Here is a 57671-nt window from a genome sequence, read left to right as displayed (position 1 = left end):
CTACCCTCAGGTGGGTCGCAGGCGAACCCAAGGTTTTCCAGCTGGGTCAACTGATTTAGCACAACGCACGTGGTCACCTGACCAGGAGAAGACGATGACATTCAAGGCACTGCTCGCCAGCAAGACCGGTGACACCCTTTCAACCCGCTTGGTTGACTTTGAGGACGAGGATTTGATGCCGGGCGACGTCACCGTCGCGGTCGAATACTCAACGGTGAACTACAAGGACGCGATGGCGCTCACTGGCCGGTCACCGATCATCCGCAAGTTTCCGCTGATTCCGGGGATCGACTTTGCCGGGGTCGTAGAGTCGTCGACCTATCCCGGCATTGTGGCCGGCGACCGTGTGCTGGCCAACGGCTGGGGACTCAGCCAGACTCACCACGGCGGCTTCGCCCAAAGGGCACGGGTGAGCGGTGATTGGCTGGTCAAGGTTCCCGCAGCGTTTTCGGCCCGGGATGCCATGGCCATCGGCACAGCGGGGTACACCGCAATGCTGTCCGTGCTGGCACTGGAACATGGCGGTCTGACGCCTGCGCGCGGCGACATCCTGGTGACCGGCGCCAATGGCGGCTCTGGATCGGTGGCGATTGCCCTGCTGTCCAAACTGGGCTATCGCGTGATCGCGTCGACCGGGCGGCTTGAAGAAGCCGATTACCTGCGCGCGCTCGGCGCGAACGAAATCATCGACCGCCACACCCTGTCCGCACCGGGCGCACCGATTTCCGAAGAGCGCTGGGCGGGCGCCATTGACTCGGTCGGCAGCCATACGTTGGCTAACGTGCTGGCGCATACCCGGTATCGTGGCGTGGTCGCGGCCTTCGGACTTGCACAAGGCGCGGATCTGCCCGCCTCTGTGCTCCCCTTCATCCTGCGCAACATCACCCTTGCTGGCATTGATTCGGTCAATGCGCCTCAGCAGATACGGCTGCAGGCTTGGTCGCGCCTTGCCAGTGACTTGGATCTGGACAAGCTTGCCCGAACCTCAAAGGTGGTTGGCCTCGGCGATGTTCCTGACATCGCCAGCCGCGTGCTCGCAGGGAAAATTCAGGGGCGCACCATCGTTGACGTGAACGCGTGACGGGGCGGCGGGGTTTTCCAGTGCCACCACGCGCTGTTGTCCGAGGCGCTGCCTCTGCTGGCGAAAATCGATGATCAACCGAGGATCGACCGCTTGCTCTCTCGCACGCCCATGAAGCGCATCGGCAGGCGCGCTTGAGGTCTCCCGGACTATTGCTCGCTGCCTGGCGATACCGGCAAGGAAGCCGATATCCGGGCGTGGCAAACCTCGAGTATTTCATCGGCGAGCGGCGAATCATCCGGACACGCTCGCGACAACACCATCGCGCCAACGGCATGAGCCAGTACGTCGATCATCTTCGCTCTCGTCTCGCCCGGCGCAGCGTCTTCGACGGTCGGAGACTTTTGCACCAACGCTTGCAGCATGCGGTCTATGCCTTCGGCGAATGCACGCTTCAGCTCATCCGACTGACGCGCGGCGTCTCCACACAGGGCCGCCATGGTGCAGCCCTCGCCACGCCGGTCACGGTGATCCCTCGACACGTAGATATCGATGAACGTCTGAATATCAAGCGCCTCGGTGCCGGCGAGCGACCGGGAAAGACTGCTGGCTGCAGCCTCGGCCATCAGATCGGCCTTTGAGCCGAAATGTTTGTAGAAACCTCCGTGGGTGAACCCGGCGGCCCCCATGAGATCCACCAAACCTACGCCGTCAAACCCCCGCTCACGAAACAACACGGAGGCCGTCTCGACGATGTGCTCGCGATTTGCCTGCGCCTGCGCTTTGGTCACTTTCACCTGCGATACCTCGAACTTGCACAAAAAGCCTACGCCCATAGTACATAGATGTTGATTGCAATCAAAATAATTGACAGCTTTGATTATGATCACCATCATAAAGGCAAACCAAATCCCTCTTCCGCCACAGCCACAGAAGACACCTCACATGACCGATCAAAATCTGTTTACTGCCTATACCCTTGGCTCACTGACCCTCGCCAACCGCATCGTGCTCGCGCCCCTGACGCGCAATCGCGCCGGCACTGGACTGGTGCCCAGCGAGTTCGCCCCCACTTACTACAGCCAGCGCGCTTCGGCCGGACTGCTGATCACCGAGGCCACCCAGATTTCGGCGCAGGCCCAGGGTTACCAAGACACACCCGGTCTTTACACCCAGGCGCAGATCGACGGCTGGCGCCGGGTCACCGAAGCGGTGCATGCCAAGGGCGGCAAGATTTTTGTGCAGCTGTGGCACGTTGGCCGGGTTTCCCATGTGGACCTGCAACCGGGCGGTGCCGCCCCAGTAGCGCCTTCGGCCATCCGTGCCCAGACCAAGACCTTCGTCAATAACGGCTTTGCCGACGTGTCCGAGCCACGCGCGCTCGAACTCGACGAACTGCCAGGCATCGTCAACGATTTCCGCCAAGCGGCGGCAAACGCCATTGCGGCCGGCTTCGACGGCGTGGAACTCCACGGTGCAAACGGTTATTTACTCGATCAATTCATCAAGGACGGCGCCAACCAGCGTACCGATGCCTACGGCGGTTCGATCGAAAATCGTGCGCGCCTGTTGCTGGAAGTGACCGCTGCCGTGGTCGCCGAGATTGGCGCGGACCGCACGGGCATTCGCCTGTCGCCGGTCTCGCCCGCCAATGGTGTGTCGAGCAGTGAGCCGCAGGCTCAGTTCGATTACATCGTCGACCAACTCAATGCGCTCGACATCGTTTACCTGCACGTCGTCGAAGGCGCGACCGGTGGGCCACGCGACGTGGCGCCGTTTGATTTCGATGCGTTGCGCCAGCGCTTCCAGAACACCTACATCGCCAACAATGGCTACGACCAAAACCTGGCCAACTCGCGGCTTGCGCAGGACAAGGCTGACCTCATCGCCTTTGGCCGCCCGTTTATCGGCAACCCGGATCTGGTGGAGCGGCTCAAGGCCGGTGCGCCGCTGTCCGCCTTCGACCCCACCACCCTCTACGGCGGCGGTGCGACGGGCTACATCGACTACCCGACACTGGCCGAAGCCAGCGCTGCCGCCAACTAGGCAGTGCCCGACCGGGCCAGGTTTTATTTGTGCACCCCTCTCACTGAGTGACCGAAGCTTGTATCCGGGAAGGTCCAGGTAACTCCGTATAAATGGCGTGCTTGGTGTCGTTACCTGTGTTCTGGCACCAAACGAGCCAGCGTCGATTACAGAACGATCACGACTGGGGGCACAAGGGGTAAGGCAGGAGCGCGCAAAAGGCTGGAAAGATGAAGTTGAATAACGATAAGTGCGACATCAATGAGTGCGTTGAATCAACCGCAGCCGCACCACCCGATACAGGACACACAGGCCCACATCAGGATCAAGCGCCACAACGTGACGAAGCGACACCTGCGCAGTCACCGACCAGCAAAGTACCTGAAGACGCGGCTCAGCCTGTAATCGTCTGGCGTAGCTTGATGTTGCAGCAGTAACACTGCGAAGTCGCATTGCTCCGTCAACACCCGTCGCAGTGCAACCAGACATCGAGCCCGGTGCGGACAACCCGCGCGGGTGCAATCTGTACCCAAACAGCCATGGTTTGCTGCATCAGATGACAACACCTTGGAGGACTTCAAAATGAGCTATAGCCATCTAACCGCCCCTACCCTGTATATCGACGTCGATGGCGAGACATTTGCCTATCGCCGCTGGGGCAATGACAAGACAGATCAGCCTGCGCTGTTCCTCCTCCAGCATTTCCGTGGCGGCATGGATCATTGGGACCCCATCATGACGGATGGGCTGGCGGCAGGGCGCGAGGTCATCCTCTACAACGGTCGCGGCATTGCCTCTTCTTCCGGAGAGCCGCGTAACCGAATTGAGCTGATGGCCGACGACGCTGCCGCAGTGATCCGCGCACTCGGTCTATCAACAGTCGATGTGCTGGGTTTCTCGCTTGGCGGTTTTATCGCCCAGGACCTGACACGACGCCATCCCGACCTCGTGCGCAAACTGATGCTGCTGGGTACCGGGCCTCGTGGCGGTAATCCGGACTCAGACCCTGGCGTGCTGGAGGCCGCACCACAGCCCATTCCCACAGTGGACGATTTTCTGTTTCTGTTTTTCGGTCGCTCCGAGGCGGCGCGGCAGGCAGGGCTCGAGTTCTGGGAGCGCCGTCATCAGCGTGTCGACCAGGATCCACCCAGCTCGATGCAGGTGATGCAGGCACAGATCGAAGCCCACATGCACTTTATGCCCAAGCTGGACCCAAATGATCCCTTCAATCATCTGCGTGCTATCAAACAGCCAACGTTCATCCTGAACGGCATGAATGACGTCATGATTCCAACAGTCAACTCCTGGTACATGGCCCAGAACATCCCGAACGCCCAGTTATTCCTGTACCCGGATGCGGGCCACGGCGCCCAATTCCAATGCCCTGAGCGCTTTCTGAAACACGCCATCGCGTTCCTCAGCGAATGACAACTTACGGAGCCAGCACATCATGCTGAAGTTTAAATTTTTGTTGTGGGCGCTGACCAAGCTGTTTCAGCGGGCCATCAAGAAAAACCCCGGCTGCGCAAAATTTGTTAAAGGCAAGTCGTTGGTCTTTCAGATTCGAACAGAGGATGGCGTGGGTCGCTACTTCACCGTTGCGAACGGAAAGATAAAATCCGCCGCAGGTTTCACGCAAAAGCCGGCATTCACGCTGTCGTTTAGAAACACAGAAAGAGGCTTCGCCATTCTGTCGGCTAAAGACAGCAAGGATGAATTCCTGACGGGGTTGCATACAGGCGATCTGAAAATCAGCGGTGATTTTGTCGAGGTGATGTGGTTCCAGGGATTAACAGAATACTTGCAGCCGGCTAAAGACCCCGCGCAGGTCTTTTCACGACGCCTTGCATCGTGCGGCTGCCGGTCATCACGATTCGGGCGCCGGGGTGCAGCCTGGCGTGCAGGGTGTTGACCAAATGGCTCGCCGCCGCCACGTGAACCTGCCACATGGCTTGGCCATCCTGCGGCTGCAACTGCCCCAACGGGGCGGTACGCATGAAACCTGCCGCGTGGACGATGGCATCCACCGTTTCGATGGGCTGCAAGGCTTGATCCAAGGCCTGCAAGTCACTCAGATCGCATTCAGTCCAGTGAAAGCGCGGATGGTCGATACCGGCAGCGCGGCGACTCAGCCCCTGCACACGCCAGCCTTCTGCGAGCAGGCGTTGCGCGCTGGCCATTCCAGGCCCAGTCGCCAGCGAACGTATTCGCCAGCGCCTGGGCAGGCCATCGGTTTACAGCGCCGGGGGTTTAGGGAATACGCCACGGGCGTGTTCGTAGGCCTGGGCAACGCGCAGTGCGAGGGCGTCCTGGAAGCGCGGAGCAACGATCATCATGGCGACCGGCAAGCCGTCCGCAAGCCCCGCCGGGATCGATGTCGCGGGGTGCCCCGTGAGGTCAAACGGCGCGGTATTGGCAAGCATGTCCAGTGCACTGTGCACGTACTCCTCCACGGGTGCGTCCGCGGCGGTCAACGGCGTGGCTACGAAGGGCATGGTGGGCATCACCAACACGTCAAAATCCTTGAATGCCTCGTCGTACTGGCGCGTCAGCTCCGGTACCAGCATCCGCGCCTTGGCGTAGTAGGCGCCATGCAGGTTTTTCAGGCTGTAGTGACCGGTCAACGCAACCGCTCGCACGCTACTGGACAACGCATCGGCGTGTTCGCGGCGTTTTTCGCCGAAGTAACTCATGATGTCCGGGTCGTAATAACCGTCGACGTTCATGCCGTAACCATTGCCCTGCAACATCTGATACGCCGCGCCGTCAGTGGCAATCACGTTCCACAGATCCAACGCCACGCCCGTGTGCCACGGCGCGCTTGCTTCGCCGACGCTGGCGCCCAGGCTTTCAAGCTGGGCAACCGCCGCCTTGACCAGGGCATCCACCTGCGGCTCGGACATTCCCGGGATCGCAAAACCTTCTCGCAGCAAGCCGATTTTCAAGCCGGCCACGCCCTGCTCCAGCGTCGCGAGGCAGTTGACCGCTGGCGGATTTTTCTGCCGGGAATCAAGCCCATCGGCCCCCGCAATGACATCGAGCATCGCTGCCACATCGCGTACGTTATTGGCCATCGGGCCCACATGGTCGATGGTCCGCTCAATCGGAAAAGCGCCGGTGTAAGGCACCAGGCCGTAAGTCGGCTTGTGCCCGACGATGCCGCTCCAGGCCGACGGCATCCGGATCGAACCGCCCTGATCGCCGCCGATGGCCATGTCGACTTGGCCAAGCGCCACCAGCACCGTACTGCCGCTGGACGAACCGCCTGCGTTGCGCGTCAGGTCCCAGGGGTTTTTAACCGGGCCGCTGGCGGAGGTAAAACTTGCCCCGGAAAAACACAAGTCTTCACACACCGACTTGCCCACCACCGTGGCCCCGGCCGCCAGCAAGCGTTTGACCACAGTGGCGTCTTCGGACGGGATATAACCGTCCAGGCTCAATGAGCCGTTAGCCATGGGCACGCCAGCCACCGACACATTGTCCTTGATGACCACCGTCTTGCCGGCCAACGGGCCTTGCGCCGCGCCGACGATTCGGGTTTTCACGTACCAGGCGCCGTGCAGGTTGTCTGCCTCGGCGGCTTTGTTGTATTCGCGTTCAGGCGGTTGCTGCGCGACGTTGGCAGCGTAGAGCGCATCGATGGCTTCGTAGGAATTCAACGTTTCATCGGCCAGGTTGAGGAAGGCCTCCATCTGGCTATCTGTCAGGTGATAACCGTGGTCTTCGGCGGCAATCAGAAAGTCGGTTTTGCTGGGGCGTTTTACGGACATGGTGTTCTCCAAATGACGTTAAGAACCACCCGATCTCGGGCGATCATTGACGCGCGCCACCCGTGCCCACTGCACAGGTTACGGCTCGCTCCGGAGGACTCCATTGTCCACGCCGGTCGCCACGCGGTGATCCATACCTGCCAAGGGAGGCGTATGGCAAACGTCCACGCAGAAGAGGATCAAGCCCTCACAAGCTTGATGCTCAAAGGCTGTTCAGGAACAGGCTTGTCGGAACAACTCATGGGCCTTGACCAGCGCTTCGGCGATTTTTTCCACCGGTTCGCGTTTGGCCATGGCTTGATCTCGCAAGGCGTTGTAGGCATCGGTCTCCGACATGCCCTTGGTTTCGATAAGGATTATTTTCGCCTGCTGCACGGTGCGCATGACCGCCATGCGCCCTTCCAGGCGCTTGACGTGCCGTTCCCGTTCGCGGGCCTTGCGTGACTGACTCAGGGTGATCGCCAAAGCGGTCAGCAAACCGAACGACTTCACGGGCGAAGGGATGACAGCGCAAGCGTTCAGTTGCACCAATGCCTCGACGATGATCGGGTTCTCATAGGCAATCACCGGAATGATCGGCGGCGTGCTGGCGTGCAGCAGCCATGGCGTGTTGGTCGACAGGCTTTCCGGCGACACCGCCAATACGATCACGTCCGCCTCGGCGCTCAAGCGCTCCGGAATCGGCCATTGCACACGCACCTGACAACCGATGCGCTGCAACTGCTCGATCAGGTTGCGTCCATCCTCGTCATCCGGGTGGATCACCAATACGCTGACATCGCGCAGGTCCTTGATGCCTGTCGCGCTGTCGTTGCGCAGGCGTTTCTTGGCGGCGCGCAAGGTCATGGACGTCTCCCCACCGAGCCGGACCATTCATTGAAATTGGGTGCAATGGCATAAGGGTCAGGCTTGAGTGCACTCTGGCTTTCGTAAAGGATGTCGAATTGGCCCTCGACGTTGGCCCGGCCAATCCGCGAAAACAGGTACGTGTGGTGATTGTTGGCATCGACCCGAATGCGTCCTTGTGGCGCTTCGAATTCCAGCCCGCGCATGGCCTGCAGCACATCCTCCACTTGCGTGCTGCCAGCTCGAATGATCGCCTTGGCCAGCAAGTGCACCTGAAAGTACGCCGCCTCCCAGCAACGGTCAGTGACCTGGTGTTGACCAAACAACTCGCGGTATTGGGCGATGCATTGGCGGTTGGTCGGCGTGTCCACCGACTGAAAATACGTAGCCGCCGAGATATGCCCAGTGCCCAGGTGAACCCCCATTTGCTGGATGTCGGTTTCGCTGGTCGTCAGGCTGGCAATCGGCATCACCGAGGGGTCAAAGCCTGCGTCGGCGTAGGCCTGGTACAAATGCCCCATGGTTTCGCCGACGACCGTCGAGAAAATAAACGAGGGCTTGAGCTCCCTGGCCTTGACCATCAGTTTGGCAAAATCTTCCGGACGTGCGTTTTTCAGCGGCAGGTAATACTCGCCCAGCTTGGTACCGCCACGCTCGTACAACAGGTCGCTCATCAAGCGATTGGTTTCGTACGGGTAGACGTACTCGGAACCGATCATCAACACGCGATTGCCGAAGTTGTCGAGCATGTAATTGCCCAGGGGCAAGGCATTGTGATTCGGTGTGGCGCCGGTGTAGATAATGTTGCGCGAATACTCGAAACCTTCGTAATACACCGGGTACAGCAACAGGGCGTCGTAGCGCTCGACAATCGGCAGTGCCGCCTTGCGTGCAGCCGAGGTGTAGCAACCAAAGAAAAACCGCAGGTGTTCTTCGCGGATCAGCGATTCGATATGCATGGCGTACAGCGCAGGCGTTGAATCGGGGTTGCGGGTGATCAACTGCAGCGGGCGACCACCGACCCCGCCTGCCGCATTGATCTGCGCAATTGCAAACTGCGCGCCGCGCATCGTCGAGCCCTCGGCAGCCGCCGTGACACCGGTATCGGAAAACAGACCGCCTATGCGGATCGACTGGTCAACCATGCCTATCAACCTTGTTCAACGTGAGAAAAGACACCCGCTCGTGGATTGGGGGTCTGGAGGCCTGTGCAAATAATGATTGAGCGAGACGCCGTATAACAAAATGGCTGCTCTCAGGCGGGTTGTGCCTGGGGCTGGCGCGACAACACTGTCAGGGCCAGTCATGCGAGGGGCCTTCCACACCTGCCGAGAATGGGCGTGTGACAAGGGACCCTGCGAGGGTGTTGCCTGTCGCTCATGCAGATAGTGGGCCACACGCAATGGGCGAGCTGCACCCGCGGCGCCGGCCGGTTTCAATCCTTGCCGTGGAGCCCATCCATGCCGCCCACACGCTCACGGTATTGGTGCATTCAGGGTGCATTCGCGCCAAAGCAGCGCAGGCCAGTGACACGCGACAATAGATGCGGGCGTCACTCGCACGCCCCTTCGACTGCCCGGAAAACGCCCTGGTCGCAATTGGCACTGCCCTTGCTATAACTCTCCAGAGACATCGCGCCAGCTGTTTGCCCTACGCCCCCTTGGCAAGTAGGGAAGCACCTCGCGTACGACTGGATCGGACACAGCTGTCCCGCCAGATTCGGCACAAGAAGCCTGATTTCCCGACTATTGATTTAGCCGGGATGTCGGGCTTTTTTTATTCCTGGAGAGAAGTGAATGCACAACGACAAACGCCGTTTGATCAAGCATGCCCTGTTGCTGGGCGCCTTCAGCCTGTTGCCGTTTTCCCTGGTCAGCCAGGTGCAGGCAGCCGAGACCGTGAAGGTCGGCATCATCCACTCGCTGACCGGCACCATGGCCATCAGTGAGGCCTCGGTGGTGGATGCGGAAAAACTCGCCATCGACGAAATCAACGCCAGCGGTGGCGTGCTCGGCAAGACCATCGAACCGATCGTCGAGGACGGTGCCAGCGATTGGCCGACCTTCGCCGAGAAGGCGCGCAAGCTGTTGGAAAACGATCACGTTGTAGCTACGTTCGGCGCCTTCACCTCGGCGTCGCGTAAAGCGGTGTTGCCAGTGTTCGAACGCAACAAGGCGTTGCTGTATTACCCGACGTTCTATGAAGGCCTGGAAAAATCCCCGGCCATCATCTACACCGGCGCCGAAGCGTCGCAGCAAACCCTGGCAGCCGTCAGCTGGTTGATGGCCAACAAAGGCAAGACCGTCTACCTCGTGGGCTCGGACTACATCTGGCCGCGCACCACCAACAAGCTGGCACGGGCGTCGGTGACCAAGCAGGGCGGATCCATCGTCGGTGAGGATTACCTGCCCCTGGGCAACATCGAGTTCTCCTCGGTGATCAACAAAATCAAGGCCGCCAAGCCCGACATCGTACTGTCCACCATCGTCGGTGGCTCAAACGTGGCGTTCTACAAACAGCTCAAGGCCGCCGGCATCGACAGCAGCAACCAGACGCTGATGGCGCTGGCCGTCACCGAAGAAGAAGTCACCGGCATCGGCGCCGAAAACCTCACCGGCTTTCTCACCTGCATGAGCTACTTCCAGAGCCTGAAAAACCCGGTCAACGAGAAATTCGTCGCCGCCTTCAAGGCCCGCTATGGCGACAAACGCGTAGTCGGCGACCCGATGGCGGCCGCGTACACCGCCGTGTACCTGTGGAAGAAAGCCGTGGAAAAAGCCGGCAGTTTCGACGTCCCGGCCGTGATCGCCGCGTCCTCGGAGCTGACCCTCGACGCGCCTGAAGGCGAGGTCAAGGTCCACAAGGACAACCACCACCTGTGGAAGCGTGCGCGCATCGGCGCCCTCAACGCCCAGGGCCAGGTTGACGTGATCTACGAGTCCGCGCCCATCGAGCCTAACCCTTTCCCGAAACTGTGATGCAGGGTCGGGCGCGATCTGACTCGCGCCCTCTCCCGCCCACGGTCCGCCAACGTGCAGCGACAGGTAGCGACGCAATGACTTTCGATATTTTGGTGATGCAGGTCTTCAGCGGGTTTTCGCTGTTCTCGGTGTTGGTGCTGATGGCCCTGGGGCTGACCATCGTGTTCGGCCTGATGGGCGTAATCAACATGGCCCACGGCGAGTTGATGGCGATGGGGTCGTACATGACCTACGTCACGTCCGTGGTGTTTGCGCGCTACTTTCCCGACTACATGGGCTGGTATTTCGTGATCGGCATCGGCGTGGCCTTCGTCGTGACCTTCGCGTTCGGTTTCCTGCTCGAACGCTGCTTTATTCGCTTCATGTACAACCGCCCGCTCGACACGCTTCTGGCGACCTGGGGCCTGTCGCTGGTGCTGCAGCAGGTGTTCCGCCAGGTCTTCGGGCCCAAGGAAGTCAGCGTGCCCACGGTGCAATGGCTGCAAGGCGCGTGGAAGATCAGCGAAGGCCTGGAACTGCCGCTCAATCGGATTTTCATCATCGGCCTGACACTGGTGATCGCCGGCGCCGTGTTTCTGTTTTTGTACCGCAGCCGCTGGGGGCTGCGCATTCGCGCGGTGACCCAGAACCGCGCCATGGCGGGGGCAGCCGGCATTAACACCGCCCGTGTCGATGCGGTCACGTTTGCCCTGGGCTGCGGGCTGGCAGGGATCGCCGGCAGCTCGTTCACCATGCTGGCCTCGACCGGCCCGGTCAGCGGCCAGCAGTACCTGGTCGACACCTTCATCGTCGTGGTGTTTGGCGGGGTGGAGAGTTTGCTGGGCACCTTCCTGTCGGCCTTCGCCATCGGCCAGACGCAGATTTCGCTGGAATACCTCACCACCGGGTCCATGGCCAAAGCCATCACGCTGCTGGTGGTGATCGTGCTGCTGTTCTTCCGCCCCAACGGCTTGTTCGCCGCGAAAGTGAGACGCTGAGATGAACGATATGACTGAGACGCCCCTCACCCGCCCCAGCACCTCGACGCCGACCACGCGCCGGCTGCGCACCGGGTTGCTGCCGTTGCTCGAGCGCCACAGCCTGGTCTGGCTGTCGCTGCTGTTGCTGGTGATATTGCCCCTGAGCCTGGGCGACTTTCGTCTGGGCCTGGCCGGCAAATACCTGAGCCTGGCGTTCTGCGCCGTGGGCATGGTGATGATCTGGGGCTACGGCGGGATACTCAGCCTGGGCCAGGGCATCTTCTTTGGCCTTGGCAGCTACATGATGGCGATGTACCTGAAACTTGAAGCCACCGCCAACGACGAAGCGGCGAGCGCGCTCGCCGCCTTCTACGGCTCGGCGTTGCCGGACTTCATGATCTGGAACAGCGTCGACGCGCTGCCCTGGTGGTGGAAGCCTTTCGAGTCGGCGACATTCACCTTTGCGGCGATCCTCGTCCTCCCGGCATTGCTCGCGTTTGTGTTCAGCTACGCGTATTTCAAGAAGCGCGTGGGCGGCGTGTACTTCTCGATCATCACCCTGTCGTTGGCGGCGATCATGTCGATCATGATCATCGGCCAGCAAGGCTACACCGGCGGCGTCAACGGCCTGACCGACTTCAAGACCGCCTTTGGCCTGAGCCTGCAAACGCCTCAAACGCCCTGGATTCTGTACCTGATCACCACCCTGTTACTGCTGGGCTGCGTGGCGTTGTGCGGGTTCATCCTGCGCAGCCGGCTGGGCAAAGTGGTGGTGGCGATCCGTGACCGTGAGGACCGCGTACGGTTTTCCGGCTACAACACGGCGCTGTTCAAAGCGTTCATCTTTGCCGTCGCAGCACTGATCTCGGCGCTCGGCGGGGTGATGTTCACCCTGCAGGTCGGCCTCGCGTCGCCGTCGCTGGTGGGCATCATTCCTTCGACCGAAATCGTGATTTACGCAGCCCTTGGCGGGCGTCTGTCGCTGGTCGGTGCGGTGTACGGCACGCTGTTGATCGGCGTGGCCAAAACCTACCTGTCGGAAAACTTCGTCAACTTCTGGCAGTACTTCATCGGTTTCCTGTTCATGGGCGTGGTGCTGTTCTTGCCGACCGGGCTGGCCGGTTTGCTGCAACGCCTTGGCCACAACAAACAGGAGGTGCAGTCATGAGTGGCCTGTTGCTGAGTGTCGAAGACCTCACGGTGTCGTTCGACGGTTTCAAGGCAGTGGACAGCCTTAATTTCTATGTCGAAGAAAATCAGGTGCACGTGGTGATCGGGCCTAACGGCGCGGGCAAGACCACCCTGCTTGACATGATCTGCGGCAAAACCCGCCCGAGTGCCGGCAGCATTCGTTTCAAGGACCTGCAACTGGCCAACATGATCGAATACCAGATCACCCGCGCGGGCGTTGGGCGCAAGTTCCAGAACCCTTCGGTGTATGAAGACCTCACCGTGCGCGAGAACCTCGACATCTCATCGCCCGGCAAACGCGGCATTTTCAACTGCCTGTTCGCCCGCAAGGACCCGGCCCTGCAAGCAGAGATCGAGCAGACCGCCGAGATGATTTTCCTGCAGGACCAGCTGGGGCGCAAAGCCGGGCTGTTGTCCCACGGGCAAAAGCAGTGGCTGGAGATCGGCATGCTGCTGATGCAGCGCCCGGAACTGTTACTGCTGGACGAGCCGGTGGCCGGCATGAGTGCAGGCGAGCGGGAAAAGACCGCAGGCCTGCTCAAGCGCATCGCCAAGGGCCGCGCCATGGTGATCATCGAGCACGACATGGAGTTCGTGAAGTCAGTGGCTGACAAAGTCACCGTCCTGCACCAGGGCAAAACCCTGGCCTACGGCTCGATGGATCAGGTGCAAAACGATCCTCGCGTCATCGACGTCTACCTGGGGCACTGAGCATGCTGACCGTCAATAACCTGAACGTGTATTACGGCGACAGCCATGTGCTGCGCAATCTCGACCTGACCCTCGCACCGGCCGAGTCCCTGGCGATCATGGGTCGCAACGGCATGGGCAAGACCACCCTGCTCAGAAGCCTGGTGGGCATGCTGCCGGCGCGCAGCGGCAGCATCACGCTGGCGGGCCGGGAACTCACCGCCAGCAAGAGCTATGAGCGGGTCGCCGCCGGGGTGGGCTTCGTGCCGCAGGGGCGGATGATTTTTCCGTACCTGACGGTGGAGGAAAATATCCTGACGGGCATGCAGGGCGCCCCTGCCGCACCGATTCCCGACTACATCTACGAGTACTTCCCGGTGCTGTTCGAGATGCGTCGACGCAAGGGCGGCAACCTCTCCGGCGGCCAGCAACAACAGCTGGCGATTGCCCGCGCGCTGGTCTCCAACCCCAAAGTGTTGATCCTGGATGAGCCGACCGAGGGCATTCAGCCGTCGATCATCAAGGACATCGCCCGGGCCCTGAACCTGCTGAAAAAAGAACGGGGATTTTCGCTGATCGTCTCCGAACAGGTGCTGTCGTTTGCGATGGCGGTGGCCGACCGTTACCTGATCATCGAGAAAGGCGAGTTCGTGCACAGCGAGGTCCGCGAAACCGTCGACCGCGAGCGCATCCTGCGCTACCTGACCATCTGAAACCGGACCTGGGAGCACACACCATGTTGATCCTCGACCGCATTCTGGGCCAGGCCAGCGACCCTGCCCTCGCCGACCGCTTGCATGACCTCAGCCACGCAGGCCTGGTCGAAACCCTCAGCCTGTCGGCCAGCGACATTCAGCGTCATCGCCTGCGCCTGGCCAGTGATCGCGGCACCGACTGTGCGATTCGGCTGGAGCGCCATCAGCAGCTGCGTAACGGCTCGGTGCTGATGCTCGACGGTCAGCGCGCCATCGTCGTGCACATGCAGGACGTGCACTTTCTCGACCTGCAACCGCGGGACGCTGCCGCCGCGCTGGAGCTGGGGTATTTCGCCGGCAACATGCACTGGGCCGTGCGCTTTGCAGGCACTGCGTTACGGATCCCGCTGAATGGCCCGGAGGCCGACTACCTCGAGCGTCTGGCGCCGCTGCTCGCGGACGGCCGGGTGCTGCGCCTATGAACGCCGCACCGGCCGAGTTGCGCAGCAGCCTGTTGGCACTGCAACAGGCCGACAGTTTTTTCCCTGGTGGTGCGGTTGCCTGGTCATGGGGCCTGGAAACGCTGGTGGCCGATGCGCGCCTGGGGCAGAACGCCGCGATGACCGACCCCGTCCCTGTCAGGCGCCGTCAGCGCGGCCTGCAGAATGATCGCAGCGTTCAGGTGCGGGCCTTCGTCGAAGGTCAATTGCGCCATCGCTGGAACAGTTTTGACCGGGTGTTTTTATGCGCCGCCTGGCATGCAGCGGCTGACCTCGCCACCCTGATGGACCTGGACAGTCACATCGAGGCCCTGACCCTGGCCGAGGAACTGCGCCAAGGCTCACGTCGCGTCGGCCAATCGTTGCTGGGCGTGCATGTCGCGCTCGGTACCCCCGGCGCTGCCGCTTACCAGCAACACGTGCTCGCCCGGGCAACGCCGGGGCATTTGCCGGTGTTGCAAGGGCTGCTGTGGCAACAACTCGGCATGCAACTCGAGCACTGCCAACTCGCCGCCGCCCATGGGCTGTGCACCGGATTGGTCAGTGCCGCTGTGCGCCTGGGCGTAATGGGGCATGTGGATGCGCAGCGGGTGCTCACCGACATCCAGCCCTTGCTGCTGCAACTGCTGGCTCAGGCGCCGCTCGCCCTCGACGACGCCAGCGGCTTCACACCCATGGCCGAGATCGCCGTGATGCGGCACGAAACCCAGGACCTCCGTCTTTTCGCCAATTAGAGGTGGCGGGCACGAAAACGCCTGCTGCCGACACAGGAGCTTGAACATGCTGCTGACGCCCACCGAACTTGAGCGGCTGACGCTATACACCGCCGCCGAACTTGCGCGCAAACGCCGCACCAAAGGGCTGCGCCTGAACTTTCCGGAAGCCTCGGCGCTGATTGCCGATGAGATACTGGAAGGCGCCCGTGAGGGTCGCAGCGTGGCCGAGCTGATCGGTTTCGGCTCGACACTCCTCAACACTGACGACGTAATGCCCGGCGTGGCCGATCTGCTGCCGGTGCTGCAGGTGGAAGGTACGTTCCCCGATGGCACCAAACTGGTCACCGTGCATCAGCCGATTCGACCCGGGCAGTTGCCGTTGGCCGTCATGCCGACGCCTGGCGAGATCATCTCGCCCGAGGGCGATATACAACTCAACAGCGGTCGCCCCACGACCACCGTACGGGCCATCAATACCGGCGACCGGCCGGTGCAAATCGGCAGTCACTACCACTTTTTCGAAGTCAACAAGGCGCTGGATTTCCCGCGCGCCGCCGCCTTCGGCATGCACCTGGACATTCCCGCGGGCACTGCCGTGCGTTTTGAGCCGGGGGAGCTGCGCGAAGTGCAGCTGGTGCAATTCGGCGGCACGGGGGACATCCACGGTTTCAGCGGTTTGACCAATGGCAACCTGCACGATCCGGCCTGCAAAGCCATCGCGCTTGATCGAGCCCGCGCACAACAGTTCAAGGGGGCGTGACCCATGGCAACAATGACGCGCAAGGAATACGCCGCGATGTACGGCCCCACCACCGGCGACGCGGTGCGCCTGGGGGATACGTCGCTGCTGGCCGAGGTGGAATTCGACTACGCGGTGCCCGGCGATGAATGCCTGCACGGCGGCGGCAAGACCCTGCGCGACGGCATGGGCCTGATGCCGGGGCATGACAGCGCAGACGGCGCGCTGGACATGCTGATCTGCAACGCGCTGATCATCGACCCGGTGATCGGCATCGTCAAAGGCGACATCGGCATCAAGGACGGCAAGATCGTGGCCATCGGCAAGGCCGGCAATCCGCAGGTCATGGACGGTGTCCATCCGCAATTGATCTGCGGCGTCGCAACCACCGTGCGCGACGCAGAAGGCCTGATCGTCACGCCGGGCGGGATCGACGTGCACGTGCATTTCGACTCGGCGCAACTGTGCGATCACGCGCTGGCGGCGGGCCTGACGACGCTGATCGGCGGCTCGCTCGGGCCGATTACCGTGGGGATCGACTGCGGCGGCGAATGGAACGTCGGCAAGATGCTGCAGGCCTCTGAAGCCTGGCCAATCAATTTCGGCTTTCTCGGCAGGGGCAATTCCAGCAAGCCGGAATCGCTGCTCGGCCAACTGCGCGGTGGCTGCCTGGGATTGAAGATACACGAGGACTGGGGCGCGATGCCCGCCGTGATCGATACCTGCCTCAAGGTGGCCGATGAATACGACTTCCAGGTGCAGTTGCACACCGACACCCTGAATGAATCGGGTTTTCTCGAAGACACCCTGGCCGCCATCGGCGACCGCACAATCCACATGTACCACACCGAAGGCGCAGGCGGCGGCCACGCCCCGGACATCATCAGCGTGGCGGGAAAATCCAATTGCATCCCCTCCTCGACCAACCCGACCAACCCGTACACCGTCAACACCTTCGACGAGCACCTGGACATGATCATGGTCTGCCATCACCTCAATCCGGACGTGCCGGAAGACGTGGCGTTCGCCGAATCCAGAGTGCGTCCGCAGACCATCGCCGCCGAAGACATCCTGCACGACACCGGGGCGATTTCGATCCTGGGTTCCGACAGCCAGGGCATGGGGCGCATCAACGAGGTGATCTGCCGCACCTGGCAGCTGGCCTCGAAGATGAAAGACCAACGCGGCCGTCTACCGGAAGAAAAAACCGGATTGGGCGACAACGAACGCATCAAGCGTTACATCGCCAAGTATACGATCAACGCTGCGCGGGTGTTCGGCATCGACAGTTACATCGGCTCGCTGGAGCCGGGCAAGCTCGCTGACCTGGTGCTGTGGCGGCCGGCCTTTTTTGGCGTCAAGCCGGAGCTGGTGGTCAAGGGCGGGTTTATCGTGCACGGCGTGATGGGCGACTCGGCAGCCTCGCTGTACACCTGCGAGCCGCTGATCATGCGCCCGCAATGGGGGGCCTTTGGTGAGGCCAAACAGGCACTGTCGGTGAATTTCGTCAATCGCCTTGCGGTGGAGGCCGATACCGCTGAGAAACTGGGCCTGAAAAAAGCCCTGTTGCCGGCCTTCGGCACCCGCACGCTGCGCAAGTCCGACATGTTGCACAACGACGCCTGCCCGGACATTCGCGTCGACCCCCAGACCTTCGATGTGTACGCCGACGGTGAGCGCCTGACCTGCGAGCCGGTCAGCGAAGTGCCCCTGGCCCAGCGCTACATGCTGCGCTGATAACAGCCAATAAAAGGAACCTGCTAATGAGCACTGCATTCAACGCCGCACCGCAGCAGCAACCCCACCCCGGCGCCGCGCGCGTCGGGATCGGCGGCCCGGTCGGCTCGGGCAAGACTCGCCTGCTGGAGCAACTGATTCCGCGCTTCATCGCGCGCGGCACCGAGCTGGCCATCATCACCAACGACCTGGCGACCCGCGAGGACGCCGAACGCGTGCAGCGCAGCGGCCTGATCGACCCACAACGGGTGCTCGCGGTGGAAACCGGCGCCTGCCCGCACACGGCGATCCGCGAAGACCCGACGCTGAACCTGCAAATGGCCGACGAGCTGGAAGCGCGATTCGAGAACCTGGACCTGATCCTGATTGAGTCCGGCGGCGATAACCTGGCCTCGACCTTCTCGTTGGATCTGGTGGATTACTGGATCTTTGTCATTGATGTCGCCGGCGGCGATGACATCCCGCGCAAACGAGGGCCCGGCGTGTTGAGCTGTGATCTGCTGGTGGTCAACAAATATGATCTGGCGCCCTATGTGGGCGTGGATCTGCCACGCATGCGTCGCGAGTCAGCCGAAGCCCGCAACGGCCGGCCCGTGCTGTTCACCAACTGCGCGACGGGTGACGGGGTCGACGCGGTCGTCGACGCCATCAGCCGCGCCGTGTTGTTTGACCGACCATGAACGCGCCGCAGGAACTGTTTCACCCGTTGATTGCACCGCCCAAGGCATCCTCGCAGGTGCAGGCCCGGATTGCCTTCAGCAAAGCGCCGTCCGGCGCCAGTTATATCAGCGAACAGCGCGTGGGCTATCCCTTTCATCTGGGCCGCACCCTGAAGCTGCCCGACGACCCGAAAGGCATGGCCGCCGTGTATGTGCAGTCTTGCTCGGGCGGGATTTTCGCAGGCCAGGATTTGCGGATGCACCTGCATGCCGGGCCGGACACTCAAGTGCATGTCAGCACTGGCGCGGCGACGGTAGCCCACAGTATGCTCGAGCAATCGGCACGGCAGACCGTCAGCCTCACCGCCGAACACGGAGCGCTACTGGAGTACCTGCCTATGGCGACGATCCTGTTTCCCCAGGCAAAACTGCACAGCCAGGTAAGGGTGAATCTGCACCCGGGCGCCAGGGTGATGCTGTGCGACGCGTTTTGCCTGCACACCCCCCAGGACAGTGCCGGCCTCTTCGATGTCTACCGCGCCGACCTGGAAGTGCGCTGCCCGGCAGGCCGCTTGCTGGCCGGCGATCGCCTGGCGCTGAACGGGCAAGACCTGCTGCGGCAATTACCGGGCGTCAGTGGTGCCTTCCAGACCCTGGCGACATTCATGCTCGTGGGTCAGGGCTTGCCTGTCGAAGCACTGAAAACCGCATTGCGCAATGCCCTGCCCACTCACCCCGGCAGCTATCTGGGTGTCAGCGCATTGCCCAACGATTGCGGGGTTTCATTACGCATCATGACCCTTGATGCCGTGTCACTGCGCAACAGCCTTCACATAGCCTGGGCGTGTGTACGTGAGCATCTGACCGGTGTGGCACCGCGTATGCGCCGCAAATGAGGAGTGACGATTACAATCCACGCCGGCTGACTGCGTTCAGCGATTTTCTGTTCGACCGCTGGCAGGAGGCGCCGTGGGATCAATGACCTCATTCGCCGCAGCCGATGCATCGTAGGCATCTCGAACAGCCGCTAAGTTTCGTAGGAAATTTTGTAGGTCTTGCCTATCCGCTCGACATGTGCAAATCCAAGCTCGCCAAGGTGCATACCCGCGATAAGAATCTTGTCCGAGCTGACGACATCCAACAACTTTGAACGTGTGGCGGCGGAAAGCAGCGGGTCTTGGTCAAATGCAATGGATACGTCGGGACGCGCAATCTGGACTTGAGGGAAATGAACGATATCCCCCCAGATCAACAGACTCCTCTGATCGGATTCGAGGCGATAACCGGAATGCCCCGCCGTATGCCCCAGAAGGGGCGTCGCACTGATGCCAGGGAGGACTTCGTTATCAGTAAATGTGCGCATTTTCTCCCGATACTGATCGAACACCTTCCGAGCAAACAGAAAGTTGCCACGAGCACGCTCACTCGCTCGGCTGAGATTGCCATCGTCCTCCCAGAAAGAAACCTCACGCTGGTGCACGACCAACTCTGCATCGGGAAAGACAGCTGCCCCGGAAGAATCAACCAGCCCCCCAACATGGTCGGGATGTGCGTGAGTCAGGAGAATCGCGTCAATGTCAGAGGGTTGCACGCCAGCCAGTGCGAGATTGGCCTTCAGCTTTCCGCCCCACTGCTTGAAACCACCAGCCCCCGCATCGATGAGAATCGTGCGGCCCCTTCCACGCACCAGGTAACAGTTGATGTGGATCGAGGATGGGTCGCTCACGCCTGCGTGCCTGCTGCAACTTGGACGCCTGCGCAGGATCGATATTGGAGAGGAGATCCAGACTTGCGCAAAGGTATCCGTCACTGATGGCCGTAATCGAAAACTCGCCGATCTGCTGGCCCGGAAATTTCATGTCGCTCATTGCAGCACTCCTTGCGCGTCATCAGTTCCGCGCGTAAATGGCAGCAGCTGGATAGCCGATGCAACGGATGCGCGCCGTTAGCCCCGCATGGCGCTCTACGGCCTCATCCAGTCGCGCCATGAAGACATCCATGACCGATGGCGTTCTGAGCGGTTCGAGGCGGTACCTGATTTCCGCGTAAGCAGGATGCCCGCGCCCTTGGCGAACAGAGACATAGATGACATGCACGTTGTCCAACGTAGCCTGGAGGACGTCCGTGCAAAGCCGAGTACATTCTTCAGTGAGTTCCGCCAGATTCGCCTCGGGCGGCATCTTTTCCGCCTGGATGAAGATTGTCAGGTTAGGCATGTCGGTTTTGCCCCGGCGTGTGGGGCAGTGCGCCACTGCCACTCGTCAACTGCGCGGTCATCGGAGCATAGAGGTGTACGTGGTTCGGAAGGGTATCCACATCGAGACGGATGGAGCTATCCAGCTTCGCCAGCCATCTGATTTCAGGGCACTTCTCCAATGCGACGGCGCGCATCCGATCAGGCGCCAGCCCCCTCTCGATGAGCGGCTCGGGACCGACTGCGCTTACGATCAGATGCTCGCCTTCACCGACGGCAGGCGCACGTTCAAGGGCGCCATACAGATTGCGGTGCCAATCGGTGATGTGCTGCTGCCAGCGTGCAAAATTGCCGCCGCCCTTCTGGCGATACTCATCGCCCTCAAGCACGGCCAGGCCGTCGATCGAATGCATGGCAAGGTAGACAGGGCAACCCGTGCTCAACGCCTTGAAGCGCTGCGAGGTATGGAACCCGCTCACGGAAATAAGCGCGGGTAGTTTTTCCAGGCTATAGAAATCATTCCACTCGGCTTCGCTGGCGGGGTCGGTAAAGCTGCACTCGACGGTATAGATCATGGATAACGTCGCGGCCGAACATCGTGTGTCCGGCCCTCCTTGTTGATGTTCCATCACGGTATGACCTTGACATCAACGAATAAAGCGATTTTTCGGTATGCTTCAGTGATAAAAGCTCAAGCTTATCTGGATCACCACCCTTAGACCGAGAACGTTTATGCGAAAGAAGATCCCGAGCAGCACGGCATTGACAGCATTCGAAGCGGCCGCTCGTCACGGCAGCTTCGCGCGCGCGGCAGAAGAACTGTCTTTGACTGAAGGCGCCATCAGTCGCCAGATTGGCCGGCTGGAAGCCTTCCTCGGTGTCGCGCTATTCGAACGAGTCGGCAATCGTGTCCGGCTCCTGCCCAACGGGGAACGCTACGCGGCCCAAGTTCGCGAATCGCTGGACCGCCTGGATCGGGACAGTCAGTACTTAATGGGGCAGCCGAACGATGGTGCGAGCCTGGACATCGCCACTATCCCGACGTTCGCGATGCGATGGCTCATTCCTCGCTTGACACGATTCCAGCAAAAGCATCCGAACATCACTGTGCATTTGGCCGAGCGCATGGACCCCTTCGTCCTGGCCGGGAGCGGATTCGATGCTGCCATCCATTTCGAGCACCCAGCGTGGACGGGTATGCGGACTCACCACCTTTTGCATGAAGTGCTGGTTCCTGTTTGTCATCCTGCATTGCTCCAAGAGAGCACAGGAGCAGCAACACTGGACATGCTTCCACGCCTGCACCGACGGCAGAACCCGGATGCCTGGCAGCGCTATTCCCTGGAAACGGGGATCCCACTTACCAATCCAGCGATTGGTGCGCGCTACGATCTTCACGGCATGTTGATCGAGGCGGCATTGGCCGGCCTCGGTGTTGCGCTGGTCCCGCGTCTTTACGTTGAAACTGAACTGGCGTTAGGACGTCTGGTCGCTCCGTGGCCAGAGGGGAAAACCATTTCCAAAACCTTCTGCCTCATCCTCCCCGAGCCCATTGCATTGAGCAGAGAGCCAATACAAGCGTTTGCTCAATGGATGCTGGACGAAGCGAAGAAAGCAACGACGGTTGAGTCGTAGGGAACCTCCTTTTGCAGGCCTGCCACCAGGTTGTCCCATACGTTTTTATGTATGCATCGATGCATGCCCCCGGTAATCAGGCAAGGTGCTTGAGCAAATCTAGTTGAGCTAAAATGCCGGAAACACAGACCTCAAGGACGCGCGATGATATTGCAACACAGGCCAGTGAAGGCTGACGACATCAAAACTATCTGTAGCTTTCCCCTGAACGCTCGGGAACTGTTTTATATGTTCCCGAAAGCTCAATACCCTCTGACTGAAGCTCAACTGTCTAACGCTATTACTCAACGATTCGACTCCACGGTTGTCGAGACCCGGAACAGCGTTGTCGGCTTTGCTAACTTCTATCGGGCTGAAACGGGTGGGGTTTGCTGTATCGGCAATGTCATCGTTGCCCAAGAGGCACGAGGTAAAGGTGTGGCGACCTTCATCGTGGAGACGATGACAGCTCTGGCGTTCGACCGCTACGACGCCACAGAGGTGCAGATCTCGTGCTTCAATGAAAATACAGCAGGCTTGCTGCTTTATCCAAAACTAGGCTTCTTGCCCTTTGCTGTCGAAGAGCGAATCTCCCTGGATAGTCGTAGATCAGCACTCATCCATATGACCCGCAGCAGAGCGGCCCGAGCATAATACTCACCTTGAAAGCCCGCTTAATGCAGCTGCTTTCAGGTATTCAGTCAGTTGCTTTGGTTCTGCTGTATCAGTGCTGAATGGGCAGCGCTGTGCAACAAGGATCAAGGGGTAGGTACTGCATTACCTCAGGTGGAAACAAGCGTTACGGGGTTTGATAGGATATTTATTACTTCTTGTCGAAGCATCCTGCTGAGTAGCCCAGCGGTCGCGCATAAACGTCAGTCCGGCTGTGAAAAACTGTCGAATCCACTAAGCCGCAGAGAAGAACGCCACTTTAGCGGTAAGACGATCCGCTAAATCTGATAGCTCGATGCTGGCTGCTGCCACTTGGCGCGCGCCATTGGCCGACTCAACCGTCGAGCCATGAATGCGGTTGATGTTTTCAGCGACCTCATCGGTCACGCTACTCTGCTGCACGGAGGCACTCGCGATCTGGGCGTTCATATGACTGATAGCGGCAACCTGCTCACTGATCCTTGCCAACGCCTCCTGCGCACTGCGTGTTTGTGTGACCGTTTGGCTCGCCAACTCACAACTATCGCGCATGGTTTGAGATGCTGTTTCGGTACCCGATTGCAACGTACTGATCATCTCTCGAATTTCTTCGGTCGACTGCTGTGTCCGGTTGGCCAAAGAACGTACTTCGTCCGCTACCACCGCAAATCCACGCCCGTGCTCGCCAGCTCTAGCAGCCTCGATAGCTGCGTTCAAAGCAAGCAAATTGGTTTGCGAGGCGATGGAGTTGATTACGTCGATCACTGACGCAATATTTTCACTATGTTTGGACACCTGGTTCACGGTAGCAGTCGTTTGCTCGAGGGTTAATGCCAGCTGTTCGATAGCAACCGTGGTGCTTGCAACCAATTTGTTCCCACTTCCCACGTCAGTATCAGCCAACCGGGAGGCATCAGCTGCCTGCGCGGCATACCCGGATACTTCATTAACCGTCGCCGCCATTTGCATGATGGCTGCGGCTACCTGCTCGGCTTCGCGGGTTTGCAAGCTGGTCTGCTCATTATTAGCCGATGATGCGGCAGACAACTGGGTGGCCGAGTAATTGACTTCTTGGGCCGCCTTACGTACTTGACGAATGGTCTCTGCGAGATGGCCCAGCGTGTCTTTCAGGACGCCCATGACACTGCCGGGATACTCTGTGGAAATCGTTTGATTCAGATCACCAGCTGCCAGTCGCTCGATGGCCAATGCAACGTCTGTGGGCTCAGCACCCAGCGTGGATGTAACAAAGCGAATAAGTACAGCCGACAACGTGATGCTCAGCAGCAGGGCAATACCTGTCGCGATAAGCATCAGCGTACTGAACTGGCTGGCGGTTGCCTGCACTGCGCCCAACTTCGCCTTGATTGATGCTTCCTCGTAGTCGATCAATGCATTGACGCGCTTGAGCCACTCACTGTAATCCAAAGACGTTTGACGCATCAGCAGCGCCTGAGCCCCTGGTATGTCACCCGCCTGGCGCAGGGAGATTACCGCTCTGGTGGAGTTAAGGGTTTGTTGTTCGATGTCCTTGATAGCGCTCAGTAATCGAACCTCCTCGCCAGTTACGCTTGCGCCCTTGAACAACTGATCCATTGGAGCTGCCGAGTCAGAGTAGGCCTTTTCCAAGGCTGAGACTTCCGATAAGTGTTTTGCCAAATCCAAATCAGTCGTTACCAGCACGGCATCCCGAATAGCGATGGCACGGTTATGGACACTGCCTCGGAAATTGATTGCGTAGCGCTGCACCTTTGCGGCATTTTCGCTTACGTCGCCCAAGGTGGAGTCAATGAACGCAACGCGGTGAATGCCGATGGTGGTTATCAATATGAGCAGCGCCAGGATGGCCGCGAAACTAAGCCCTATGCGTGTGGCCAACGAAAGCGTTTTCTTCATGGAAATCTCGGAAACATGACCTGTACAGGCCTGTGTTGATTTGGAAGACGCGAACGGTGCTACCGGCCCATCACGCTTAATACCTCTACGATACGTAGACGCAGAATGGTCATCCAGTTAGTAATACGCACGGCCATGATAGCCCATAGCTATCATGGCCGTGCGCATGCTTCACAGTGGGCCTCGCGAGTTAGACAGCAGGTACCAAGGCAGAGAGCGTATGGGTAAACGTCACGCCTGAGGAGCTTCACCGGAACCGTACTTAGCGAGCAATCATCCCGGCAGCTTGTTCGGTTGCTTCAGTCGTGCGAGTTGCGAGCTTGCGAACTTCGTCTGCAACGACCGCAAAGCCACGGCCCGCTTCGCCCGCGCGCGCCGCCTCAATTGCCGCGTTGAGCGCCAAGAGTGTTGGGGATCATCGCCCCATCATGGCACGCTCAGTCAACTCTGGCCGTTGCGCTCAAGCATCACCCACCACCGGGACTTAAAGTCGAAGTGCCAGGGGACATTCCCCCGCTCACAATTCCAAGAATAGAGCCACTTCGATGAGTCTGACTAAATCTTTGCCAGCGTGCCTGGCACTCAGCTTCGCGTCATTTGCCGCCCATGCAGCCGACGGCCCTCCTCCACCGTCCGTAAGCCAACCCAGCGGTATCAACCTGGGCGGCACCAGCTTCTACGACGGGTTTGCGGGGCCACCCGGGCTGACTCACCAGACCTACCTGAAGTTCAGCACCGCCAGTAGCATCAGGACCAACGCCGGCAAGAAAAACGGCGCCTTCGATGACCCGAAGATCAACGTCATCACGATGATCAATCAGCTGAGCTACTACTCACCCGACACCTTCGCGGGAGGGGCACACCTGGGTTGGAGCCTGCTGGTCCCCGTTGTTTCCCTGGACGGCGATTTCGGTGACAACGGTGCCAAGCTCAAGGACAACGCTACCGGCATGGGCGATGTCACGGTCGGGCCACAGGTCCAGTTCGATCCGATCGTCGACGCCAGCGGCCGGCCGGTTTTCGTCCAGCGCATGGCCTTCGACATCATTCTACCAACGGGCAAGTACGACAAAGACAAAGACCTGAACCCAGGCTCCAACCACTTCTCCCTGAACCCCTACTGGGCAGCGACCTGGATGCCGGCACCCCGTTGGGAAGTAAGCTGGAGGCTGAACTATCTGTACAACTTCAAGAACGACGATCCGGCGAGCAGTTCGCAGCAGTTCTTTGAAGGGCAAGCGGTGCGCGACACCCAGTCAGGACAGTCGGCATGGGCCAACTTCACCGCCTCGTACGAAGTGTTCCCGAAGGTCTCGGTCGGCATCAACGGCTACTACTTCCGGCAGATTTCGGATGACAAGGTCAACGGCAGCACCCTAACCGACTCCCGGGAAAAGGTGCTGGGCTTTGGCCCGGGCCTGTTCTGGAAAATCACCGAAGACAAAGCCTTCTGGCTCAACACCTATAAAGAAACCGGCGTCGAGAATCGCTCCCGAGCGGATTACCAGGTGCAGGTTCGCTACGTTCACAAGTTCTGATTGACGTGTAGGCCGGCTCACGCATGAGCGGGCTCTTTACCTGAGGTGATGCTTCATGAACGCACTCGACTCCATCGACAGCAAAAAATCACTGGGCGCCATCTGCCTGATGATGGTCATTTCCCTGGGGACGCTGCAGATCCAGCCGATCCTGGGCGGTGCCTTGATCGACCAGCTCGGCCTGCCGCTCAATGCAATCGGCGCGATCTTCGCTGCGGAACTCATGGCGATGGCCATCGCCTGCGGGGTCTGCGCCCTGTTCATGGCGAGCGTCGACCGGCGCCGCTTCGCCCTGGTGGCCTTGTTGATCCTGGCATTGGGTAACCTGGTCAGCACACAACTGCACAGCCAGGCCGGACTGGTCATTTCCAGGATGATCTGCGGCGCCAGCGGCGGCGCGGTCATGGCGGTGGTCTATGCCACCGCAGCGCTGCGCACGTCCAAGGATGCGACCTTCGCGGTCATCAACATCGGCAACCTGCTGTGGGGCATGCTGCTGGTGACCTCCATGCCGCTGGTCCTTCAAACATTTGGCGTGAATGGGGCGTTTTCCCTGTTGGCGATCACCAGCGTGCTCGCGGCGCTGGGTTGCCGGAGAGTGCCCAAGCGCTACCCGGACGCCCATCGCGCGGCCAATGGCTCGATCCAGCCATTCGGTCTCACCGCCATGCTGTTGATCCTGCTCTTTGCCCTGCTGTTCTTCGGTCACTCGGCCCTGTGGGTGTACCAGGAACGCATCGGCAAGAGCATCGGCCTGGAGCCCCAGCAGATTGGCGGCATCCTCGGCGGCAGCATTCTTGCCGGTGCCCTTGGCGCCGGCCTGGCCGGTCTGATCGGACGGCGCCTGGGCCTGCTGTTTCCGCAACTGTTGAGCTTCGGCACGGCATTGCTGGCGACCTTGATCATGGTCTATGGCACCAGCCCCGTTGCCTTTATCACCACGGCCTGCTTGATCCATATGGTCTGGTTTTTCAGCCTGCCCTACCTGCTTTCCATGGCGGCGGAACTGGACCCTTCCGGTCGATTGGCGGGCCTGGGTAACGCCGCCATTTTCGTCGGCCAGGGGCTGGGGCCATTCGGGGCTGCGCTGGTCGTCGGCGAGGGACACTTCCGGGCGGTGGGGTGGCTGGCCGCTTCCGCCTATTTGCTAGCCTTGATTATCTCGTGCCTGGTCGTTGCCCGCTTTCGGCGCGGCGTAAAACCTTCCGGGCCGGCCATGTCTGCACAATCGGCCTGACGCTGCACCTTGCAAATGAATGAAACCGCACACTGATGAGATTGCCAGATGACCATTCAATACCCTCAGACACCTGAGTTTAGCGGCGCACTCTACACACCCAGCCGGGTGGAAGCCGACGTGTTTGACCTGGAGATCGAAGGCATTCTTCCCGCTTCGATCCACGGGACTTTTTATCAAGTCGCGCCAGACCCGCAGTATCCCCCCATGCTGGGCACCGATATCTTTTTTAACGGTGACGGCATGGTTAGCCGCTTTCATTTTGCCAACGGTAAGGCCTCGCTGCGACGCCGCTACGTGAAAACCGATCGCCTGCTGGCCCAGCGCCGGGAAGGTCGCTCACTCAATGGTGTTTATCGCAACGCTTTCACCAATGACCCCCTCGCGGCGAAAAACAACACCACCGCCAACACCACCGTCATCCCTCACAACGGCGTCCTGTTGGCGCTCAAGGAAGATGCCCTGCCTTGGGCGATGGATCTCGAAACCCTGGAGACCCTCGGCGAATGGACCTTTGATGGGCAGATCAAAGCCGCGACGTTCACCGCCCACCCCAAGCTCGATCCGGTGACAGGCAACCTGCTGGCCTGCAGTTATGAGGCCAAAGGCGACGGCACGCCTGACCTGGCCTACTTTGAACTCTCACCGGACGGAAAACTGCTGCACGAGATCTGGTTCCAGGCGCCTTATGCGGCGATGGTGCATGATTTCGCGGTGACCGAACGGTACGTGGTGTTCCCGTTGATTCCGTTGACGGTGGACGTCGAGCGCATGAAAAACGGCGGCCCGCATTTCCAGTGGCAACCCGATCTGCCTCAGCTGTTCGCGGTCGTACCGCGTAACGGGTGTGCGCAAGATGTACGTTGGTTCAAGGGGCCCAAGGACGGCTTCCAGGGGCACACACTGAATGCGTTCGATGAGGACGGCAAGGTGTATGTCGACATGCCCGTCACCGGCGGCAACATCTTCTACTTCTTCCCCCAGGCCGACGGCTACGTACCACCGCCTGAAACCCTGGCCGCCAGCCTGATGCGCTGGACCTTCGACCTGAATGGCGCGCAGGAGAACGTTCAACCGCAGCCACTGACGGAATATCCCTGCGAGTTTCCACGGTGTGATGATCGCTACATCGGTCGAAAGTACAAGCATGGTTTTCTGCTCGCCTTTGATCCTGAGCGTCCTTACAACCCGGCGAATGGGCCGATTCCCTTCCAGTTTTTCAACCTGCTGGCGCACCTGGACCTGCAGACAGGTCGCACCGACGCCTGGTTTCCCGGCGACAGCGGATGCTTCCAGGAACCCATCTTCATACCGCGCTCGGCGGATGCAGAGGAAGCCGATGGCTACGTGGTTGCCATGCTCAACCTCATTGCCGAAGGGCGCAGCGAACTGGTCGTGCTGGACACCCGTGACATGGCCAGCGGCCCCATTGCCCGCATCAGGATTCCCTTCCGGATGCGCATGTCGCTGCATGGCTGCTGGGCACCAAGCGATTGATTGGCATCAGGCCCTGATATCCGTCAATTAAGCACAATCCCTGTGGGAGCGAGCTTTCTCGCGATGGCGGCGGTTCAATTACATGAGTATTGAACTGGCTGACCTCATCGCGAGTAAGCTCGCTCCCACAGGTTTAGAGCCTTTTGCGCACCTCTCGCGGCCCCTGCCATCTACGGTGGCTGCCTGCCTCCCCGCCCTTTGCTCCCCAAGTCCGCCAAAGGGACAGTCGCGCAAAAAACACATAAATTCCATATTTTAGGATTTTTGTATAAATCCCACTTTACAGGATTTTATGGCAAGATTAGATTAACCCTCATTGCACCCTCCCTCTTCCTAGGAGCCTCCATGAAACTCACAAGCTTTATTGTCCAGGGCCGTAGCAGCTACGGCGTGGTCGAAGGTGATCAAATCATCGACCTGGAATCGCTCAAGCCAACCCTTGGCAGCGATCTAAAACAGGCTATCGGCCAGAACCGTCTGAACGAACTGAGCGCTGCGCGCCTGGCAAGCCTGCCGCGTATCCCCCTTGCTGAAGTGACGTTCCTGCCGGTGATCCCGAACCCGGGCAAAGTGCTGTGCATCGGCATCAACTACGCCACTCACGTGCGCGAAACCGGTCGGGAAATGCCGACCTATCCGATGATCTTTACCCGCTTCGCCGACAGCCAGACTGCCCACCTGCAACCCATCGTTCGCCCGACCGCGTCCCACAAGCTTGATTTCGAGGGCGAGTTGGCGGTGGTGATCGGTAAAGTGGCCCGCCACGTCAAACATGCCGAAGCGCTGGACTACGTGGCCGGTTATGCCTGCTACAACGACGGTAGTGTCCGCGACTGGCAGAAGCACACCATTCAGTTCGTCCCCGGCAAGAACTTCCCGAATACCGGCGGTTTCGGCCCCTGGCTGGTGACCGGCGACGAGATCGGCGATCCACAGGACCTGGAATTGACCACCCGCCTCAATGGCGAGGTGATGCAGCACACCCGCACCAGCGACATGATTTTCGATGTGCGCCAGCTGATCGAGTACTGCTCCACCTTCACTGAACTGGCCCCGGGTGACGTGATTGTCACCGGCACCACCGGCGGCGTCGGTGCGTTCCGCGAGCCGCCGGTATGGATGAAGCCGGGCGATCAGGTGGAGGTCGAGATTGCTGGCATCGGCACCCTGCGCAACAGCATCGTGGACGAGCAGTGAGCATGGAAAACCTACCCCCCCCTGAACACCTGCCCGAGCAGGATGGCGACAGCAAAGGCTCGAGCCTGGAGCGCATGTTGCGGGTACTCGACCTGTTCACCGAACAGAGCCCGATCTGGGCGGTGGACGACATGGGCGGCGCCTTGGGTTTTACCCGTTCGACGATCTACCGCTACGTGCGCGAATTGGCCGAGGCCAATCTATTGTTCCAGGTCGAAGCCGGGCGTTATGCCCTGGGCGCACGGATCATCACCTGGGACCGCCAGTTGCGCCTGAGCGACCCCCTCTTGCGCGCCGCACAAGCGCTTGAGCCCAACTTCCCACAGTGGAGCGAACAACAGGTCTGGCTGATCTGCCGGCTGTTCAAGGACCAGGTCGTGTGCATTCACCAGCACGGGGACTTGTTCAGCGAGGTCAGCTACTCCCGTGGTTCGCCCAGGCCGTTGTTCCTGGGTGCGACGTCCAAGGCGATCCTCGCCAACATGACCTCGCGTCAACACAGCCAGCTGTTTCTCGACCACCCCGAAGAGGCGCGTGCCAGTCAACTGGGCCAGACCTGGGAACAGTTCCGTCGTTCGTTGCAGCAACTGCGTCGCCAAGGCTATGTGGCCAGCGCAGGTGAAGTCGACGCGGGCGTCTATGGCCTGGCCGCGCCGATCTTCGACGGCGATGGCAAGGTCGTTGGCAGCATCAGTTGCGTGCGCCCGGTGCGAGAACGCGACAGTGCCCAGGAGGAGACACAAGGACAGCAGATCCTTGCCCTGGCCCAGGATCTGTCGCAACGCATGGCTGCGCTCGCTAACCGTGCCAAGCCACTGGGCTGAGCCATCCGGAAGGGAATAACAATGACAACCCTCAAACGCATCAACACCCAGGTCCTGATCATCGGCGCCGGTCCTACCGGGCTGACCCTGGCCAACCTGCTCGGCCAAGCCGATGTGGACACCCTGATCATCGACCGCAAGCCGGGCACGGTGACCGAGCCACGGGCGGTTTCAATCGATGATGAGTCCTTGCGCACCATGCAGGCCATCGGGCTGGATGCTGCTGTGCTGCGTGATGTCGTGCCCGGCTACGGCGTGCATTACTTCACCCGGCCCGGCGGTCGCTGCTTCGGCAAGGTCGAGCCGACCGGAAAGCTGTATGGCTTCCCCAAGCGCAACGCGTTTCGCCAACCACTTTTTGAAAACACCCTCAGGCTAGGCCTTGAACGTTTTGCCAGCCTGACGGCTCGGTTCAGCCACGAGCTGGTGGAATTCACCCAGGACCCACACAGCGTGTGCGCGCTGGTGCGTGACGCCGAAGGGCAACTGATGGAAGTCCACGCGGCTTACCTGGTGGCATGCGACGGCGGGCGTAGTCCGGTGCGCAAGCAACTCGGGATCGAGATGGTCGGTTCGAGCTTCTCCTCACGCTGGCTGGTGGTCGATACCGACCAGGACGACGACCCCTTCTGGCAAACCCGAGTGTATTGCGACGCCAGGCGTCCGGTGGTGGAGGTGCCCGGCCCTCACCGTACGCGCCGATTCGAGTTCCTGCTCAAGCCCGATGAAACGGACGAACAGGTGCTCGACGAAACCTGCCTGCAAGCATTGCTGCGCCCGTTCAAGGGAGACACGCCGGTTTCCATCGTGCGCAAGACGGTCTACACCTTCCATGCCCGGGTCGCCGAGCAGTGGCAGGTGCAACGGGTATTTCTCGCCGGCGACGCTGCGCACCTGACCCCGCCCTATGCCGGGCAAGGCATGAACAGCGGCGTTCGCGATGCCCACAACCTGGGCTGGAAGCTGGTCGGCGTGCTGAAGGGAAAAATGGCGGAAAGCGCACTGCTGTCATACGAAAGCGAGCGTCGTGATCATGCGTGGGCATTGATCAAGTTGGCCTTGAACCTCGGCGTGGTCATGGCACCGGCCACCGTCCTGCGCGCTCGCTTGATCAGTGGCGCATTCGCCTTGATCGGCCTGTTGCCGCCGTTGCGCGATTATTTCCTGCAAATGCGCTTCAAGCCCAAACCCCGCTTCACCCGGGGCCTGGTGCTGACCGAGGGGCAAGCAGGCACCTTGTCCTGCGGACAGATGTTCCCCCAACCGAAGCTCACCGATGCCCACGGCCAGGAACGCCTGCTCGATGACACCATCGGCGCCGGCTTCGCCTTGATTCAATACGGCGACCCGACCCGCCAGCGTATCGATGAACTCAAGCATGATCTCTGGAGCCACCTTGAAGCCAGACGCATCCTGATCCTGCCCACGTCCGTCCATGCCATACCGTCGATCCCGGGCTGCACGGTGCTTCAAGACCGTGAAGGCCAGCTCAAAACCCTGCTGGGCGATTCCCACCCGTTTCTGCTGCTGCGCCCGGATCGCTACATCGCGGCGATTTTCGACAAGGCGACCGAGACCCAGGCCGCAGAATCGCTGCAGTCACTGTTCGGCATCGCCATGGCCCACAACAGCGAAATCGAACCGAGCAGCGCGCCCGTCTTTCACTAAAACCTTCAAGCACAGAGGTGGTTATGCAAACACTCCAGACTTCCACACCTGCACGCCTGTGCTACCTGCACCTGGCGAGCAAGGACGCGCAACGGCAAATCGATTTCTATCGGCGGATGCTGGACATGGACAGCCAGGCGCAAGCCGATGGCAGCTGGATGCTCAGCGGCCCGCAACGCGCCATGCTCGTTTCCCCCGCCGACCACAGCGGCCTGCTCGCGGCAGCGTTCGACTTGGGAAGCCAACCTCGACTGCAAGAACTGCGGGTTAGCCTGCTCGGCAATGGCTGCGTGATCGAAGAGACCAACTCGCCGCTGCTTGAGCCGGGGGCGTTCCTGATCCGCGACCCCCAGGGCCGGCAAACGATATTTGGCGTCGCTCCCCCTGCCCTCCACGCCCCTCACCCAGGCATGCCGGGTCGCTTGCAGCACGTGGTGTTCCAGACCACGGAGCTGGAAGCCATGATTGATTTCTACGTCAACACGGTGGGCTTTACCGTTTCGGACAATGTCGTGGACGAGCAGACCGGCCAACTCACGACGTGCTTCCTGCGCTCGGACGACGAACACCACACCTTGGCGTTTTTCCGCGGCTCGAAAAACGAGTGGGACCACCACTGTTACGAAACCAACGAGTGGAATGACATCCGTGACTGGGGGGATCGTTTCGCCAAGGAGCGCATCACCATTTTCTTCGGCCCCGGCCGACATGGGCCTGGCAACAACCTGTTCTTCATGGTGGTCGATGCCGATCGCAACCGCCTGGAGTTCTCGGCGGAGCTCGAAGTCACCGATGCCAGCCGCCAGCCCGGTGTCTGGGCACAGGAGGAATACACCCTCAATTCCTGGGGCCGCGCCTGGATCAGGAGCTGAGCAGTTTTCCCCATCGGCGTTTGCCCCCTTAATTTCTAAACGAGGCGACCACCTGCCTCCAAAGGTAAAAGACCATGACGACTCAACCGCTCGGGCCCTACGCCATCAACGGCAACCAATACATCAACGGTACCTGGCGTGCAGGGCGCTCCGCACGCCGCCTGGACGACCGCAATCCCTTCAATGGCGAACAATTGCTGGAGATGCCCCTGGCCTCGATTGCCGATCTCGACGACGCCTATCAGGCGGCGCAGCAGGCGCAGGCCGCGTGGGCACAACTGCACCCCACCCAGCGCAGCGCTCAACTTGAAAAGCTCGCCCAAGTCATCCAGAACCGCCGTGAAGAGATCATCGACTGGCTGATCGACGAGTCCGGCAGCACCCGGATCAAGGCGAGCATGGAATGGCAATTCACGCTGAACCTGGTGCGTGAATGCACGACGATGCCGATGCAGGTTGAAGGTCGAATCCTGACCAGCTACAAGCCCGGCGAACAGAGTTTTGTCTTCCGTGAGCCCTTGGGTGTGGTGGGCGTGATCAGCCCATGGAATTTCCCGCTGTACCTGAGCATGCGCTCGGTGGTGCCGGCACTCGCCCTGGGCAACACGATCGTGCTCAAGCCCGCCAGCGACACAGCGGTGACCGGCGGCCTGCTGATTGCCCACCTGTTCGAAGAAGCCGGCTTCCCCGAGGGCTCGCTCAACGTCGTGGTCGGCGCCGGCTCGGAAATCGGCGATGCCTTTGTCGAGCACCCGGTGCCGAGCCTGATTTCCTTCACCGGTTCGACGGATGTGGGACGCAATGTCGGCCGTATTGCCACCGGTGGCAAACACATCAAGCGCGTGGCCCTGGAACTGGGCGGCAACGCGCCGCTGGTGGTGCTGGATGACGCCGACATTGAAGGTGCGGCGCACGCTGCGGTGGTCGGGCGTTTCCTGCACCAGGGCCAGATCTGCATGAGCGTCAACCGGGTGATCGTCGACCGCTCGCTGTATGCCGATTTCGCAGCGCTGGTGGTGGAGCGCGTGCGCAACCTCAAGACGGGCGATCCGACCAAGGCCGACACGGTGATCGGGCCAGTGGTCAATCAGAGCCAGCTCGATGGCCTGCTGCGTAAGCTCGACGGTGCCCGGAGTGCTGGCCTCAAGCAGCTTTGCGGCGGCCCGGCATCCGGGCTGGTGCTGCCCGCCCATGTGTTCGGTGAAGTGGGAGTCGATCAGGAACTGGCCCGCGATGAAACGTTCGGCCCCCTGCTGCCGCTGCTGGTCGCAGAAAACGAAACCCATGCATTGGCGTTAGCGAACGCCAGCGAGTATGGCCTCTCCAGCGCCGTGTTCACCCGGGACATGGCCCGCGGCTTGAATTTCGCCCGGAGCATTGTGGCGGGCATGACCCATATCAACGACATCACCGTCGATGACCAACCCAATGCCCCGTTCGGTGGTGAAAAGAATTCCGGCCTCGGTCGCTTCAACGGTCACTATGCCCTGGATGAGTTTACCCGTGCCCATTGGGTGACCTGGCAGCCCGGAGGCCATCACTACCCGTTCTGAGTCTTTGGCACCCTTGATCACACCCGGATCGGGCAAATCGACCCCTTTGCCCGATCCGTCAGAAAAACAATAATAAATAGAGGCGAAAAATGAACCATTTAGCCTGCGTGTCCACCGATCAGGTTGTTCGCTCCGACCGCTTGATGAAATGGAAAGAGTTCATGAGCGATCACCTGGGGCGTACGCCGGACTATATAAAACGGCTGGAATCGACGTTCATCGACCCGTTGCATGACAGCAACTTCCAGGGTCGGCTGGAGTACGGGGACCTGGGCCAGTTGCGTTTCTGTCGAATGACCGCCAGCGCCCATCGATATTCGCGCCACCTGAGCAAAGCGATTGATGCCCTCGATACGCCGCGTATGTTGATCATGCAGGTGGCTGGTGTCAGTCACTTCGAGCAGGGCCAGCAAAGTAGCGTGCTGGCCCCTGACGAAATGCTCTTGGTCGACTGCGGCAAACCTTTCAACGTGACCAGCATGCAAGGTTGCGAACACTTCATCCTGCTGTTCCAGGGGGCATCCGGGCAGCTCGCGCAAACCGCCGACATGCATCTTAACGGTCGCAATGGACTGGGGCGGATGCTCATGCACCTGATCAGCGATGCCTACAACCAATACCCCTTGCTGAACAACCATTCGGCCGGGCTGATCGGCGACAGCATCACCGGGCTACTGGATAACGCGCTGAAGAACAAGCAGGAAGAAAAGCAACTCGAACACGACTTCCGCTTCTTCAAGCAGAACCGCCTCAAAGCGTACATCGAGCGCCACCTGGCCGACCGCGACCTGACCATCGAACGCATCGCCAACGCCGAACAGTGCTCGGTACGCAGCCTGCACCGCGCCTTCCAGGATGAGCTGGGGTGCAGTGTCAGCGAGTACATCTGGCAGCGGCGCCTGTCACGTTGCGCCGAAGACCTGCGCAATCGGGAACATGCTCATCGCTCGCTCACCGAGATCGCCTACGCTTGGGGCTATGGCAGCAGCTCCCACTTCAGCCGGCATTTCAAATCGACGTTCGGCATGTCGCCCAGACTGTTCCGCGACACTGCGAGCGGCAGTCGGGAGAAATCAACAGCGGCTTGAGCCAGTTTCCAATTCATCTGGGTTCACGATATCCCCTGTGGGGGCTGAGCTTGCTCGCGGTTAATTTTCTTTGCCATAGATTCACCGCCAAATCGGCTCATACAAAACGCTCAAAATCCAAAGCTGACTCAAGGCTGGTCAAGCATGTTATTGCGCGATACCTACCAGCACGAATACCGATTGGTTTGCGGGTTAAACCTGGCCTTATATTTTGGTGTTGAAAAACAATCAGATGAATTACAACAGCATGAAGTGCATTTAAGGTTCAGGCGCCCTTCACCCTGCCAATAGCGAGAACGCCTCATGATCAAAATCCTAGCCGCTGTACGCAGAAAACCCGGAATGACGCATGCCGAGTTTATAAACTATATAGAGCACACCCACGGAGAAATCGCTAAAGCCAAACCGTTAGGCGTCAAACGGTACGTGCAGAACCATGTCATCGACGCGGCTTTCGGGGTTGACGCCGACAGTGCCTACGCACAGTCCTTCCACAAAGACTCCATTACGGAGCTGTTTTTTGAAGACGTGCCAGGTTTGATTCGCACCTTCAGCGATCCCTATACCCAGCAAACCGTGGGCCCTGATGCAAAGAACTTCGCTGACCTTTCCGAGCAGCTCGCTCAATTGATGGATGAAGCGGAGACGGCTAGCACCGCTACAGCGCCTCTCCCATGGAAAGTGATGATCCTGCTGAAGAAAAATCCATCCATGGCGCTCGATCGTTTTTTCGACGCTTGGGACGCAGCTCACGAGAGCATTACCCGCGAACAGCCCGACTTCCAGAACGCCCTACGCCGGTATGTTCGCTCCCGGTATCTGCCCGAGGGTGACAAGGTGACGGCCTATTTCGGGCCAAACATCGCCGTATACGAAGGCGCCTCTAGCCTGTGGTTTGAAAATGAAGCGGATTTTTCGACCTTTCGGCAGTATCAGCGAGCGCTGTTTCAAAAACTTGCCGAGGACGGCGTGGCGCTGACGTCGGCGTCTTTTTTCGCTTACGTCAAAGAGGTCGTTATTTTCGATCACTGCTCCTAACGACCAGAAGCGCGACCCTTCTCATCCAGCAGGGTCGCAATCAATCAGATAGGCTCAGCCAGCGTCGCAGTGGACTCACGCATGATCTGCGCATGCTCTTCCTTGTCCCCGCCACTTTTCTCTATCTCGCACAGACGCGCGGAGTTCTCGACCACGAGTTGGCAACGCTCCCAGCGCCGCGTTTCGAAACGGCTCAGGGCCGTCTGTAGATTGCTATTGCCGAGCAACTCTTCGGCAAGCACGATGGCGCTCTCAATACCGATGCCAGCCCCGGAAGCCAGGTGCGGTGTGGTGGCATGCACCGTGTCTCCGATCAGCACGATTCGGCCCTTGTGCCAGGGCAACGGCACCAACAAATTGGACAGCGGACGATAGTCGATATTGGCGTCCGCCTCGTACAGTTGCGGCACCAGCGTTTGCAGGATCGGAGCTGGGAACTCACTCAACAGGCGCGCCATTTCACCCGGCCAACTGGCCGGGTCGATCCACTCGGAAAACTCGCGGCTTTCCATGAGGAACATGTACATGTGCGTTTCGGAGATTGGATTGACGCCAACCTTGGTGCTACCCAGCCAATGAGTGGGGCGCACGATTTCCGGCGGACGCTTCAGCACCGCGCGCCAGACGCTCTGATGAATGGGTTTTGGCGAGGGTGCTTCCGGGAAAAACTCCTTTCGCGTGCGCGAATGCACGCCGTCAGCGGCGACGACCAGGTCATAGCGTTCAGTGGTCCCGTCGGTGAAAGACACATCAATGCCATCATCATGCTCGATGACGCTGTCGTAGGTGATGCCCAGGCGCACACGGGTCCCCACTTCCCGCGTCCTGTCGGCAAATATTCGAGCCAGTACCGGGCGCAGGATGCCGCCACCACAGGGAATCGGCTTATCGCTGACCGGCGGTCGAAGCGCCAATTGCACGATCAGGTCGCCCACCGGTGAAAACACATCGAAATTGGTCGACAGGTACCCTTCCCCGGCGACCCTTTCCAAAATCCCAACCGTATCAAGCGCTCGCAGCGTGGGCCCACTGAGCGTAATCCCCGCTCCCAAAGGACACCACAATGGATCGATTTCGACGAGGTCCACTTCGACGCCCTGGCGGGCGAGCTGGATAGCCGCGGTCATACCGGAGAACCCTCCCCCGATCACCAGGACCTTGTTGACTGCTGCAATCATCACGCTCTCCTAATTATTCTTATTCACTCGGGCAGACATTGCATGGCGCACCAACGAGCGCTGCGGCGTCATTGCGTCAATGCCGCAGCAACATGGAATGCCGACGAAAAATGCCGGATCAGCCACGAGACTATCGAATCGGCTATCAGGGCTGAAATCGCTTTGCACAATCCGAGGTATCGCTGGCGGCGATGGGTCTCGCAGGTAAGCCGGGGGCATTGCCCGGAGTGCCTGCCTTTGCGGCAGAACAAATACAAAAGCCGATGAACGACGGCTCACACGAACCGCCGTCCACCGGCCTTTAACGACGGTTGTTTACACGCTTTCCAAGCCATCCCAGCAGAGGTATTTAACCTCTAGGAACTCGTCTATTCCCAGGTGAGATCCCTCTCGCCCAAGACCGCTCTGCTTCACGCCACCGAAAGGTGCGACCTCATTTGAAATCAAGCCACAGTTGATGCCCACCATGCCCGACTCGATGCGCGCGGCGTTGCGCCAGATACGCGCCGCGTCACGGCTGAACAGATACGCGGCCAGGCCAAACTCGCTGTCGTTGGCCATGGCAATGGCTTGGTCATCCGTGTCGAAACGCACCAGCGGCATGACCGGGCCGAAGATCTCCTCACGAGCAACCCGCATCCCATGGGTCACATCAGCCAACAAGGTGGGCTCGAAAAAACACCCGCCCAGCGCATGGGGCTTGCCGCCAGACAGCAGTCGAGCGCCTTGGGCCAGCGCATCATCAACCAGCGCCTGGGATTTTCGTACCGCCGCGTCATCGATCAACGGCCCGACTTGTACACCCGGCTCCAGGCCATTGCCCAGTTTCAGGCGTGCCATGCGCTCGACGATGCGTTCGGCCAGTGCGTCATAAACCGCGGACTGCACCAACACCCGATTCGCGCCGATACAGGACTGTCCACCATTGCGAAACTTGGCCAACATCACCCCGTCAGCCGCAGCATCCAGATCAGCATCATCGAAGACAATGAACGGGGCGTTGCCGCCCAACTCCATGGAGCATTTCTTGACCGTCTGCGCCGCTTGCGCCAGCAGCAGCCGGCCCACTTCCGTGGACCCCGTGAAGGTGAGCTTGCGCACCAGCGGGTTGGCCGTAAGCTCACCGGCAATGTCGCGGGTGTCGTTGCCAGTGATCACACTGAAAACGCCGGCGGGCACGCCAGCGCGCTGCGCCAGTTCGGCGAGTGCCAGCGCGGTCAGCGGTGTCTGGCTGGCCGGTTTCACCACCATCGTGCAACCGGCCGCGAGGGCCGGAGCGGCCTTGCGTGTAATCATCGCAGCGGGGAAATTCCAGGGCGTGATCGCCGCGCAGACGCCGATGGGTTCGCGCAGGACCACGATGCGCTGAGTGTCCTTTACGCCCGGAATCAGATCACCGCGCACCCGTGTGGCTTCCTCGCCAAACCAGCGCACAAAAGACGCCGCGTAATCGACTTCACCCCGCGCCTCCTCCAGTGGCTTGCCCTCCTCCAGGGTAATCAGCGTGGCAAGGTCCTCCCGATGTTCAACCATCAACTCATACCAGCGGCGCAACACCTCGCCACGGCGTTTGGCCGTCAGGCGACGCCATGGGCCAAAGGCCTCATTCGCCGCGTCGATGGCGTGCCGAACTTCAGTTTCACGACAACGCGGCAACTCGGCCAGCACCGTTTGGTCCACCGGATTACGCAGCGTGTAGTGACCGTGCGGCGTCTCGGTCAGCCACTCACCGGCGATATAGGCACCGTCACGCCACAGTGTGGGATCTTTAAGTAAATGCTTCACTGTGCAACCCTCCTGATCAGCACGGATGACGCCCGATCATGAAGGCGCTGTCAGGATCCGAAGTCACCGGCAACCCCGACGCAACCAACCCTTGACGCAGCGACTTCATGAAGCGATCCGGCACGCGCATCGCCGGGGCACGCAGTGGGCCGCCGTTGAAGCCGGCGAGCCAATCCTGGTATTTCCACATCGTGCGATTGAGCACACCAGTGCCGCCGGCATAGCTTTGCGCGGCGGCGCCGTTGGCGCTGCGTGCCGGATTGACCTTCCAGTACAGTTCCATCGCCTCTTCAAAGCGGCCCGTGCGTGCCAGTTCGAACGCTTTCGGGTAGTAGTCGCTCATCCAGGCGGTGTTGCTGGTGCCGGAAAACTGCAACTTCATCAGGCTCATCAAGGGGATTGCGTCGCCTTCGATCGGGCAACTGATCACCACCTGATCACGGAAGTGGTAATACATCTCGCAAATGCCCGCCGGCAGCGGGAACCCTTGCTCGGACTTGATGGCCGCGATATTCGGGCAATCGGCCAACAGCCGACTGACCAACTCCAAGGACATCCCTGCCGGATGCACGCGCTCAAAGCCCCAGAGCGGAATCGGGAAGAGCATGACGGCGAGGTCCGTCGCGTCACAGAACGACTTGGTGTAGTCGTAGATTTCCTGCTCGCTGGTCGGCCAGAACTGTGGTGGATAGGAGAGTAGGACGATGTCCGCACCGGCATTCTCGGCGAGCTTCACCGCCTCGATATTCTCGGCAAGCGTGCCAAAGGCCGCATGGAAAAACAGGATCAGGTCTTTCCCTGACTCACGGGCCCAGGCAGTGAACTGGGCATTCTCCTGGATAGAAATCGCCAGCTCGCTGCACAGCAACGTAGCACTGTAGCCCAGGCCAACCGTATGTTCGATGTCGTGGCGTATGCCACGCTCATTGAGACGCTTCAAATCAGCACTGAAACTTGGGATGGTGACAGCCGAGCAGCCCACCAGGTTTTCCCGCGCCCAGGCACGGGCATCCGCTTTCTTGTATGTGGCCATGATGATGTTCCTTTGAACAGTGAAGGGAGTTATTTCGAGACAGGGACAATGCTGGCGGGCAACTCGATGCCGAGGCCTTGTTGCCGGGCGCGCTCGTACAGCGCTTGGGCGATGACGACGTCCTGCAGCGCCGAGCCAACAGACTTGTAGAGAACGATGTCGCTTGCGTGCTGGCGCGGTATGACACGGCCCGCGACGAGGTCCGACAGCGCGACCAATTTGTCGGCGACATAAACGCCGGCACTGATCGCCGCAATGGCGTCACCGGTATCGTGAAGCACCTCTTGCGGCATATCGGCGACGATGCAGACGGCTCGCTCCATCGTGACCGGGTCAACTTCCCGTTGCTCAGGCAAGGTGGAACCCAACGACACAACCGTGGCCCCCGGGCAAAGCCAGGCGCCTTGCAGGACCGGAGATTCGTCACGACTGCGGGCGGCACAAATCACCACGTCGCAATCCTGCACAGCTTCTTGCGCGCTGTTCACCGCTTGGATCTCCAGCCCTGGCCTGAAGCTCTCGGCAAAACGCTCGCGGCTAGCGGGCGTTGGACTGAATACCCGGACATGCGCCACATCGCGCACGGACTTGAGGCAGTCCAATGCGCCACGGGCCTCAAACCCCGAGCCAATCACCCCCACCCGCAGCGCGCGCTTGGGCGCCAGTAAATCGACTGCCAGCGCAGCAGTTGCCGCGGTGCGCAAACCCGTCACCCGGTTGCCGTCGATCAGGGCACTGAGCGCCATGGTTTTCTGATCGAACAACGCAATCAGGTAGCTGGCGCAGCGCGCCCGCATGGAGGCTGCGATCAACTTGCAGCCCATATGGCCGCCAGCCGGAGGTACGGCAGTCAAACTGCGCAGCCAGATGCCATCGCCCCGGGCCATGGAGCGAGGCGGCACCATGGCATCCGATGCAGGGCGTGCATACGCCTCGGCGAGCGCGGCGACGGCGGTGCTCCAGTCGGCGAGCGAGGCCACATCGGCGTCACTGAGAAAAAGCGTCGGGGCAATGACTTGGAGTTCTTGGGCGTGATGCATGGCGCAAACCTCGCAATCGGGGATCAGTCGTTGGTTGACTGACACCCTACGAGGCGCGCCCCCCACCGAATACTGCTGGGGATGCAAAGCAGCTATCGCTTAAATCGATGGCATGGACAGATTGCAAATCAGCCGTCGCACTTCACGGGAAGCACGGGTCAAGGGGCGCCGGGGCGATTCGACCAGCACGACAAAGCGCTCCAACACGGGCTCTATAATGCGCGATGAAATAAGTCGTTGATCCAGTGAGCCCGGCAACACCGAGGCAATCGCATAGCCTCCGCCTGCCGCGACGACTTCGTACTGGAGCTGGACCGAGTCGGCTTCCACGGCCACGCACAGTTCCACGCCTTGCTCCGCAGCCAAATGATCGAGCCTGGCCCTCAGCAGATGCGGCCGCCCAGGCACGACCAATGGCAACCCAGATAGATTTTCCAGCGCAATATCTCGATTTCCGAGCAGAGGATCGGCGACGGGTCCTACCAGGTGCAGCGGTAGCCTGGCCAACAGATGAGCTTGGCCGACGCTCGCCTCGCTCTCGCGCAGCACCAGCGCCATATCCAGACGACCATCGTGCAACTGCTCTTCGAGTTGAGCACTGGCGCCCTCGATCAGGTGCAATCTCACCCCGGGCATCTGCGCGCGCACCGCAGAAAAGAGCGTCCCCGCAAACCGGCGCACCGCGGAAGGCAACATGCCCACAACTACCTCCCCCACCGGCTTTCCACGCAGGTTGCGAATGTCATCGACAAGGCTTTCAGCGTTCGCCAGAAGATCCGATATACAGGGCAGCAACTGCTCGCCAAATTCGGTCAGAACCACCCCACGTCCGTTGCGATGGAACAGGCGTTCGCCACATTGCGATTCGAGCAGGGCAATATTGCGACTCACCATGGACTGCGGCATGTCCAGCAGTACGGCCGCTTTGCTGAGACTGCCAGCCGCCACGACCCGGACGAACAAAGTCCAGCGGGGATCGATGATGGTGAGCGCCGTGGCAGTAGGCTGCGTGGCCATGTCCGGCACCGGGTAGCTCTGGTTCTCCGTCATGTCATCAACTCTTGGCGGGCCTGGTGCAAGTATTCGCGACTGTCCTGGAGATGCAGGCGCATCGCGGCACGCGCACACTCAGTGTCCTGATGGAAGATCGCCTGGTAAATCTGCTCGTGCTCGCTTTGCATGCGCTGTTCGTAATGCAAAGGCTCATCGTGAAACAGACGCGCAGAATCCAGTCGGCTGCGGGGGATGATGACCTCGCCCAGGTTGAGCAGTGTGCTGGCGATGTAGGGGTTGCCGGTCGCCTGGGCAATGCCCAAATGGAATTGAAAATCCAACGCCGCCCGATCATTGACGCTGACATCCGGCTGCCCGAGCTGATCGAGAAGTGCCCGCAACCCCGTCAACTGATCCGTGTTGCGTCGCTGGGCCGCGAGCCCGGCGGCTTCGACCTCAAGACCGATCCGAAACTCCATGATCGCCAGCGAATCGGTGATGAGACCGATCGTCTCCGGGTCGATGAAGGCCCCCAACGACAGGGCGCTACCGCATACAAAGGTCCCTATGCCGTGGCGTGTCTCGACCATTCCCCCGGCCTGTAGACGCGACATGGCCTCGCGCACCACGGTCCTGCTGACGCCATGCTCCAGCATCAGGGCCGACTCGGTGGGCAACTGTTCACCGCCACGCAGCCGTCCCTCGATAATGTGCTCCGACAGCAGCGCCTCAAGCCCCTGGGACAGGCTAGCGCGCTTTTTCCCACCGGCAGCCGGCACGCTCATTCCTCGAAAATCGCTACGGCGCGGACGAAACCGGCCGAAGCGTGCCTGATCTTGTAGGGGAAGCAGGACACCTGGAAACCATGGGCCGGCAGGCATTCCAGGTTGGCCAGCTTCTCCATCTGGCCGTAACCGATGTCGCGTCCGGCCTTGTGCCCTTCCCAGATGATCGAGGCGTCGCCTGTGGCGGCGAAGCGTTCGCGTGTGTACTTGAACGGCGCGTCCCAGCTCCAGGCATCGGTGCCCACCACGCGCACGCCGCGTTCCAACAAGTACAACGTGGCCTCACGGCCGATGCCAACCCCGGCGTCCAGGTACCCAGGCTGGCCAAACAGCGCGCCGGCACGGGTATTGACCAGGACAATGTCCAGCGGCCGTAGAATATGGCCAATACGCTCCAGCTCTGCTTGCACTTGGGCAGCGCTGACCACATGGCCATCCGGCAAATGACGAAAGTCCAGTTTGACGCCGGGTTGCAGGCACCAGTCCAGCGGCAACTCGTCGATGCCAAACGCCGGCTTGCCACCGTCCGTGGTCGAGGCGTAGTGCCAAGGGGCGTCCATGTGCGTACCGCTGTGCGTGGTGATCTGCAGGCGCTCGGCCGCCCAGGATTCGTCGCCAGGCAGTTGCGCCTTGGACAGGCCGGGAAACATCGCGGCCATCTCCGGCCAGCCTTGCTGATGGTCCATGTAGTCGATTTTCGGCAGCAATGGCGGCGGATCGGTGTAGGGGTTGTTGTCCAGGGTGACGGACAGGTCCACGAGGCGGCGTTTAGCTGTTTGCATGATCAGTCACTCCAAGCGCCACCCGTCCACGCATACGACGCGCCGGGGCAGCAGCGTTCAAACTGTTTCGTATCAAGGCGCCGGCAGAGCCGTCATGGCGAAAGCCAAGGGCGCGGGCCAGAGGGGTTTTCATTGCAGGGAAGTTGCCGAACAACGCTTGCAGCCCGGCATCCGGCGCGAAGCTGATCAGCGCGCGGCGTTCCTGGCCGTAGGCAGCGGCCAGGGCATCCATGACCTGGGCAATGGACAGGTGCAACAGCGGCAATTGCCAGACACGTGACTCACCAAGCTCAACAGCGGGCAGTTCGGCGGCCCGCAGCAGGTTATCCACGCAACACCGCACGGACATCCACCACGCCTGCGCCTGCGGCGACACCGGGCAGCAATACGGTTCACCTTGAGCGAAGGCGTAAAGTAGATCGCTCATGAACGCCGAGCGCAGCCCATTGGGTTCACGTGGACGGGCGACGATGCCGGGCAGGCGCACGGCACGACCGTCCACCTCGCCCCGTCGGGCAAGGTCATTGATCGCCATTTCCACCATCGCCTTGTGCGCACCGTAACTCAACTGCGGGTGCGGCACGGCACGCTCATCCATGCGAGCCGGCAGGTCGCCGCCGTACACCGCCACGCTGCTGGCATACACCAGCACCGGCGTACCAGGCTGCTCGCGCAACTGGTCAAGCAACTCCAGGCTTGCCAGCAGGTTGACCTGATAGCCCAGTGAATAGTGCTGCTCGGCCGCGCCACCCGGGATGCTGACCAAGTGAAAGACCACATCGATGCCATCGGCCAAGGCCCGGCGCAATAACGCGGCGTCGGTGACACTGCCGCAATGCCGGCGCAGGCGCTTATCCTCTGCAAACCCCACCAATTCCTTGTCCAGTAATATCAACGCGCTGATCGACCGGCCTCGCAACTCATTGGTTTGGAGCAATCGTTTCACCAACGCCCGGCCGACAAAACCATTGGCCCCGGTAATCATTACGCGCATGGGAGGCCTCCGCGCACGATGCACTGGTCTATCGCCCCGAACACCGACTGCCCTTGCAGATCGAAGACCTCCATGCGCACGCGGTCGCCAAAGCGCATGAAGGACGTCTGTGGCGCGCCGTGCTCAATCATCTCAACGGCACGACGCTCGGCGATGCAGGCCGCGCCGACCGTGGGATCGGCATTGGAAACGGTGCCGGAACCGATCACGCAGCCGGCCCTGAGTCGCCGGGTCAGCGCCGCATGGGCGATCAATTGATGAAAGCCGAAATGCATGGCGCCACCGTGGGCATGACCGAACCACTGGCCATTCCATTCGACCCTCAGCGGCAAGTGCACACGCCCGTCGCGCCAGGCCTCGCCCAACTCGTCGGGGGTGATCGCCACCGGGGCAAAACTTGACGAGGATTTGGCCTGGATAAAACCGAAGCCGGTCTTCATTTCCCGAGGGGCGAGCGCACGCAAGCTGACATCGTTGACTTGCACGATGAGCCGGATATGGTCGGCGGCCTCTTGCGCCGAGCAGCCCATGGGGACCTCATCGACCAATACCGCGAATTCACCTTCGAAATCGATACCGTGGCTTTCACTGGGCAGCACGATGTCGTCGTGGGCCCCCAGAAAGTCATCGCCACAGCCCTGATACATCAGCGGCGTGTGTTCAACACCTTCGATCGGATCCAGCGCGAACGCTTTCTGCATGCGCTCGCCATGACTGAGGAACGACGAAGCGTCCAGCCATTGCCACGCACGTGGCAAGGGCGCGGCAGCTTGTTGCGGATCGAAGGCGAAGGCACCGGCCAGGGAGCCTTCATTCAACGCGTCGTAACGCGCGCGTAAAGCGGTTTCGACGCTCGGCCACTGTTCAATGGCAGCCTGCAACGTCGCCGCAATATCGCTGGCATCGACCGCCCAAGCGAGGTCGCGCGACACTACCAGCAAGCGACCGTCGCGGCTGTGATGCTTGAGAGTACTAAGCTTCATACTTGGTCCCCTTGCAGCTCGGGCGCGAAACGGCCATCGAGCAGGACGAAGAGCATGCGTGCCATCTGCTCGGTACGGTTGCTCCAGGCGTGGTTAGTGCCGCGCTGTACGACGATGTCACCGCGCTTGAGGTGCACTTCCTCGCCATCGAGCACCAGCCAGACCTCACCCTCCGTGACCACGCCGTAATCGAGGGTTTCGGTGCGGTGCATCAGCTTGTGTTTGGAATCAGCCTGCCCCGTGCCGGCGTGGGCCTGGCCAATTTCGGCGAAGGCCGCCGCGGCATCCTCGGCGCTGACCTGGTTCTGCACGCTGTCGGGCGGAATATCCACCACACGGATGACGCTGCCCAACGGCGCCGGACTCAACTGAAGCGGCTTGCGAGTGGGGTCATCGCCGTTGTCGAGTACGGCGGGGCTGGCGCCACTGTTCCAGATCTCATGGAAGACCGTACCGGGTACCGCCTTGAGCGCAAAGCTGTTGGGCGTCGGTCCGCTGAGCGCGATCACCGCCTGGCCTTGGACATCATGCCCGGTGACCACGCGTTTGAAACCAGGAAGTTGTTGCATGTTCGACTCCTTAATCAGTTGGCAAAACACCGCAGCGGGTAGAGATGAATCAGTGGAAAACCTTAAAGATCAAGCACCAACCGCGCGCTCCTGGCGCGCGAGCAACACGGCGTGAACTGGTCGTTGCGGGCTCGCTCGACATCGGTCAAGAACATGTCACGATGCTCTGGCTCGCCTTCCAGCACGCGCGTGATGCAGGTGCCACAGATGCCCTGCTCGCAGGACAGGGGAATATCGATTCCCGCTTCCAGCAGCACCTGGGCCACGCTGAGCGCGGCCGGCACTTGGAAACACTGTCCGGTGCTTGCCAGTTGCACCTCGAACCCGCCCGCCTCACCCGCCGGGGCAGCGGCGGCGGTAAAGTACTCACGGTGCAGTCGCGCCTCGGCCCAGCCCTGCTCGCGAGCCGTGCCAAGCACGTGTTCCATGAAACCGTTGGGGCCACAGACGTACAGGTGACGGTCGGCGGCTGGCCCGGATAAAACCCGAGCGGCGTCGAGACGCTGGGCATCCTCGCCATCGTCCACATGAACCTGCACACACTTGGCAAACGTCGAATGGCGCAGGTACTCGATAAAGGCCATGCGCCCGACCGAGCGACCGCAATAGTGCAGCTCGAAAGGCGCGCCGATCCGCGCCAGGCGCTCGGCCATGCAGAGAATCGGCGTGATGCCGATACCGCCGGCGAACAGCACGCTGTGCCCCGCCCCATGCTCAAGCGGGAACAGATTGCGTGGCTTGCTGATGCGCAGCCGGCTGCCTTCGTGCACTTGCTGGTGCATGGCCTGCGAACCGCCGCGAGACGCTGGGTCGAGCAACACTCCCAGCAGGTAGCGGTGGCGTTCTTCCGGGTGATTGCACAGCGAGTACTGGCGCACCAGGCCATTGGGCAGGTGCACGTCGATATGCGAGCCAGCGCTGAAGGCAGGCAGCATGGAATTTTCGACCGGGGCCAGTTCGAAGCTGTAGATGCCCTCGGCTTCGAGGCGCTTGCGAGTGACGATGACTTCAATCATCACTGGGCACCCGCAGGCTGTTCGGCAGCAATCATGCGGTCGAGGACACGCCGCGCCCGGACCGCTCCTGCATCACCAATCAGCAGGACCGGCTTCAAGTCCCAGAACGATGCAGCGCCCATCATGCGCTGCTGCGCCTCGAGCATTGGCAAGTCTTCATCGGCAAAGGGCCGGCTGATCGCGGCCGCCTGCTCATCAGCGAATCTCTCGGCAAATTCGCCCATTGCCTTGGGGAAACAGACTGAGAACCAGTAGTGAGTCGTGGTCTCGGTCTCTGGAGTGAACAGATGCGGAATCGGTGTGGAAACGCCCTTATCCCTGGGGAGCCCGGTCGCCACGGCGCCGGAAAACAGCAACATGTTCGCCGGAGCATCCCAACGCACATCGATCCAACGGTCCACCGGTGTGCCCTGAGGAATGTTCCAGGCGGTGTAGAGAAACTCCGGCATGATTTCCGCAACCGTCTGGCGGTTGGACCAAACGGTGTTGCCCTCCTCTTGCACGCTGGTCAACGCGCTCTTGACGCCATCGCCACCCAGCGTAGACGGGTGCAAGAATTCGATATGACTCAGGTCCATGATGTTGTCGGTTTCCAGCACGTAGTTGGCTCTGGCGTGCAGGTAGCGTTTGCCGACATACCAACGGTCTTCATCCATGCAACTGAAATCCGGAATCAGCGTCGCATCGGCCAGTTGTGCATCGCCCATCCAGATCCACAGCAGGCTGTAGCGTTCAACCAGCGGGTAGGCCTTGACCTTTGCCGCCTTGGGAATTGCACCATCACCATGAGGGTTATGCACACAGGTGCCGCTGCCATCGAATTCCAGGCCGTGGTACGGACAACGCACCGCATCGCCTTTGAGGATGCCCATGCCCAGGGGCGCGAAACGGTGGGGACAGCGATCGGCAATGGCTTGGGCATTACCTTGGGTGTCGCGAAAAAACACCACGGGTTCATTGAGCAAGGTTCGTTGGAACAACTCGCCAGCCTTGATCTCGTTTCCCCAGGCGGCCGCGTACCAGACGTTGCGTAGAAAGCTCATCGCAGTTCCTCTTTTTCATAGTTTGATGACCGACTGGCTTGCGTCTCCGCTCGCTCGGCTTCCATCAATCGACGCAGAACACGTCGACAGCGCACGGCCCCTGCATCGACTGGCAGCAACACAGGGTTGAGGCCAAGCAGTTCAACCTCACCAATCTGGCGCTGTTGAGCCTCGACCATGGGTTTGTCTTCACCGGCGAAAATACCGATCAACATCTCCTGGACGAAGGCATTCAACTGCGCATTGTCCTGCTCGAAACTGCGCGTGTTGGCAAAGAAATAATGGGTGTTGGCCGCGTCCTGCGGCGTCATCAGATGCAGGTTCCATGTCACTGGTCCCTCGGCCCTGGGGCGCCCTGGCGCCGTGGCGCCACTGCCGAGCAGCATCAGGCCGGGGGCGTGCCAGATGACTTCGGCCCAGACGTCTGCCCGGCTCGGATCTTCAAGGTGAGCGCCGAAAGCCGGCGGGGGCACATCGTCCGGCGCCCACCAACTGATGCGTACGCGATCGTTGGGCAATTCCTCGATGGTGGCTCGGGTGTGTGACAACGCCCCGCCACCGAGCGTATCCGGGTGCAGGAAATCAACATGGCTCAGGTCCATGATGTTGTCGGACAGCAACTCGTAGTGCGCACGGGTCGGCAAATACCCATGCCCTTTGGCATGGGTGGGCGCCTGCTCGAAAAAGGAAAAATCAGGAATCAAGGCATCGCTGGCCAGGTGACGATCGCCCGGCCAGACCCAGATCGCCCCGTGGCGCTCAACGGCCGCGAAACCGCGAACACAGGCGGCCTTGGGGATGTTTCCTTCGCCATGGGGATTGTGCGTGCATTGGCCACTGCCATCGAAACGCAGGCCGTGGTACGGGCACTGGACGCTGTCGCCGACAACCTTGCCCATGTGCAGCGGGGCAAAACGGTGCGGGCAACGATCGGCGAGCGCCTGGATCACACCGTGGCTATCGCGAAAGAACACGATGGGTTGCTCGACGATGGTTCTGCCCAGCATGCCACCTTGCGCCAGCTCGTCTGCCCATCCAGCGATGTACCAGGTGTTGAGCAAATAACTCATGATGTTCTCCTCGTTGTTCTTATTTTTATGAAACGTCGAATGGGCAGGTCAGTGCTCAGGGTCTGCGACAACCGCAGTAGTAAAAGCAGCCCCGCTGCCTCGCAACCGAAGACAGGCCAGGGCTACCACCAGCTGAACGCCCGCGACGATGCCCAGTGCGGCTGGCAAGGCGCCGATTACCCCGCCGGTGATCGCCAGCACCACCAGCGGGCTGGCGAACTCACCGGCGAAGAACATCGCCGTGAAGCCGCCGGCCGCGCGGCCGCGCTGCTGGAAGTCGACCTGGCTCATGATCCAGGTGAGCAGGGTTGGCATCATCAGGCCGATGCCCAGACCGTTGATCAGGACGGCGATCACCACCAGCCCGTGACTGTCGGCTACCGCCAGCAGCCCGCCACCGATCCCGGCCGCGACGAAGGCCAGGAGCATCTGCCGCTGCGCCGGCACACCGCTCAACAGACGAAAACTCAGGGCGCCGACCAATACGCCGAACTGACTGGCGCCCATGGTCAGGCCGATCTGCTGCGAACCTTCGACATGCAGCAGGTTAAGCAGGTAACCGACTTGTACCGGCACGATGAACAGGCTCAGGCCCGCCAGGAATGCCAGGGCATACAACGGTGCCAGCGGGCGCCAGGGTAATGCCCTGCCCGCCGTTGTGAGGGTGGCCGCCTGCGCACGCGGCTCCCATAGCAACCAGGCCATCAGCGGCAGGAACACCAGCCCCAACCCATACAGGGCAAACGGGGTACGCCAGCCGTGCTCGCCGAGCACTCCACCGATGGCAATGAAGATCGCCGCCGACAATGAGGTCGCGACCATTTGCAGGGCGAACATGCGTTCACGTCGCGCGCCGCTGTAGTAGTCGCCCATCATCGTGGTGCAGCAGGTCATGATCGCCGCTTCGGCCACACCGATGCCGGCGCGGCTGATCACGATGACCTGCAGCGACTCCAGCCATAGCGGCAGCACGCCGCAGACGGTGTAGAGCACCATCGCACCGATCAACAACGGTTTGCGCCCCAGCCGGTCAGCGATGATTCCGGCCACGGGAGCCAACAACGCAATCATCAACGCCGGCAGCGTCAGGGCGATGGGCACCAGCACGGCCACACCCGGTGTGTCGGCGAAGTGTTCCTGCATACGCGGCAGGACGGGGGCCAGCAGCACCGCACCGAGCACTGGCAGGCAACTGCCGAGCAACAGCAACAAGGATTGCGGTAGCCGCGCCTGGCGTTCAACGTTCATCGCACACCTCCGCAGGTTGCGCCGCGCAAAATGCCATACCAAAGGCGCTCAGGCCGGCGATGAGGTCGAACCATAGAGACTGCTGGAACAAATGCACACGAGGCATGGGAACGTCCTTTTTTGTTGTTATGACGCGACGGGATTGGCGTCTTTTATCGTTTGATCGTGCTCTGAAGTCAGGCGTAGCGAGTGCTTCACGCAAGCCCCCTCCTCGGCTACGGCAGGCATCATCGGCAAGCTCGTCGAATGGCTGGGTCTGGCTTCGGCCTGCCCCGCGCTCACCCGCTTGCTCGGCAACAGGAAGTGAGCCAGGGCTGGCAATAGAACCAGCGCACCGACCATGTTCCAGACGAACATGAAGGCCAGCAGCACGCCCATATCAGCCTGGAACTTGATTGGCGAAAACATCCAGGTGGCCACGCCGATCGCCAAGGTCACGCCAGTCAGCATCACCACCTTGCCGGTGGACAGCAGTGCCCGGTAATACGACTCAGACAAGCTTGTGCCCTGGCGCATATGACCGAGCAGGATGCTCATCACGTACAGCGCGTAGTCGACGCCGATGCCCACGCCGAGGGCAATCACCGGCAGGGTCGCGACCTTGACGCCGATGTTCAGCCAGACCATCAGCGCCTCACAAAGGATCGACGTAAGCATCAGCGGAATCACCGCACAAATCGTGGCGCGCCAGGAACGGAAGGTGATCAGGCAGAGCAGGATCACCGCACCGTAGACCCAGAACAGCATTTCGCGATTGGCCTGCTTGACGACAATGTTGGTCGCCGCCTCGATCCCGGCATTGCCAGCGGCCAGGAGGAACTGGACGTCGTCAGTGTTGTTCGCCGCAGCGAATTGTTCGACGTGATCCACCAGGCGGCTCAGGGTTTGCGCCTTGTGGTCGGAGAGGTAGACGTACAGTGTCAGCAGGCTGCAGTCTTCGTTGTACAACCCGCGCGGCGCCCCGGCGGTGACCATGTTGAGCATCGCCTGGTTGTTCTGCAGCTCATACCACTTCGGACTGCCTTCGCTGAGGCCCACCAGCATGCGGCGGTTGAGCAACGCCAGGGAATTGGTCGAATCAACACCCGGCAAGGTACGCAACTGCCAGTCGAGGGCATCGACCTTGTTCAGGATGTCATAGCGCGAACAGGCGCTGGCGGGTGTCTTGATCATGACCGCGAACAGATCGCTGCTGGCGCCGTAATGCCGGGTCAGGAATGCATCATCCTGGTTGTAGCGCGAGTCGGCCCGCAGCTCAGGCGCGCCCGCATCCAGGTCACCGACTTTCAATTGCAGGCTGACGATGAAGCCGAGCGTCGCCAGCGCCAGGCTCAGGGCGATGCACAGCGCCGCCCACCGGCGCTGGGTGAACAGGTCGAGGAAGCGCCAGAATCCGTGGCGATTGTGGCCGGCCAGTTCGGCGTGTTCGCTTTTCAGGCTCAGTTGCGCCGCACGGCGGCTGACCCCCACATAAGAAAGCAATATCGGCAGCAGGATCAAATTGGTGAAAATCAGCACCGCCACGCCGATACTGGCAATCATCGCCAGGTCCTGGATCACCTGGATCTTGATGATCATCAGCACCGCGAAACCGACCGCATCACACAGCAGCGCGGTGAGGCCGGCGAGAAACAGGCGGCGGAAGGTGAAGCGTGCGGCGACCACCCGGTGCATGCCGCGCCCGATATCCTGCATGATGCCGTTCATCTTCTGTGCGCCGTGGCTCATGCCAATGGCAAACACCAGGAACGGCACCAGCACCGAATAGGGGTCCAGTTGATAATTGAGCAGCGGCAGCAAGCCGAGCTGCCAAACCACCGCCACCAATGAGCAGAACACCACCAACAGAGTGCTGCGAATGCAGCGGGTGTACCAATAAAGCACCACCGTGGTGATCAGGATCGCCACGGCGAAGAACATCAGGATTTGCCGTAGGCCGGCAATCAGGTCACCGACTTTCTTGGCGAAACCGGTGATGCGGATGTCGATGCTGTCGCTCTGGTATTGGCTGCGCAATGATTCCAACTGTTGCGACAGTTGGCTGTACTCCAAGGGTTTGCCGTCCGGGGTGCGCTGCAGCAGCGGTATCTGGATGATGCTCGAAGCCTGGTCGAACGCCACCAACTGGCCGATTTCGTTGGACAGCTGCACGTTGCGCCGCAATGCCGCAAGGCTCGCTGCGCCGCCATCGTAGTTATCCGGAATGACCGGCCCACCCTCCAGGCCCGCCTCGGTCACCGCCACCCAGCGCGTGGCCGGCGTCCAGAGCGATTTCATGTACGCACGGTCGACACCGGGCAGCAGGTAGATCTTGTCGCTCAACGCCTGCAGGGTCTTGAGGTAGGCGCTGTCATAGATGTCGCCCCGCTTGTTGACCACTGCAATGCGCACCGCATTCCCCAGCCCGCTCAACTCCTGCTGGTGCTCAAGGTAGTTGGCGATATAGGGCTGATGGGTGGGAATCATTTTTTCGAAGCTGGCATTGAGCTCGACACGACTGGACTGCCACCCCAGCACCAGCGTGGTCGCCAGGCACAGCAGCAACACCCACAGACGATGGTTGAACAATGCTCGTTCGAGCAGCGAGCCGGAGCGTGGATCAAAGTCATCGAACGTACTTGCACGAGACGGGGAAAATTTATCAGGGGACGTCATAACCTCACTCCGGAGCGGCAGTGGCTGGCTGCGCAAGACGCTGCAGCCCGGTGAAACCGGCAACGATCAAGCTGCCATCGGCGGCCTCGATCACACTTGAAACAGGTTTGCCCAAGGGCGTTCCCAACGGCAGCAGCGCCGCCCCGGTCTGCTCGCTGTTGCGAAACAGCATGCCGCCCTGGTTGACCAGCAGTAGTTGGCCGTCGGCCAGGCGTGTGGCGTCGTTGAAGGAGATCGGTACGGGCACCGAAAGACGCTGGAAACTTGCGCCGGCGTCGTGGGAGACAAAGGCATTGCCCTTCAGACCGGCGACCATCAGCGCGCCATCCGCGCGGTTCTGCAGGGTGAAGAAACTACCTTCGTAGGGGCTGTCCAGTTGACTGAACGACAGCGCATCGTCGTCCGAGCGTGCCAGGTAGCCCTGCTCGCCAGCCAGGAACCAACGTGTGCCGTGGCGACTGATGGCGTACAGGTGCAAGCCGTTGGGGTTGGCAATTTGCCCCATCAGCGATTGCCAGGTGGCGCCACCATCGGTGGTCAGCAGCGCCAAACCGTAGGCACCGACGATCAGCCCGCGATGTGCGTCGACGAACTCCAGTGCCAGAAAGGGTTTGTCTGGACCATCGGCGACAAGACGCTCGGCATTTTGTACCCGTATCAGGGCGGCATCCGGGTCGACAGCGGTGGCTTGTTCCGCCTTGGCGGCGTCCAGTTCCAGCTGTGCCACGCGTACGCCGTCGAGCTGCAGCGTCCAGTGCTCGCCGCCGTCCAGCGTCGCCAGCACCACGCCCGCATGACCGACTGCCCAGCCCTTTTGCGCATCCACGAACCGCACCGCCGTCAGGCTGACCGAAACCGGTACCGAAGCCTGGTGCCAGCTTTGCCCATTGTCGTCGGAGAACAGCACCAGGCCGCGCTCACCCACGGCCACCAGGCGTGTGCCGGCACGCGCCAGGTCGATCAATACGCCGTTCTGCACAGCCGGTACCCGCATGGCCGGGGTATTGAGCGGCACGCCCACCGCTGCCGACCCGGCCAGACACTCGCTCGTGGCGAGGGGCAAATACAAGGCCAACAGCAACGCGCTCGCCTGACTGATTCTGTTCATAACCTACCTCGGACAAACACTCGTATCCCAAGGGCAGACCGGCAGGCCTGCCCTTCACTCTCGGCTCAGGTCTAACGCACGCCTCGCCCCGCCATCGCCGCGGGCGAGAACTCCGAGGACTTGTAGCGATCGACCGCGCGATACTGATCCGGCAACCCGGCATAGAGATTCTGGATAAACCACGCACCGGAGGTCAGGTCATAAAAACCTGAAGAGAGTTGCACCAGCCCAGGCAGGTCGGGCAATACGGAAGGCAGCGACCAGAGGGTCTTGGCCAGTTGGCCGCTGGCATCCCAACGGTCGCCGAGCAGGGCTTGCCAAGTGTCTTCATCGAGGTAGTAACGCCCCTTGGGCAACTGGTGGCGCTTGCCGGCGGCCACCGTCGATTCGAGCACCCAGACGCGGTGCAATTCCCAGCGCACGTAGTCCGGGTTCAGATGGTGCTTGCCCAGCAGGTCCTGCGGCTGGGCAGCGTTTTGCACCTTGTTGGTGTTGTAGGGGACATACATCTCCTGCTTGCCCACCAGTTTCCAGTCGAACCGGTCCGTGCGACCACCCCACACACTCAACTCATCGAAGGACATGACCCCGGCAGTGGACGGCGTCGGCGTATCGCAGCAAGCGTTGGGCAGCGTGCGTACCCGGCGTTGACCGCTCAGGTAGACATGGGCCTGGGATTTGTCACCGTTGATGTTTTCACGCCCCAGGATCTGCTCACCGGCACGAATCGCCGGGCCGAGATTGACAAAGTGCACCTGCCAGTAGTCGCCCGAATAGTTCTCAGGGCCGCCCTCCTGAAAGTAGTAGGGCATTTCCTGGGTCAACAGGCCGTCGCTGGTCATCACCTGGTTGCCGTCAGCGGTCATCAGATAGTGGCGAAAGTGCCCCGCCACCGAAGTGCCGCGCCAGTTCAGCACATGGTTCCAGATGGCTTCGGTACCATTCTGTGGAATCGGGAACGGGATCCCGCCATAGGCACCGTCGGGGATCAGTCCGGCGCTGCTGTCGACCAGTTTGGCGCGGGTCGCATTCTTGAACGTGTTGTCATAGACCCACTGCGGCGCGGCCGCCGTGCGCCGGGTCGGATAGACATCGATGCGATAGGTGTCCGGGAAACGCTTGAACAGCTCCTTGGTGCCGTCGCTGAGTTTGTCGGCGTACTTGGCCAGGTTCTGGGCGGTGATGCTGTACAAGGGTTTGTCCGCAGCAAATGGATCGCTGCGTTTGCCGCCCGAGACGTAGCCTGGATCAACCTTGGTGTAGCCACCGTCCCAGGCCGGAATACTGCCGTCGGCATTGCCGGCTTTCTCGGCACCGAAGGGCGTCAGGGTCTTGCCCAGCGCGGCCGCTTGTTCGGCGCTGGCGGCCAAGGCCATCGGCGCGGCAGCGGCCAGCAGGGTTAAGCACAAGGCCTTTAGAGTGAACTGAATGGTCATGCGCAAATCCTCTTAGAACGTGGTCTTGACGGAGAAAGCCAGGTAATCCCGATCCTTCAGCGACTGCTTGTAATTGAACTGGTTGGCGGCGTTGAGGCTGGTGTCCTCGGGACCGTAAAAGTGGGTGTAGGTCAGCCCCACCGTCACTTGGTCCAAATAGGTGGCGGAGACGCCGATGTTCATGTCCCCGCCTCTGTCGGGGCCGAACCCGCTGATCACAGCCGACTTGCCCATGGGGAAATAGCTGATGCCCAGCGGCACGCTGATATCCACGCCCGGAAAGAACTGGCGATAGGTGGGCGTGTAAACCAACTTCAAGCCCAGGCCATCATCAGTGGCGTTAGGGTCTAGGGCGGCGCGGTTCCTGGTTACGGCGAGCAGGCGGTTCCAGGCGATTTCCCCTACCAGGCTGGCTTCATTGGCGACGAAGGAAGGGCCCAGCGATGCCAGGACGTTGAGGTTGACGTGGGCCGTACGGCCGACGGCATAGAGGGCGTCGTCGTTGTTGTCCGCCTCGGCGCCCGGCAGGACGGTCTGGGCGTTGGACACCAGCGGCA

At 60.8% G+C, this 57671-nt stretch carries 53 protein-coding genes and 2 pseudogenes (1 of these 55 running past the window's edge); 27 read left to right on the top strand and 28 right to left on the bottom strand.

The window, feature by feature from the left end:
• Positions 1-94: 94 nt before the first annotated feature.
• Positions 95-1081: an MDR family oxidoreductase gene (locus F6S08_RS15430; RefSeq protein WP_074845726.1), complete on the top strand. Its 987-nt coding sequence runs from the start codon at positions 95-97 to the stop codon at positions 1079-1081.
• A gap of 149 nt (positions 1082-1230) precedes the next feature.
• Here F6S08_RS15430 and F6S08_RS15425 read toward each other — a convergent pair whose 3' ends face one another.
• Complete coding sequence (locus F6S08_RS15425; RefSeq protein ID WP_065926140.1) at positions 1231-1818, bottom strand: TetR/AcrR family transcriptional regulator; 588 nt, start codon at positions 1816-1818, stop codon at positions 1231-1233.
• A gap of 148 nt (positions 1819-1966) precedes the next feature.
• Between F6S08_RS15425 and F6S08_RS15420 the strand changes: the two genes are divergently transcribed.
• The 3 genes from F6S08_RS15420 (at position 1967) to F6S08_RS31420 (ending at position 4958) form a co-directional block, all read left to right on the top strand.
• On the top strand, positions 1967-3067 hold the full coding sequence (locus F6S08_RS15420) for an alkene reductase (RefSeq protein WP_108574693.1): 1101 nt from the start codon (positions 1967-1969) through the stop codon (positions 3065-3067).
• 561 nt (positions 3068-3628) lie between these two features.
• Positions 3629-4474 (top strand): alpha/beta hydrolase, encoded by an 846-nt coding sequence (locus F6S08_RS15415; protein WP_315871836.1) that lies wholly within the window; start codon positions 3629-3631, stop codon positions 4472-4474.
• Between the two features lie 22 nt (positions 4475-4496).
• On the top strand, positions 4497-4958 hold the full coding sequence (locus tag F6S08_RS31420) for an SCP2 sterol-binding domain-containing protein (RefSeq protein ID WP_409999761.1): 462 nt from the start codon (positions 4497-4499) through the stop codon (positions 4956-4958).
• Here the strand turns inward: F6S08_RS31420 and F6S08_RS15405 are convergent.
• From F6S08_RS15405 to F6S08_RS15390, 4 genes are all read right to left on the bottom strand, one after another.
• Positions 4858-5226, bottom strand: coding sequence for an NAD-dependent epimerase/dehydratase family protein (locus tag F6S08_RS15405; RefSeq protein ID WP_315871834.1), 369 nt, complete (start codon positions 5224-5226; stop codon positions 4858-4860). The genes F6S08_RS31420 and F6S08_RS15405 overlap by 101 nt on opposite strands.
• A 54-nt stretch (positions 5227-5280) precedes the next feature.
• A complete protein-coding gene (locus F6S08_RS15400; protein WP_315871833.1) occupies positions 5281-6816 on the bottom strand; it encodes an amidase in 1536 nt (511 codons plus the stop codon).
• Positions 6817-7029: 213 nt separating this feature from the next.
• Positions 7030-7662 (bottom strand): ANTAR domain-containing response regulator, encoded by a 633-nt coding sequence (locus tag F6S08_RS15395; RefSeq protein ID WP_065926083.1) that lies wholly within the window; start codon positions 7660-7662, stop codon positions 7030-7032.
• Entirely contained in the window at positions 7659-8807 is a 1149-nt protein-coding gene (locus tag F6S08_RS15390) for a transporter substrate-binding domain-containing protein (RefSeq protein ID WP_065926082.1), read from the bottom strand. Before F6S08_RS15390 ends, F6S08_RS15395 begins: the two co-directional genes overlap by 4 nt.
• Before the next feature lie 651 nt (positions 8808-9458).
• On the opposite strand from F6S08_RS15390, the gene urtA reads away from it, so the two are divergent.
• The 11 genes from urtA to F6S08_RS15335 all read left to right on the top strand — a co-directional run bounded on the left by urtA (position 9459) and on the right by F6S08_RS15335 (position 19425).
• Positions 9459-10640, top strand: coding sequence for an urea ABC transporter substrate-binding protein (gene urtA / locus F6S08_RS15385; RefSeq protein ID WP_137212777.1), 1182 nt, complete (start codon positions 9459-9461; stop codon positions 10638-10640).
• A gap of 77 nt (positions 10641-10717) precedes the next feature.
• Entirely contained in the window at positions 10718-11620 is a 903-nt protein-coding gene (gene urtB / locus F6S08_RS15380; protein ID WP_027603389.1) for an urea ABC transporter permease subunit UrtB, read from the top strand.
• Position 11621: 1 nt separating this feature from the next.
• On the top strand, positions 11622-12770 hold the full coding sequence (gene urtC / locus F6S08_RS15375) for an urea ABC transporter permease subunit UrtC (protein ID WP_027603388.1): 1149 nt from the start codon (positions 11622-11624) through the stop codon (positions 12768-12770).
• Positions 12767-13504 carry an urea ABC transporter ATP-binding protein UrtD gene (gene urtD / locus F6S08_RS15370; RefSeq protein WP_027603387.1) on the top strand — a complete coding sequence of 246 codons (738 nt, stop codon included), beginning with the start codon at positions 12767-12769 and terminating at the stop codon, positions 13502-13504. The genes urtC and urtD overlap by 4 nt, the downstream gene beginning before the upstream one ends.
• A gap of 2 nt (positions 13505-13506) precedes the next feature.
• On the top strand, positions 13507-14196 hold the full coding sequence (gene urtE / locus F6S08_RS15365) for an urea ABC transporter ATP-binding subunit UrtE (RefSeq protein ID WP_027603386.1): 690 nt from the start codon (positions 13507-13509) through the stop codon (positions 14194-14196).
• Between the two features lie 23 nt (positions 14197-14219).
• Positions 14220-14660, top strand: a complete 441-nt coding sequence (gene ureE / locus F6S08_RS15360; RefSeq protein WP_065947803.1) for an urease accessory protein UreE — start codon at positions 14220-14222, stop codon at positions 14658-14660.
• Positions 14657-15412 carry an urease accessory protein UreF gene (locus F6S08_RS15355; protein ID WP_065926079.1) on the top strand — a complete coding sequence of 252 codons (756 nt, stop codon included), beginning with the start codon at positions 14657-14659 and terminating at the stop codon, positions 15410-15412. Before ureE ends, F6S08_RS15355 begins: the two co-directional genes overlap by 4 nt.
• 46 nt (positions 15413-15458) lie before the next feature.
• Entirely contained in the window at positions 15459-16154 is a 696-nt protein-coding gene (locus tag F6S08_RS15350) for an urease subunit beta (protein WP_137212780.1), read from the top strand.
• A gap of 3 nt (positions 16155-16157) precedes the next feature.
• Complete coding sequence (ureC, locus tag F6S08_RS15345) at positions 16158-17870, top strand: urease subunit alpha (protein WP_065947804.1); 1713 nt, start codon at positions 16158-16160, stop codon at positions 17868-17870.
• Positions 17871-17896: 26 nt separating this feature from the next.
• The gene (gene ureG, locus F6S08_RS15340) at positions 17897-18550 is read left to right on the top strand and encodes an urease accessory protein UreG (protein ID WP_065926076.1); all 654 of its coding nucleotides are present in this window, start codon (positions 17897-17899) and stop codon (positions 18548-18550) included.
• The gene (locus tag F6S08_RS15335) at positions 18547-19425 is read left to right on the top strand and encodes an urease accessory protein UreD (protein WP_315871832.1); all 879 of its coding nucleotides are present in this window, start codon (positions 18547-18549) and stop codon (positions 19423-19425) included. Before ureG ends, F6S08_RS15335 begins: the two co-directional genes overlap by 4 nt.
• Positions 19426-19556: 131 nt before the next feature.
• On the opposite strand, the gene F6S08_RS15330 is transcribed toward F6S08_RS15335, so the two are convergent.
• From F6S08_RS15330 to F6S08_RS15320, 3 genes are all read right to left on the bottom strand, one after another.
• Complete coding sequence (locus F6S08_RS15330; RefSeq protein ID WP_315871831.1) at positions 19557-20255, bottom strand: MBL fold metallo-hydrolase; 699 nt, start codon at positions 20253-20255, stop codon at positions 19557-19559.
• Between the two features lie 163 nt (positions 20256-20418).
• Positions 20419-20745, bottom strand: coding sequence for a hypothetical protein (locus F6S08_RS15325; RefSeq protein WP_065926074.1), 327 nt, complete (start codon positions 20743-20745; stop codon positions 20419-20421).
• Positions 20738-21298: a sugar ABC transporter gene (locus tag F6S08_RS15320; protein ID WP_074845708.1), complete on the bottom strand. Its 561-nt coding sequence runs from the start codon at positions 21296-21298 to the stop codon at positions 20738-20740. Before F6S08_RS15320 ends, F6S08_RS15325 begins: the two co-directional genes overlap by 8 nt.
• 157 nt (positions 21299-21455) lie before the next feature.
• On the opposite strand from F6S08_RS15320, the gene F6S08_RS15315 reads away from it, so the two are divergent.
• Positions 21456-22358, top strand: a complete 903-nt coding sequence (locus F6S08_RS15315; protein ID WP_065947806.1) for a LysR substrate-binding domain-containing protein — start codon at positions 21456-21458, stop codon at positions 22356-22358.
• Positions 22359-22502: 144 nt separating this feature from the next.
• A complete protein-coding gene (locus F6S08_RS15310; RefSeq protein ID WP_074845701.1) occupies positions 22503-22991 on the top strand; it encodes a GNAT family N-acetyltransferase in 489 nt (162 codons plus the stop codon).
• A gap of 252 nt (positions 22992-23243) precedes the next feature.
• Here F6S08_RS15310 and F6S08_RS31415 read toward each other — a convergent pair.
• Both F6S08_RS31415 and F6S08_RS15300 read right to left on the bottom strand, forming a co-directional pair.
• A pseudogene (locus tag F6S08_RS31415) lies at positions 23244-23765 on the bottom strand (methyl-accepting chemotaxis protein); the annotation flags it as partial.
• Between the two features lie 1390 nt (positions 23766-25155).
• A pseudogene (locus F6S08_RS15300) lies at positions 25156-25290 on the bottom strand (methyl-accepting chemotaxis protein); the annotation flags it as partial.
• Between the two features lie 139 nt (positions 25291-25429).
• Here F6S08_RS15300 and F6S08_RS15295 point away from each other — a divergent pair.
• The 10 genes from F6S08_RS15295 to F6S08_RS15250 all read left to right on the top strand — a co-directional run bounded on the left by F6S08_RS15295 (position 25430) and on the right by F6S08_RS15250 (position 37396).
• Positions 25430-26422 (top strand): transporter, encoded by a 993-nt coding sequence (locus F6S08_RS15295; protein WP_315871830.1) that lies wholly within the window; start codon positions 25430-25432, stop codon positions 26420-26422.
• Positions 26423-26477: 55 nt separating this feature from the next.
• Positions 26478-27659 carry an MFS transporter gene (locus F6S08_RS15290; RefSeq protein ID WP_065926068.1) on the top strand — a complete coding sequence of 394 codons (1182 nt, stop codon included), beginning with the start codon at positions 26478-26480 and terminating at the stop codon, positions 27657-27659.
• A 48-nt stretch (positions 27660-27707) separates the two neighbouring features.
• Positions 27708-29156: a carotenoid oxygenase family protein gene (locus F6S08_RS15285; protein ID WP_315871829.1), complete on the top strand. Its 1449-nt coding sequence runs from the start codon at positions 27708-27710 to the stop codon at positions 29154-29156.
• A gap of 345 nt (positions 29157-29501) precedes the next feature.
• Complete coding sequence (locus tag F6S08_RS15280; protein WP_137212783.1) at positions 29502-30353, top strand: fumarylacetoacetate hydrolase family protein; 852 nt, start codon at positions 29502-29504, stop codon at positions 30351-30353.
• Positions 30354-30355: 2 nt separating this feature from the next.
• Positions 30356-31177: an IclR family transcriptional regulator gene (locus F6S08_RS15275; RefSeq protein WP_315871828.1), complete on the top strand. Its 822-nt coding sequence runs from the start codon at positions 30356-30358 to the stop codon at positions 31175-31177.
• 21 nt (positions 31178-31198) lie between these two features.
• A complete protein-coding gene (locus F6S08_RS15270) occupies positions 31199-32845 on the top strand; it encodes a bifunctional 3-(3-hydroxy-phenyl)propionate/3-hydroxycinnamic acid hydroxylase (RefSeq protein ID WP_315871827.1) in 1647 nt (548 codons plus the stop codon).
• A gap of 23 nt (positions 32846-32868) precedes the next feature.
• Complete coding sequence (locus F6S08_RS15265; protein ID WP_315871826.1) at positions 32869-33717, top strand: VOC family protein; 849 nt, start codon at positions 32869-32871, stop codon at positions 33715-33717.
• A gap of 74 nt (positions 33718-33791) precedes the next feature.
• Entirely contained in the window at positions 33792-35270 is a 1479-nt protein-coding gene (locus F6S08_RS15260; protein ID WP_065947810.1) for an aldehyde dehydrogenase family protein, read from the top strand.
• Positions 35271-35359: 89 nt separating this feature from the next.
• Positions 35360-36358, top strand: coding sequence for a helix-turn-helix domain-containing protein (locus F6S08_RS15255; RefSeq protein WP_065926061.1), 999 nt, complete (start codon positions 35360-35362; stop codon positions 36356-36358).
• 303 nt (positions 36359-36661) lie between these two features.
• The gene (locus F6S08_RS15250) at positions 36662-37396 is read left to right on the top strand and encodes an EthD domain-containing protein (RefSeq protein ID WP_315871825.1); all 735 of its coding nucleotides are present in this window, start codon (positions 36662-36664) and stop codon (positions 37394-37396) included.
• A gap of 44 nt (positions 37397-37440) precedes the next feature.
• Here the strand turns inward: F6S08_RS15250 and F6S08_RS15245 are convergent, their stop codons facing one another.
• The 18 genes from F6S08_RS15245 to F6S08_RS15160 form a co-directional block, all read right to left on the bottom strand.
• Entirely contained in the window at positions 37441-38574 is a 1134-nt protein-coding gene (locus F6S08_RS15245) for an FAD-dependent oxidoreductase (protein ID WP_083221216.1), read from the bottom strand.
• A 315-nt stretch (positions 38575-38889) separates the two neighbouring features.
• Positions 38890-40359 (bottom strand): NAD-dependent succinate-semialdehyde dehydrogenase, encoded by a 1470-nt coding sequence (locus F6S08_RS15240; protein WP_065926059.1) that lies wholly within the window; start codon positions 40357-40359, stop codon positions 38890-38892.
• A 16-nt stretch (positions 40360-40375) separates the two neighbouring features.
• Positions 40376-41392: a dihydrodipicolinate synthase family protein gene (locus F6S08_RS15235; protein WP_027603332.1), complete on the bottom strand. Its 1017-nt coding sequence runs from the start codon at positions 41390-41392 to the stop codon at positions 40376-40378.
• A 29-nt stretch (positions 41393-41421) separates the two neighbouring features.
• Complete coding sequence (locus tag F6S08_RS15230; RefSeq protein WP_065947812.1) at positions 41422-42432, bottom strand: ornithine cyclodeaminase family protein; 1011 nt, start codon at positions 42430-42432, stop codon at positions 41422-41424.
• Between the two features lie 99 nt (positions 42433-42531).
• Positions 42532-43482, bottom strand: a complete 951-nt coding sequence (locus F6S08_RS15225; RefSeq protein WP_235865574.1) for a LysR family transcriptional regulator — start codon at positions 43480-43482, stop codon at positions 42532-42534.
• The gene (locus F6S08_RS15220; RefSeq protein ID WP_027603329.1) at positions 43479-44210 is read right to left on the bottom strand and encodes a FadR/GntR family transcriptional regulator; all 732 of its coding nucleotides are present in this window, start codon (positions 44208-44210) and stop codon (positions 43479-43481) included. Before F6S08_RS15220 ends, F6S08_RS15225 begins: the two co-directional genes overlap by 4 nt.
• A complete protein-coding gene (locus F6S08_RS15215) occupies positions 44207-44992 on the bottom strand; it encodes a cyclase family protein (protein ID WP_065939502.1) in 786 nt (261 codons plus the stop codon). Before F6S08_RS15215 ends, F6S08_RS15220 begins: the two co-directional genes overlap by 4 nt.
• Positions 44979-45986, bottom strand: a complete 1008-nt coding sequence (locus tag F6S08_RS15210) for an NAD-dependent epimerase/dehydratase family protein (protein ID WP_065947814.1) — start codon at positions 45984-45986, stop codon at positions 44979-44981. The genes F6S08_RS15215 and F6S08_RS15210 overlap by 14 nt, the downstream gene beginning before the upstream one ends.
• A complete protein-coding gene (locus F6S08_RS15205) occupies positions 45977-46969 on the bottom strand; it encodes a fumarylacetoacetate hydrolase family protein (protein WP_315871824.1) in 993 nt (330 codons plus the stop codon). Before F6S08_RS15205 ends, F6S08_RS15210 begins: the two co-directional genes overlap by 10 nt.
• Entirely contained in the window at positions 46966-47538 is a 573-nt protein-coding gene (locus tag F6S08_RS15200) for a cupin domain-containing protein (RefSeq protein ID WP_074845686.1), read from the bottom strand. Before F6S08_RS15200 ends, F6S08_RS15205 begins: the two co-directional genes overlap by 4 nt.
• A gap of 62 nt (positions 47539-47600) precedes the next feature.
• Positions 47601-48554 carry a PDR/VanB family oxidoreductase gene (locus tag F6S08_RS15195; RefSeq protein ID WP_315871823.1) on the bottom strand — a complete coding sequence of 318 codons (954 nt, stop codon included), beginning with the start codon at positions 48552-48554 and terminating at the stop codon, positions 47601-47603.
• Positions 48554-49597, bottom strand: coding sequence for an aromatic ring-hydroxylating dioxygenase subunit alpha (locus F6S08_RS15190; protein WP_065926053.1), 1044 nt, complete (start codon positions 49595-49597; stop codon positions 48554-48556). Before F6S08_RS15190 ends, F6S08_RS15195 begins: the two co-directional genes overlap by 1 nt.
• Entirely contained in the window at positions 49594-50667 is a 1074-nt protein-coding gene (locus F6S08_RS15185) for an aromatic ring-hydroxylating dioxygenase subunit alpha (RefSeq protein WP_065939496.1), read from the bottom strand. Before F6S08_RS15185 ends, F6S08_RS15190 begins: the two co-directional genes overlap by 4 nt.
• 48 nt (positions 50668-50715) lie before the next feature.
• Entirely contained in the window at positions 50716-51915 is a 1200-nt protein-coding gene (locus F6S08_RS15180) for an MFS transporter (protein WP_315871822.1), read from the bottom strand.
• Between the two features lie 126 nt (positions 51916-52041).
• Positions 52042-54570 carry an efflux RND transporter permease subunit gene (locus F6S08_RS15175; RefSeq protein ID WP_315871821.1) on the bottom strand — a complete coding sequence of 843 codons (2529 nt, stop codon included), beginning with the start codon at positions 54568-54570 and terminating at the stop codon, positions 52042-52044.
• A gap of 4 nt (positions 54571-54574) precedes the next feature.
• Positions 54575-55678 (bottom strand): YCF48-related protein, encoded by a 1104-nt coding sequence (locus tag F6S08_RS15170; protein WP_315871820.1) that lies wholly within the window; start codon positions 55676-55678, stop codon positions 54575-54577.
• Between the two features lie 71 nt (positions 55679-55749).
• Positions 55750-57114, bottom strand: a complete 1365-nt coding sequence (locus tag F6S08_RS15165) for a DUF1329 domain-containing protein (protein WP_065926048.1) — start codon at positions 57112-57114, stop codon at positions 55750-55752.
• Positions 57115-57126: 12 nt separating this feature from the next.
• Positions 57127-57671, bottom strand: partial view of a DUF1302 domain-containing protein gene (locus F6S08_RS15160; protein ID WP_065926047.1) — the final stretch only. Its footprint extends 1135 nt past the window's final position; the window shows 545 of its 1680 coding nt (coding positions 1136-1680); the start codon falls outside the window, past its right edge; the stop codon is at positions 57127-57129.

The organism is Pseudomonas sp. JV449, assembly GCF_032424295.1.
In the GTDB taxonomy this organism is placed as follows: domain Bacteria; phylum Pseudomonadota; class Gammaproteobacteria; order Pseudomonadales; family Pseudomonadaceae; genus Aquipseudomonas; species Aquipseudomonas marginalis.
This window is presented reverse-complemented; position numbering and strand designations above follow the sequence as displayed.

Bases quoted from the DNA above. Each gene is read 5' to 3' on its own strand.
- urtE (WP_027603386.1), top strand. From the start codon at position 13,507: ATGCTGACCGTCAATAACCTGAACGTGTATTACGGCGACAGCCATGTG.
- F6S08_RS15215 (WP_065939502.1), bottom strand. From the start codon at position 44,992: ATGCAAACAGCTAAACGCCGCCTCGTGGACCTGTCCGTCACCCTGGAC.
- F6S08_RS15325 (WP_065926074.1), bottom strand. From the start codon at position 20,745: ATGCCTAACCTGACAATCTTCATCCAGGCGGAAAAGATGCCGCCCGAG.
- F6S08_RS15230 (WP_065947812.1), bottom strand. From the start codon at position 42,432: ATGCATCACGCCCAAGAACTCCAAGTCATTGCCCCGACGCTTTTTCTC.
- F6S08_RS15220 (WP_027603329.1), bottom strand. From the start codon at position 44,210: ATGAGCGTGCCGGCTGCCGGTGGGAAAAAGCGCGCTAGCCTGTCCCAG.
- F6S08_RS15185 (WP_065939496.1), bottom strand. From the start codon at position 50,667: ATGAGTTATTTGCTCAACACCTGGTACATCGCTGGATGGGCAGACGAG.
- F6S08_RS15350 (WP_137212780.1), top strand. From the start codon at position 15,459: ATGCTGCTGACGCCCACCGAACTTGAGCGGCTGACGCTATACACCGCC.
- F6S08_RS15180 (WP_315871822.1), bottom strand. From the start codon at position 51,915: ATGAACGTTGAACGCCAGGCGCGGCTACCGCAATCCTTGTTGCTGTTG.
- F6S08_RS15285 (WP_315871829.1), top strand. From the start codon at position 27,708: ATGACCATTCAATACCCTCAGACACCTGAGTTTAGCGGCGCACTCTAC.
- F6S08_RS15210 (WP_065947814.1), bottom strand. From the start codon at position 45,986: ATGCGCGTAATGATTACCGGGGCCAATGGTTTTGTCGGCCGGGCGTTG.
- F6S08_RS15335 (WP_315871832.1), top strand. From the start codon at position 18,547: ATGAACGCGCCGCAGGAACTGTTTCACCCGTTGATTGCACCGCCCAAG.
- F6S08_RS15250 (WP_315871825.1), top strand. From the start codon at position 36,662: ATGATCAAAATCCTAGCCGCTGTACGCAGAAAACCCGGAATGACGCAT.
- urtC (WP_027603388.1), top strand. From the start codon at position 11,622: ATGAACGATATGACTGAGACGCCCCTCACCCGCCCCAGCACCTCGACG.
- ureC (WP_065947804.1), top strand. From the start codon at position 16,158: ATGGCAACAATGACGCGCAAGGAATACGCCGCGATGTACGGCCCCACC.
- F6S08_RS15170 (WP_315871820.1), bottom strand. From the start codon at position 55,678: ATGAACAGAATCAGTCAGGCGAGCGCGTTGCTGTTGGCCTTGTATTTG.
- F6S08_RS15260 (WP_065947810.1), top strand. From the start codon at position 33,792: ATGACGACTCAACCGCTCGGGCCCTACGCCATCAACGGCAACCAATAC.
- F6S08_RS15295 (WP_315871830.1), top strand. From the start codon at position 25,430: ATGAGTCTGACTAAATCTTTGCCAGCGTGCCTGGCACTCAGCTTCGCG.
- ureE (WP_065947803.1), top strand. From the start codon at position 14,220: ATGTTGATCCTCGACCGCATTCTGGGCCAGGCCAGCGACCCTGCCCTC.
- F6S08_RS15430 (WP_074845726.1), top strand. From the start codon at position 95: ATGACATTCAAGGCACTGCTCGCCAGCAAGACCGGTGACACCCTTTCA.
- F6S08_RS15225 (WP_235865574.1), bottom strand. From the start codon at position 43,482: ATGACGGAGAACCAGAGCTACCCGGTGCCGGACATGGCCACGCAGCCT.
- F6S08_RS15395 (WP_065926083.1), bottom strand. From the start codon at position 7,662: ATGACCTTGCGCGCCGCCAAGAAACGCCTGCGCAACGACAGCGCGACA.
- ureG (WP_065926076.1), top strand. From the start codon at position 17,897: ATGAGCACTGCATTCAACGCCGCACCGCAGCAGCAACCCCACCCCGGC.
- F6S08_RS15275 (WP_315871828.1), top strand. From the start codon at position 30,356: ATGGAAAACCTACCCCCCCCTGAACACCTGCCCGAGCAGGATGGCGAC.
- F6S08_RS15265 (WP_315871826.1), top strand. From the start codon at position 32,869: ATGCAAACACTCCAGACTTCCACACCTGCACGCCTGTGCTACCTGCAC.
- F6S08_RS15355 (WP_065926079.1), top strand. From the start codon at position 14,657: ATGAACGCCGCACCGGCCGAGTTGCGCAGCAGCCTGTTGGCACTGCAA.
- F6S08_RS15420 (WP_108574693.1), top strand. From the start codon at position 1,967: ATGACCGATCAAAATCTGTTTACTGCCTATACCCTTGGCTCACTGACC.
- F6S08_RS15255 (WP_065926061.1), top strand. From the start codon at position 35,360: ATGAACCATTTAGCCTGCGTGTCCACCGATCAGGTTGTTCGCTCCGAC.
- F6S08_RS15165 (WP_065926048.1), bottom strand. From the start codon at position 57,114: ATGACCATTCAGTTCACTCTAAAGGCCTTGTGCTTAACCCTGCTGGCC.
- F6S08_RS15315 (WP_065947806.1), top strand. From the start codon at position 21,456: ATGCGAAAGAAGATCCCGAGCAGCACGGCATTGACAGCATTCGAAGCG.
- F6S08_RS15405 (WP_315871834.1), bottom strand. From the start codon at position 5,226: ATGGCCAGCGCGCAACGCCTGCTCGCAGAAGGCTGGCGTGTGCAGGGG.
- F6S08_RS15290 (WP_065926068.1), top strand. From the start codon at position 26,478: ATGAACGCACTCGACTCCATCGACAGCAAAAAATCACTGGGCGCCATC.
- F6S08_RS15280 (WP_137212783.1), top strand. From the start codon at position 29,502: ATGAAACTCACAAGCTTTATTGTCCAGGGCCGTAGCAGCTACGGCGTG.
- urtA (WP_137212777.1), top strand. From the start codon at position 9,459: ATGCACAACGACAAACGCCGTTTGATCAAGCATGCCCTGTTGCTGGGC.
- urtB (WP_027603389.1), top strand. From the start codon at position 10,718: ATGACTTTCGATATTTTGGTGATGCAGGTCTTCAGCGGGTTTTCGCTG.
- F6S08_RS15270 (WP_315871827.1), top strand. From the start codon at position 31,199: ATGACAACCCTCAAACGCATCAACACCCAGGTCCTGATCATCGGCGCC.
- F6S08_RS15200 (WP_074845686.1), bottom strand. From the start codon at position 47,538: ATGCAACAACTTCCTGGTTTCAAACGCGTGGTCACCGGGCATGATGTC.
- F6S08_RS15400 (WP_315871833.1), bottom strand. From the start codon at position 6,816: ATGTCCGTAAAACGCCCCAGCAAAACCGACTTTCTGATTGCCGCCGAA.
- F6S08_RS31420 (WP_409999761.1), top strand. From the start codon at position 4,497: ATGCTGAAGTTTAAATTTTTGTTGTGGGCGCTGACCAAGCTGTTTCAG.
- F6S08_RS15235 (WP_027603332.1), bottom strand. From the start codon at position 41,392: ATGGCCACATACAAGAAAGCGGATGCCCGTGCCTGGGCGCGGGAAAAC.
- F6S08_RS15390 (WP_065926082.1), bottom strand. From the start codon at position 8,807: ATGGTTGACCAGTCGATCCGCATAGGCGGTCTGTTTTCCGATACCGGT.
- F6S08_RS15190 (WP_065926053.1), bottom strand. From the start codon at position 49,597: ATGAGCTTTCTACGCAACGTCTGGTACGCGGCCGCCTGGGGAAACGAG.
- F6S08_RS15320 (WP_074845708.1), bottom strand. From the start codon at position 21,298: ATGATCTATACCGTCGAGTGCAGCTTTACCGACCCCGCCAGCGAAGCC.
- F6S08_RS15175 (WP_315871821.1), bottom strand. From the start codon at position 54,570: ATGACGTCCCCTGATAAATTTTCCCCGTCTCGTGCAAGTACGTTCGAT.
- urtD (WP_027603387.1), top strand. From the start codon at position 12,767: ATGAGTGGCCTGTTGCTGAGTGTCGAAGACCTCACGGTGTCGTTCGAC.
- F6S08_RS15310 (WP_074845701.1), top strand. From the start codon at position 22,503: ATGATATTGCAACACAGGCCAGTGAAGGCTGACGACATCAAAACTATC.
- F6S08_RS15245 (WP_083221216.1), bottom strand. From the start codon at position 38,574: ATGATTGCAGCAGTCAACAAGGTCCTGGTGATCGGGGGAGGGTTCTCC.
- F6S08_RS15195 (WP_315871823.1), bottom strand. From the start codon at position 48,554: ATGATTGAAGTCATCGTCACTCGCAAGCGCCTCGAAGCCGAGGGCATC.
- F6S08_RS15205 (WP_315871824.1), bottom strand. From the start codon at position 46,969: ATGAAGCTTAGTACTCTCAAGCATCACAGCCGCGACGGTCGCTTGCTG.
- F6S08_RS15415 (WP_315871836.1), top strand. From the start codon at position 3,629: ATGAGCTATAGCCATCTAACCGCCCCTACCCTGTATATCGACGTCGAT.